This is a genomic window from Spiroplasma endosymbiont of Andrena trimmerana (genome assembly GCF_964019575.1).
GTDB lineage: Bacteria > Bacillota_I > Bacilli_A > Mycoplasmatales > VBWQ01 > Spiroplasma_E.
This window is the reverse complement of record NZ_OZ026455.1, coordinates 1,499,457-1,557,127: the sequence shown is the minus strand read 5'-3', so window position 1 is coordinate 1,557,127 and position 57,671 is coordinate 1,499,457. Positions and strand designations below refer to the sequence as shown.

Here is a 57,671-nt window from a genome sequence, read left to right as displayed (position 1 = left end):
ACTACCAGATGACAGTATTTTTGTATATAAGAATAATACTTTTTTCATTATTGAAATTAAAACACAAAATGTTGCTGGAAGTGTTGATGAAAAACTACAAACTTGTGATTTTAAAAGAAAACAATGACAAAAACTTTTATCAATATTAAATTGCAAAATTGAATACTGATATTTATTAAGTGATTGATTTAAAAAACCAGAATATAAAGATACTTTAAATTATATAATAGATAGTAATTGTCGTTATTTTTTTAATTATATTCCATTAAAAGAATTGGGTTTACCACTATAACAAATAAAAATAAATTATTAATAAGGAGATCAAATATTATGTCCAAAAAAAATAAAACAAAAATTACTGCTTCGCCGACAAAAGAAAAAACAACAGCAAAAATAAAAAAAAGCATGACTGATTATAATGAATTAAAAATAAAAAAAAGTGGTTTCTTAAGCGCAGTTATTAAATACTTTAAAAAATATCCACTACTTTATCTAATTGCAATACTAACTACTATTGCTTCTTCAATAATTTCAGTGATTATTCCTAAAATTACTAATAATTTTTTAGCTACCCCCGATGGTTTTCAATGAGAAAAAATTACTACTTTAGCTTATATTTTAATTAGTTTACAAATTGCATCAGGATTATTTATGTACTTTCGTAATTTAACAGGAAGCATCATTGGTGTTAAAGTTGAAATTGAATATCGAAATAAAGTTTTAAAACATTTACTAGATTTAGATATGTCATATTATGAAGATCGCAAAATTGGTGACACTTTAACAAAACTAATTAGTGATACTAGTGTTATTGGTGAAAATATGCAATCTATTCCTTTAACTATGCTTAGTTCAATTGTGACTTTTTTTGGTTCAATTTACGTTATTTTTTCTTTAAATTGACAATTATCATTAATTGTTTTAGGTATTGTTTTATCAATTTTAATAATATCAGTATTAAATGTTCAAATTATTCGTTATTTAAACTATAAATGAAGAAAAGTTTACACTGAAGTTAATGCTGATATTACTGATCGACTAAATACTATTACTTTAATTAAAAGTAATGCTACAGAAAAAAGTGAAAATAAAAGATTTTCTAATGAACATCTTAAATATTACCAAGCAGCAAAAAAAACTATTACTTTTGAAAGTTTTACTAGAGCATTACTAATTACATTGCTAACAGGAATTAACATTGTTGGTTTAGTTGCTGGTTTCATGTTTGTAAGTAAACACATCATTAGTGTTCCAACACTAATTGCTTTTTTATTAGCAGTCAACACTTTAATTTTCCCAGTTATTCAAAGTATTCAATTCTTAGGTAATTGAGCTAAAACATCAACTTCAATTTTAAGAGTTAATGAAATTCTTAATATTAAACCAAAAATAGTTAATAAAGAAAAAGCCTTACCAGTAAAACAAATTACTAGTGATATTATTTTTGAAAATGTTAATTTCCGCTATGATGAAAAAGAAGACTGAATTTTAAATAACTTCTCTTTCACTTTTGAAAAAGGTAAAAGTTATGCTATTGTTGGTGCAACTGGTGTCGGAAAAACTACTATTTCTAAGTTATTACTACGTTACTATGACCCTGCTAAAGGAAGAATTTTAATTAATAATAATACTGATTTACGTGATATTGACTTAGCACAATACTTACATCATATTGGCTATATTGAACAAGATCCACAAATTTTATTTGGCACATTTGCCGAAAACATTAGTTATACTAAGCAAGGAGCAACTTTAGAAGAAATCAAAATTGCTGCAAGTAAAGCTAACTTACATGATTACATTGAACAATTACCTAATGGTTATAATACAATTTTAGGTGAACGTGGGATTAACTTATCTGGTGGTCAAAAACAAAGAGTAGCTATTGCTCGTATCTTTTTAAAAAATCCAGAACTATTAATTTTAGATGAAGCTACTAGTGCTTTAGATAATATTGTCGAAAAGGAAATACAAGCACAATTTAATAAATTAATGATTGGTCGTACTAGTATTATTATTGCCCATCGTTTATCAACAATTAAAACTGTTGATAAGATTTTAGTTTTAGAAAAAGAAAAAGGTTTAGTTCAAGTTGGTACTTTTGATGAATTAAAAGTTAAAGAAGGTCACTTTAAACATTTATATGAAGCTGGAATTATGGGGTAATAAAGATAGGAAGATAAATTATAATGAAAGAACAAAAGCAACAATTAAAAGAAATGTCTTCTTTTTTTAAACAATTATTAAATCAAGATTCTTGAATTAAAGAACTTCATTCAGTTACTAATACTGAAGAAAAGAATGAGAATAAAAAAATAAAAAATATTCATCTCATTGATAATAAACTATTAGCTTCTTTTTGAAAAAAATATTCAATTTATAATATTGAAATTTATGATCTTTGAAAAGCATTTAAAAATATTTCTTTAAATAATATGCAGCAAGTTAATAATAAAAATATACTTCAAACTTTCTTGTCAACAGAATTATCAATTTTTTTAATAAGATTAATTAAGACAGAAAATAAAATTAACTTTAATCAAACTTATGATTTTTTAGATTATGAATATATTCAAATTCAAGATATATTTAATTCACTAGTTAATATTTTAGATAAATTAAATTTAATACCCATCCAAATTAATTTAACAAAAGAAAATAAAGAACAAGCAATAAAAATTTCAAAAAAACAAAATTGAACTGAATTTGATGCAGAAGATATTCAATTTTTGAAAAAAGTTAAAACTGATTATTTTAAAAACAGATTCTATAAAAAATATTTCAATAAAAACATAGATAAAATTAATTTTTACGAACATTACTTAGCAGATGCTAGAAATCAAATTACACACTATCCAATTATTAATCATAGTTTAAAAAATAATGAAGAATTCAAAATAATTTTATTTAACTTACAAAATAATACAAATAATAAAATTCCATTTAAAACTAGTTTATTATTTTTATCTTTTAAGCGTGGTATTGTTTTAGCAACCTTATATTTATTTTTAGTTTATTAAGAAATGCTAAAAATAGATATTAAAAATATAGATTTATTTTTTTAATATTTGATAAAAATAAACCCTAAAATTTTTAATAAAATAAAAAATTGTTAATAGAATAAGAAAAAATATTCTTACTTAAGGAAATATATAATGTCAAATAATACATGAAATCAATTATGAAAAAATATAGTAAATAATTATAAAGAAATTTTAAACATAAACAAAAATTCTGAAATTATAAACAGTGATAAAGATATAAAAAAAATATATATTAAAAAAATTAATAAAAGATTTAAACAAGATAAAAATTCAAATAAAATAATTATAAATTTGAAAGATCAAATTTACTTAGAAACTAGTCAATGATATTTAGATGAAACAAAAAAATTAGAAACACAAATAATAAAATTCAATCAAAATGATATAAATTTTAAAAACGCTTCTTATCAAAATTCTATAAATGAATTTTGTCAAAAAATATTCAATAAAGAAAAAGATTATATTAATATTATTAATAATAAATGTAAATTTTTAAAAAAAACTACATTTGACTTCTTAATTGGTTTAAAAAAATATTTTTTTCTTTATCAAAGAATTATTAAAGAAACATATGATGCTGGTTATAATTTATCTAAAAATCCAAATCAACAAAAAATTAATAAGTAAAATTAAAACTAAAATACCTACAGTTTTTAATGAAGATATAAAATTATTTATGACACTATATTCTCTTCTTGATAAAATTACTTGAGAATATAGTATATCTAAAATTAATGAAAGTGAAAACATTAGCATACTTAAAAAACATCCAACAATGTATTTATATTTTAATAATTTGTTAGCAATATATAGAACAAAAAATGATAAATTTAAATATTGAATTGTAAAAAATATTAATTTAGAAAATGAAATAATAGAATTAATAGAAGAAAAAACTATTTTAAAAAAAAGTTATGAATATCATCCAGCATTATTATATTTACAACAAATAAGAAATAATTTAGAACATGGACTTATACCTGAGAATTTTAATTATCTTCACTTAATTACTAGTATTCAAGAAGTAATAGGAATGATTATTTTATTAATTAATTCATTTGAAGAATTTTAATAAATTTATTAATTTTTATAATTTTTCTTTTAAACAAGAGTTTTTTATTATGAAAATGAAATTAATATACCAATTAATTCTAAAAACAATTCATAAATTTTTTTTAGAATTCCTTATGAATTAAAAAGCAAATCTACCAAAATAAAAACTTTACCATCCTTTAAAATTCATTGTAGAATTTCACTAAAAGTACTATAATATAAATAACGATAGTTTAATATCGTTATAATTTTAATGATGATATAAACTTTATATCTTTATTAAAATTATATATTAACTTTAAAGGTATAAAATATGAGAAAAACAATAAATATTTTAACAGTTGGTATTTTTTCACTAGCAACAAGTACCACTATTTTAACTAGTGTGAATCACTTTAATACTAGCAAAAATGATTTACAAAAAGCAAACGCCACAGCTAATCAAACATCATTATTTAATAATCAATATCAATATTTAAATAATAGTGACTGAATTACTAACCAATCAACAACCGATCATAAATTTTATAGTTATGATACTTCAGCATTAAAAAGTTATACTTTTACCAATGCTAGAAACGTCTTCTTAGTAGATACAACTGGAAATCTAGTTTATAATACCAAAGTTACTATTCCTAATAAAGATAAATCAGATATTGAAAATACAAAACAAGAAATGATTACCAAGAAGAAAGTAACATCACTTAAAAGCAATCCTAATTATTCTGATGCTTACAATTTTAGCGAATATCAACAAAATAATTTTATTGGTGACAATAATTGAACATATTTACAATTTGGTGGTCTTGAACAAAATATTGATATTTCTAACATTGCTGGTGCTTCTAAAATTGAAAATAATAACAATCTTAGTGAGAACTTAGGATTATATTACATTGCTGATGCTGCTATTAATAATAAAATTTCTTTAGCAATAGCTTATAATATCAGCCAACAATTCATTAATAAAAGCAGTTTAAACAAACTAATTAGTAACCAATTAACAAATAATATTATTAACTTAATTGTTGAAAATACTAATATCTTTAACTTTATTAAAAATTCACCTCTTTTCCTAAATATAAAAGATTACTCATTAAATTTTATTTTTGATAATGATAATAACTTAGTAGCAATTTACTATACAAAATGAAATGTCCAAAATATAAATCAAAATATTAACTATCATTATAAAGAAGACTTTAGCAATATTAATAAAAATGATTGATTAAAAAATAGTGATCAACAAATCGTTTTAAATTGAACTAAATATGCAAAAAATTGAGAACAATTTTCACAACTTTATCCTAAATTTAATTTTAATAATTCTAAACTATCAATTAATAATATGGGTACATATAAAGAAAATAATAATCTTACTGGTGATACTAATAATATTACTACTAATAAAAATATTAAATATGAACTACAAAATCCTTATAATGTTGTAGCAATTTCTGATCTTATTATTCAACTTCCAATTATTGATCTTTATGTATACCATGATGATAATAATATTTATTATCAATGAAATGCACGTGTTACTTCATCACCAAATTTAATTGCTGGTTGTAGTTTAGCAATTTAAAAAATAATTAAAATTAATATATAAAAAATAGTGCCTTAATTAAGGCACTATTTTTACAATGAATGTTGTCTTACAGTACTTTGATTAGATGCTGATGATTGGTTTTCTGCCATTTGATTAGAATTATTAATTAAATATTCTTCGTGAATTTCTAAACACTCAACTTTAAGCTTTTCAATTCTTTTTAAAAATTCAGGATTATTAGATGTTTGATATTTTCTAGCATTACGTCAATTATGCTCTTTACCTGTGACATCTATTTTTTCTTTTACTTCATTAAGTTCTGACATAATTGACATTAATTGTTTAATATTAGGATTTGTTTTTGACTTCTCCTCGTTTAATTGTTGTTTAATATATTGTACTAGTCCAGCTGTTTGCATATAGGCAGGAGTACCTACAGAATCTGAAATATCACCTAATATTTCTTTTTTAGTTTTATCAATTCTTCTTTCTACTTCAATTTTATTTTCAATTTCTTCTAATAAACCTTCAATTCTATTCATTAATTCTTTTTGATCTGCAATAATATTCATAATTTTTATCTTCCTTTTCACATATAATTTTAATTTAATAAAACCTAGTATAGTTAAATTACTATACTAGGTATGAACAATTATTAAATTATAAATACTATTATAACTATAAAGTAAAAATTACTCAATCAACTATTATTTACTATTTTTAAATTTTCTAATTATTTTTTTGATCTAATAACATAAATAATCATTATATATGTTCTTTTTCTATTCAAGTTAAAACATCTTCTAAAATAATATTAATATTGGGTTCATTTAAAATCGCATGATTACCTTCTTCATAAAAACTATAAGTTATCCCCTGTCTTCAACGTTTATTATTTTTTTCAATTTTATCAAAATCGGCAAATATATCTTTTGCAGATTGAACAATCAAAACCGGACATTTAGCATTATTAAGATTTTTTGGTACTTGTTTACTTAATTTTTGTGCTTGTAAAGAAAATAATAATGTAAATTTCATATTAGTCATTGCTCTAATTTTCCCTTTTTTAATATAATTAGAGTTAATAGAAATTGTTTCCATATCAAAAGTAATAGGTAATGGATGATGTTTATAAAATAGAAATCCTCAAATTGCATGACAAACTAATGAAGGTTTTATTTTAAATATTTGTTTCTTAGTAACAAAATTAGTTAAAATTGCACCATCAATCATTTTTGGTAATCTTTTAATTGCTAATGCTGTTAATGCTGAACCTAATGATTCACCCATTAATAAAATTTTTTTATTAGGATAACGTTCATTCAAAACCGTTATAATATCTTTAATATCATTAATAGTTGTTCCTAAAGTATGATATTTTCATTTTTCATTTTCTCCTCAACCTCGTTGATCAAAACTTAAAAATGAAATACCATGTTTAGTAAAAAACTTAGCAGCTGTTTTAAAGTCTGTTAAAGAGGCACCCATACCATGAATACCAATAATAATATATTTACTATTATCAACAAATTTAAATTCAGTATGTAAAAAATAGTTATCCCTAGTAATGATTCCCTCATTACTTCATTGTGGAAAATGACGATTCAGTTCTCAGTGATAATCAATATGGAAAATTTGATAAATTCTATATAAAATATAAAGTATTATTAACATAGCTAAAACTACAATAAGTACTGCTCATCAATAATGTTGCCAAAAATTATCCATAATAAATGATACCCTCCAATAATATATAAATACTTACTAATATTTTATCAAATTAATTTTGTTTTAATAAAAATATTTATTTCTTAGTGACTTCAGCAATTAATTGACCAACCGTTACTTGTTCATCATCTTTTACTACTTGCTTTACAACATAACCTTCCATTGTTTCATTAGTGAAAACAATTGGTGTTGTTACTTTTTTACCTTTATTCTTAACTTCTTGTAAATTAGCAACTACCATTACTTCTGATTTTTTAATTGGTTTACCTTGTTCAACTTTAATATCAAAGCCCTTACCAGCTAATTCAACAGTATCAATACCAATATGAACTAAACATTCAATACCTGTATTTACATCTTTAATACCATAAGCATGTCCTGTATTAAATACTGTTGCTAATTTTCCATCAAATGGTGATACAAATTCAACTCCATCTTTATCTTTATATTCAGGAATAATAGCAAAACCAGTCCCTAACATTTCCTGAGCAAATACTGGATCTTCAACTTTACTAAGGTTAATAACTTTACCAGTAACTGGCGCATAAATTAATAAAGGTAATTGTTTTTTTTTCTTGAAAAACATATGTCGATTCTCCTCAAAATTATGTAAATTAGATGTTTATAATTTTAACATTAAATAATGTAACTTTAAAAATAAATAATATTTTTATTTTTTTGATAAAAATTTTTCTACTAATGATTTAACTTCTTCATTGGTTTCACATTGTAATGCTTTTGATGCTAATATTTCTGTATCCTTTTTATTTAAAGTACTAATAATTTTTCTAGTTTCTAAAACACTAGATGCAGACATTGAAAATTCATCTAGCCCTAGACCAACTAGTAGTGGAACAGCAATTTTATCACCAGCCATTTCACCACACATGGCAACAGGACGATTATATTTATGCCCACCATCAATTGTCATCTTAATCAAACGTAAAATTGATGGATGATATGGTTGATATAAATAAGACACTTTTTCTGACATACGATCAGCGGCTAAACTATATTGAATTAAATCATTAGTTCCAATTGAAAAGAAATCTGCATATTTAGCAAATATTTCGGCATTAACTGCTGCTGCTGGAATTTCAATCATCATTCCAACTTGAATATCATCACTAACTTTAACTTTTTCTTTAATTAATTCTTTTTTGCAAGTTTCATATAATGCTTTAGCTGCTTTAAATTCTTCAACAGTGGCAATCATTGGAAACATAATAGCTAATTTACCAAAAGCTGAAGCACGAATTAAAGCACGTAATTGAGTTTTAAAAATATCTTTACGATCTAAACACAAACGAATGGCACGATAACCAAGGAAAGGATTCATTTCTTTTGATAAATCTAAATATGATAATTCTTTATCACCACCAATATCTAAAGTTCTAATAACAACTTTATGTTTAGTAGCAGACAATACTTTTTTATATTCTTCAAATTGAATATCTTCACTTGGAAAATCACTACTTTCCATATAAAGAAATTCACTTCTAAAAAGTCCTACTCCTTGTGCATCATATTCAATTGCTTTAATCATATCTTTGGGTGAACCAATATTTGCTTCTAACTTTACTTCATGATTATCACTGGTTTTAGTTAATTTACCTTTAAATACTAATAATTCTTTTTGTTCTTCAATTCATGCGCTTTGTTTAGCAACTCATTTATTTTTTTCACTACTATTTAAATCAATTTCAATTTCACCAGTATTACCATCTAATACACAAAATTGATTATTTTTTACTTTTGTAGTAACATTTTTTAACCCAAGAACTGCTGGAATACCAAGACTACGAGCCATAATTGCTGCATGAGAAGTTCTACCACCAATATCACATAAAAATCCTTTAACAAATTTAGGATTCAATTGACTTGTTTCTGAAGGTGTTAGATCATGACTAACAATAATTGTTTCTTCTTTAATTGCACTTAAATCAATAGTTTTAATATTTAAAATTTTACGTAAAATTCGATCACGAACATCAATAACATCAGCAGCACGTTCACGAAAATAATCATCATCCATTGCTTGCACTGTTGCAATTGCTTTATTAGCAGTACTTTCTAAAGCATTAGCAGCATTATATTTTTCTTCTTTAATTAACTTTTCAGTATCTTCAATTAATACTGGATCAGTTGTTACTAAAAAATGAGCTTCAAAAACAGCGGCTTTTTCTTCACCTAAAGTTTTTGTTGTATTTTGGATGAGTTGTTTAATTTCATCACCTGCTATTTTTAAGGCATCATGTAACTTTTTAACTTCTCCTTCTATTTCTTTTTCATTAATTTTTTTAGGATTAGTTTTGATAGTTTCATGTTTTAAGATTAATGCTTTGGCTAGAGCAATGCCATTACTAGCACCAATACCTTTCATTTTTAACATTATATATATTTCACTCCTTATAAAATATGTTTATTAATAGTCTACTAAATTATAATAAAAAAAATGAAATATTGTATAAAATATTTATTATAATTTAAACTTTTTGTAAATAAAAATGATTTTAATATTTTTAAATATTTTCATATATGTTAATTCCTACTTTTAATGAAATTAAAAGTAGGAATCTTTTCACTATATTAATATAATTAGATAGTTACGCATTGGATAAGAGAACGATCATGATTACGATTATTATTAGGAATAAGATATTCTCTATCTGAGTTATTTATATCTTGCACATCATTTTCATCTCATTCATTAATATTATTAATATGACCATTTATTCTTCTAGTAAGAAAATCTCTTCCATCACTAGCAGCATTCCCATTTGCTTGATTTATTATATTTGGTAATTCAGATAATACTTCATCAATAATCTTTTGTTGCTCTTCTTGCTTATATATTAATTTAAAAGCTGGTTTCATTTTATTTGTTAAATTATATAAATCAGAACTAGTTACACCAAGTGCTGATAATACCATTCCTAATTTTGGAAATGTTTCTTTAAATTGAATTCAAGCTTTTTTTCAATCACCTTTATTTTGTGTAACATCTGCTGCATAAGTTTTAATAGCATTAGTAATAGCGCTAATAAAAAGAAAACTAACGATAAAGACTCCTAATTGACTTAATTTATTTTGATTTTTAACTCAATTTTTAAATGATTGTAGCAATGTATGATCATTATTTTGAGGGCAAAAATAATTTTTTACTGGTTCAAAAATTGTATTTAATGAATTTTTAATAAAACATTCATTAACAAATTTCATTACTGTAGCACGAACAATAGTTGAAATAATATTTATTAATTGATACTATATCTTCTTTATAAGATTCTCATGTTAATGTTTCAGCAGTATAAGCAGAAGAAGCAGTAATAACTAAATGATTTATTAATAATGTTGTCAAAAAAAAGTTAGTATTGGATAAACTATTTTTTATAATTTCTTTAATAGAATAGTCTTCATTTTTTAAATCAGTTTTTGATAATTCACTTAATTCATTTAAAAGTTCTTTTAAAAAATCATTACTGATTTCTGCACTAATTAAAGAATTAAATTTTTCAAAAGTAAATTCATCATTAAAATCAATATTTTTTAATTCATCTTTAATATGATTTATTACATCATGTTTTTTGATAATTGTTGATAAATTAGTACACAACTTATCTAAGTTCGAATTAATTTTATTTAATTTTTCATATTCTTTAAGTTCTAAATGTTTTTCTAATTTTTTAATAATAATTTCAAGTGGTAAATATTCATCTAATTCTTTTTTTGTGTTAATTGATTTGAAGGTAATAAATCAATAATACTTTTTAATCCAAATGGATAGTAAGATAAAAAATAAGATGTAAGTGTATCAACACCAGCCATAGCATAATTTTCAGGAATTTTTAATGATTCTCACATTCCTTTGCCTAATATTTCTAATTGTTCTATAAAAGTTTTACCTATTATAGACTTTTCTGATACTACAGCTATTGAAAAATATCTTTGTGCTACTCTAATTGAAATACCTGTTAACAATACAATTGGAGAAGATAAATATTCAATAGTTTTTCAACAACAATTATTTGAACTTATTTCACTTTCTTTTTTAATAAATTTTGGTAAATTTTCATAAATTTCTCCTAAATCATTAAAATATATTCTTACCTTATTTTTATATTTTTGTTCATCACTATTTCAATATTGATTAATGTAATTGGTATAATAACGAATTCTTAAATTAATATTTGCAAGTTCTGCAATAATTTTTTTAGTTTGCTAAATTGTAAAGGTAAGTGCAACTAAATTATTTTTCTATCCAAATATTCGATTGGTGAAAGATAATTTAGTATTTTTCTCGGTTTTTGATTTAAAGACAATATAAATTTATGAACTTCATTTTTATTAGTTTTTGAAAAAATAAATTTTTTAGGAAATTTTTCTCTAATTAAACCATTAGTATTTTCATTAGTACCTCTTTGTCAAGGTGAATATGGATTGGCAAAATAAATTTTTACATCTAAATTTTTTTCAAGTTGTTGTCAATTTGAAAATTCTTTGCCACGATCAAAAGTAATAGTTTTAACAATGTTTTTAGGAAGAATTGATAAATAATAACTGACATTTTTATTAATAACTTTAGTAGTTCTGTTTTTAACTAATATTGCTAAAGTAAATCGTGATACTCTTTCAACTAAAGTTATTAAACATGATTTGCTTTTACCTCGTGATGATACTATAGTATCTCCTTCTCAATGACCAAGTGTTATACGATCATTAACATTTATATCTCGTTCTTTAATTGATTTACCATTAAACTTGCCACGATTTTCTTTAGATTTTCGTTTTTTACCTTTTCTTCTTAAATTTTTACTAGTAACTTTATCAAGCATTCCAAAATAAATTCAAGTATAAATTGTTTTAAAACTAATAACTCATTCTTTATGAAAATTTTTAATTCTGCCATAAATTTGTTCAGGTGATCAACCTAATAGTAATTTTTGTTGTACATATTTTACTAAATTCTTATTTTTAAACTTATGAAAACTAATATGTGATTGTTTTCGATTTTCAGCTTTATTTTGTGCAATTAATGAAAAATAATGATTATTATCTTTATTTCTATTAATTTCTCGAATAATAGTACTAATACTTCGATTAAGATTTTTAGCTATTTCAATAATTTTAAATTTAAATTTCAATTGATTCTCAATATAAATCCTTTCATCTATGCCAAGATGTTTATAACTCATATAAAAACTCCTTACTTTTTTCTAAACTAAATTTAGCATTATGAAATTTTTATATGAGAATTTTTTGCAATTTTATTTACTTGCACTTACAAGTATAATTCAGCGTTTTAGTAATAACTATTTCATTATTATTTTCTATTCCTACCACTAAAGATTCCATATTTTGATTTCTTATACTGGCACTATTACCATTTATTGGACACATTTGTCTTTGCTTCTTTCCTTTTTAAACTTATATTAATAACACGTTTTCTCTATTATGTATAATTAAAATTTTATTGCATAAAGATTGAGAAAAGTTTCCAAAGATTTTTTAAACATATTTTAAAATTAACACAATATTTTCATTTTCTTTTTAAAGAAATATAGGTTTTATTTTGAAATTTTAATATTTATGTTAAATGTTCTATTTATATGTTTCTATATTAATTCAATTCGCTTATATTTCTTGATTTTATTCCAATATCTCTTTTTAATAGAACTATTTAAATTAAAACTAAAAGTTCATAATATATATTTTTTATATATAAGAAATTATTGTTTTACTTACAAAGAATAATTGAATCAACTAAATTTCATTTTTTCTATCAATATGTAAAAGAAAAATCCCATAAATAATATATTGTAATTTCATTAAATAAAAAATAAGAATATATAACTAGATTTATTTAAAAATAACAATATATTTTTCCTTTTTATAAGACATTACAAAAAAACATAAAAAAACTACTTAGTAAAAATAAAAAATAATACTAGTAGGCTAATAACCAATAATTTTGTGTGTCTTAAATTTATTATAACACCGTAACTTTGAAAATTAATAAAATTTTATTAATTTTATTATTAAAATATCATTTTAAATAAAAAAAATTAGCACCCTTATTATGGTGCTAATCTAATAATATTTTTATAATATTTTATTATCTTGATTTTTTGTTCATAGTAAAGCTAATGAAATAATAGCAGCAGCAATACAACCATAAAAGTAATAAAATACATAATCTCAGTTTTCATTACCAATACCAGCAATTACTACTTTTGAAAAAAGAGCATCACCAAGAAAATAACCAGATAATCCTGTAAATCCTGAAGCAGTAGCAGCTGCTTTCTTATTTGTTAGTTCAATAGCAGTAGCACCAATCATCGCTTGTGGCATATAAATACCAAAACCAGCAATCATTAAAGCAGTAATAAGCATAGGCATATTACCACGAGGAGCAACTTGCAATAAAACTAGTCCACAAAGTGCAATTAATAATCCAAATATCATTAATGGTGCTTTACGATTATTAAAAAATCACTTAGCAAAATATGCTGCAGAAATACCACCAAATAAACCAGATAATTCAAAACAGGCAGCAAATCATTTACTGTGTTTTAAATCTAAGCCATGAATATCTTTCATTAAAATTAATGTTCATCCTGCCAGTCCTTGTCGTACAACATATACTCAAATATTAGCAAATGCTAATATTCATAAAAATTTATTTTTTAAAATATATTTTACAAAAATTTCTTTTCAATTAAGTTCTACTCTTTCTTCTTTATGTTCTAGAACACCTTTTCATTTTTCAACAGTAGGTAACCCTTCTGCTTCGGGGCGATCACGCAATCCTCATAAACATAATGGAATCATAGCTAAAGCAAAAATACTAGGAATTCAAAAATATAAACCATAAATTGTTCCACCCGGATCAAGTAATGTTACTAAAGAAATAACAACAACCGGTAATAAAGCAGCACCAATATTTTGTCCTGAGTTTCAAATTCCAATACGTCCCGAACGTTCTTTATCAGTAAATCAATGAGAAAATAGTCTAGCTGTAGCTGGTCAGCCCATGCCTTGGAAAACAGCTAACATCGCAATCAAACTCAACATCATTACAAATGGGCCAACACTAATTTTAGTTCCAGCAAAAGCAACTACACCACCCATAATAATATTTAAAATAGAAGAAACAAATAATCCAAAAATCATGATTACTCTTCCTGAACTACGGTCAGCAACATTTCCAACAATAAATTTAGCACCACCATAAACAACGGCAAAAATTGTTCCCATTAAAGCATACTCCATTTTAGTTATGCTACCATTGCTTTCTAAAGCAGAACCCGCTACTGTATACGCTTGACGAGTAAAGTAGTAAAGAATATATGATAAAATGCTAAAACCAAAAACTTGATTACGTAAAATAATAAATTTTTTATTAACTTGCTTTAAGTCTTCACTAAAAATTTCTTTTTTTGCAGGTGGCTTAAAAACACATGCAAGTCTATTAAAAACAGACATTTTTTTTACTCTCCTTCTAAAAGGATGCATAAATTATAGTAACCCAAATAACCTGCTCTTAAAAACTTAATATAAACATACTTTAACACATAGGTTTTTACAATTTTTGTTTTTGTGGAAAAATAAATAATATTAAAAATTAAAAAATAACTCTCTACCAAACTATTTTTTTGAAATACCATAAATAAATATTAACTCTACACCTTTTAAAATTCATTTACATTTATTTATTAAACAGTTTTGTAAAATGTACTAATAATTTATTTTTCCCCTTCTCAAATTGTTTAGTCCTAACCTATATATTTCAGATTATAACAGATATATTCTAAAATTGAAAAGATATTTCTTTAATTTTAAAAAAAATAATTTACAATTTTCTTATGAATTTATTCTAAAAAAATTATAAATTTTTATATAGTAATAACTAAAATTAAAAAAATTATTTTATCGTTTAATGTTTTAAAAATTAAAACTAATGATAGAATTAAACCATAAAATAAATTAAAAGAAAAGGTAGTGAACACATGCATAATGAAAGCAAAATACAACATATTAATTCTATAAAAGAAGTTGAGCAACTTTTACAATCAAAAAAAATAACAGTAATTGATTTTTCAGCAGAATGATGTGGTCCTTGTAAAATGTTAGGGCCAAGATTTGAAAATGTTGCTAATGACGAAAAACACAAAAATATTAATTTTATTAAAGTTGATGTTGACAAAGCTAAAGAACTAGCAAAAGATTATGAAATCCAATCAATTCCAACATTAATTTATTTTAATAAAGAAGGAAAAGAAGTTAAAAAAACTTTTGGTTTAGTTTCTGAAAAAGATATGACTAATATTATCGAAGAAATAGGAAAATAAGGTATTTATAATGGCTATTAAATTAATTGTTCTTGATCTAGATGGAACTTTATTGAAAAGTAGATGAAAAATTCATCCTAAAAATCTAATTGCAATTCAAAAAGCATATCAAAAAAATATTAAAGTTATTATTGCAACAGGAAGAGCACCAAGTTCAACCATTGATATTGCAAAATCATGTTTAATGCATGAAAAAACCGGTCATATTATTTGTTATAATGGTGGTAACATCCTTGATATTACTAATGATAATAGATTAGATATATTGTATGAAAAATCATTAACAAAAGAACAAATACAAACAATAGTTAAATTTGCTAATAAAAATAATTTAGCAATGTGAGGATATAGTACCGATAATAAAACAGGCTTAATTAATCGCAGATCACTAAAAGTTAAAATTATGGAAAATTTTAATAACCTACCAACTAAACAAATTGATGAGAATACCGATGAGGGTATGTATAAAATTTTATTATTTTGTAAAAAGAAAAAACAAGTTAATACAATTTTAGAACAATTAAATACTATAAAAGATTTAGAACTTGCTACTTCTTCTCATAGTGTTATCGAAATTAATCCAATTGGTGTTAATAAAGCTGCTGCTGTACAATTTTTATGCAAAAAATGAAATATTACTCCTGACCAAGTACTAGCTTGTGGTGATGGTATGAATGATTATAAATTAATAAAATGGGCTAAATATGGTATTGCAATGCAAAATGCTCATCCTAATTTAAAAGAAATAGCATATGATGTTACTAGTAAAAATACTTGTGGTGGTGTTGCAAAAGCTATCGATAAATATGTATTTCCTAAATCAGAGTTTGAATAAATAATAGTTTAATTTTCTAATATAGTTTATTATCAAATATAACTTTAAAAATGCTGGTAATTGTCCAGCATTTTTAATTCAATATCTTTTATACTTAAATAAATATTTTTCAAATTTGCATTCTTTTAATATAAACTAACTATTCATTGAATTATTAAAAGTAGCTTTATCTAATACTATAGAAAAAATAAGACTATCATTATAAAAAAATGAATCTTCACCAATTCAAAATTTAATGTAAATACCAGAAGAATCATGTCAAATAAAAACAGATGAATTAATATATGCATGTCACATAAAACCACTTACAGAAAAATTATTTTGAATTTTAGCAGAATTATCAATCGCTTCTGTTATATCTTTTGTGCTAATTTTAATATTATGTTTTTGAGTACTTTGACTTGAATCACTAGCAGAAATAAAAGAATTATTATCAAAGCTGATACTAGGAAATAAAGTAGTAAAATCATCCCAAGATTTAGCATAGTCAGTTCAATTTGAAAATATATTTTTTTGCTCACTATTATAAACATTTGTAGAATCTGTTCCATTATAATTAGTAGTATAATTAAAATTTACATTTTGTGTAATATTATCATTTTTAAATTTATTATAATAAATTTCAATTAAATTATTATTATCAAAAATATAGTTTAATGAATAGTTCTTGTCACTAATATTAAATGGAAGATTATAAATAAAATTATAAATATCTTTATTATCAACAATTAAATCAACAATTTTAGTAGCTAATTCATTATTAATTTTTGCTTTTAAACTACTTTGACTAATAAAATAATTAGACAACTTCTCAGCAATTGTTCTATCAATTTTATTAGATAATGTTGCTTTAGCAATATAATATAGACCCAATGTTTCACTTAAATTATCACTATGCTCAACTTTATGACCACCTGTTTGTTGTGAAATATCAATGTGTTTTTCAATTCCACCTTGCTGAATTAACTTTCAATCTTGATTATCACCACTAAAGTAAGAAGTACTATATTCACTTTTACTATATGGATTATATGTATCTTTAATAGTAGTTACTTTTTTAGTATTATTCATTTCTTGTTTTGTATTTTCAATATCTGATTTATCTTTATCAGGAACAATTACTTTGGTATTATAAACTAGATTACCTGTTGTATCTACTAAAAAAGTATTTTGAGCATTGGCAAAAGTATAACTTTTTAATGCTGAAGTATCATAACTGTAAAATTTATAATCGGTTATTGATTGGTTAGTAATTCAATCACTAGTACCTAAAATATTTCATTGATTATTAAATAATGAATTTGTAGAATTCTTTATTGATGATTTATTTGTTAAGCTACTGTTATTAACAATATTATCATTAATACTATTAATAACAGTATTACTTGTTAAAGTTAATGTTGTTAATGTACTTAAAGTAATTAATAATTGTTTCATTCATATACCTACCTTTTAAATAATACAATTTTAATAATTAGATATCTTTTTATATATACTCATTAAAATTATAACGATATTGAATTTATATCGTTATTTAGCTAAATTGTAAAGGTAAGTGCAACTAAATTATTTTTCTATCCAAATATTCGATTGGTGAAAGATAATTTAGTATTTTTCTCGGTTTTTGATTTAAAGACAATATAAATTTATGAACTTCATTTTTATTAGTTTTTGAAAAAATAAATTTTTTAGGAAATTTTTCTCTAATTAAACCATTAGTATTTTCATTAGTACCTCTTTGTCAAGGTGAATATGGATTGGCAAAATAAATTTTTACATCTAAATTTTTTTCAAGTTGTTGTCAATTTGAAAATTCTTTGCCACGATCAAAAGTAATAGTTTTAACAATGTTTTTAGGAAGAATTGATAAATAATAACTGACATTTTTATTAATAACTTTAGTAGTTCTGTTTTTAACTAATATTGCTAAAGTAAATCGTGATACTCTTTCAACTAAAGTTATTAAACATGATTTGCTTTTACCTCGTGATGATACTATAGTATCTCCTTCTCAATGACCAAGTGTTATACGATCATTAACATTTATATCTCGTTCTTTAATTGATTTACCATTAAACTTGCCACGATTTTCTTTAGATTTTCGTTTTTTACCTTTTCTTCTTAAATTTTTACTAGTAACTTTATCAAGCATTCCAAAATAAATTCAAGTATAAATTGTTTTAAAACTAATAACTCATTCTTTATGAAAATTTTTAATTCTGCCATAAATTTGTTCAGGTGATCAACCTAATAGTAATTTTTGTTGTACATATTTTACTAAATTCTTATTTTTAAACTTATGAAAACTAATATGTGATTGTTTTCGATTTTCAGCTTTATTTTGTGCAATTAATGAAAAATAATGATTATTATCTTTATTTCTATTAATTTCTCGAATAATAGTACTAATACTTCGATTAAGATTTTTAGCTATTTCACTAATTTTAAATTTAAATTTCAATTGATTCTCAATATAAATTCTTTCATCTATGCCAAGATGTTTATAACTCATATAAAAACTCCTTACTTTTTTCTAAACTAAATTTAGCATTATGAAATTTTTATATGAGAATTTTTTGCAATTTTATTTACTTGCACTTACAAGTATAACTCAGCTTTATAATATAACACAAATTTTTCTTATTTTTTTTAATAAAATCTCATTTAAAAATGTTTAAAAATTAATCTAATATTTTGAATTAAGTTAATAATAAAAAAATATATTATAATTAAACTATACACAGATAGAACTTTTGTTCTTAATGATGTTTAGAGAGAGGTGAAAGTAATGGAATTTGATTTTGATGTGATTACTATTGGTGCTGGTGTTATTGGTGCTGCTATTAGTGATGAATTATCAAAAAGAAACTTAAAAGTAGTTATTTTAGAAAAAAATTTAAGAATTGCCCAAGAAACATCAGAAGGAAATTCTGGAGTCATTCATGGTGGATTTGATCCAACACCAGGAAAACTAAATGCTAAATTAAATCTAGAGGGCAGAAAATTATATGAAAATGATTGATTTAAAAATTTAGATTTTCCATGAAAAAAAAATGATTCTTTAATACTTGCTTTTAGCAAAGAAGAAAACTCAGAAATACAAAAATTATATGCACGTGGTATTACTAATGGTCTTGCTAAAAAAGAATTATCAATATTAACAAGAGAAGAAGTAATTTCATTAGAACCTAATGTTAACCCAAAAGTTACTAGTGCACTACTTTGTTCTGCTTCATATGCTGTTGATCCAGTATTATTAACACAATCTTTAATTAATCGCATGATTAAAAATAAAGGACAACTAAAAGTTGATCATCAAGTAATTAATATTGAAACATTAAATTCAGGTTTTCGAGTTACTTGTTTAAATAATCAAAAAAAAGTAACTTTTACTTCAAAATATATTATTAATGCTGCTGGTCATTATGCTGATGATATTGCAAAGTTAATAAATTGTCAAGATTTCACTTTAAAAACTAGAAGAGGACAGTATTGTATTCTTGAAAAAACCGAAAATCATATTATAAATAATCACATTCTATTTATGATACCTACTATTCATGGTAAAGGAGTAATAGTTGCTCCAATGCTTGATGGTCATATCTTGGTGGGTCCTACTTCTCATGAAAATGTACCGAAAAGTGATACTAGATTAATTACAATTGAAGATATTGAACTTATTAATAAAATTGGTCTAAAAATTATTCCAACTTTAAATATTAATAAAACTTGTAAAGTAATTAGTGGTTCACGAGCAATTTGTGTTGAAACTGATGATTTTTTCATAAAATTTGCTAGTAATAATCCTAACTTTATTAATGTTGCTGGTATTAAATCACCAGGTCTAAGTTCAGCACCAGCAATTGCTTTACTAGTAGCAAATATGATAAAAAATATTTAATTTAAGGAGGAAAATATTATGCCAGAAGTCTCACAAGTAATTATTGGTGAACTATTTGGCACATTTATCCTAATTTTACTAGGAAATTGTGTTGTTGCCAACGTTTTATTAAAAAAAACAAAGGGAGAAAATAGCGGTTGGCTTGTTATTTGTACTGGATGAGGATTTGCTGTTGCTATTGCTGCAATGTTAAGTGGAATTTCAGGAGCACATTTAAATCCAGCTGTTACTATTGGATTATGAGTTGCTAATAAAAAAACAGCTTTTATTGGGGAAAACTTCTTTTATATTCCATTTTAGATTTTATTTCAATTTTTAGGTGCAATGTTAGGACAATTAGTTGTTTACTTAGCATATTTTAAACAATATAACATTACTGAAGATAATAATAAAATTTTAGCAACTTTTGCAACAGCTCCAGCCGAACGTAGTTATATTTGAAATACTATAACAGAAATTATTGGAACATTTATGCTAGTTATGATTGTTTGTGCTACTATTGGTATTAAAAATTTAGTTATTAATTCACAAATATTTAATAGTGGTTCTGCGTTTATTACTGGACCTGCGACTGTTGGTATTGGTGTTATGGTTATTGGACTTGCTATTGGTGGACCAACAGGTTTTGCTATTAATCCAGCTCGAGATTTAGGACCACGAATTATTCATGGTATTTTACCAATAGCAAATAAAGGAAGTTCTGATTGAAAATATGCTCCTGTTATGGTTATTGGACCAATTTTAGGAGCAATTATTGCTGGTGGTTTAATTCAAGTAATTGAAATACTTTAATAAAAGTACAGAAAGGATAAATAATATGTCAGAAGAAAAAAAATATATTATGGCATTAGATGAAGGTACATCTAGTTGTCGTACTTTAATTATTGATAAAGAAGGAAAAATTACTGGTATCCATCAAATTGATATACCTCAGCATTATCCCCCTCAATCAGGTTGAGTTGAACATGATGCACTTGGAATTTGAAATAATCAATTAACAACAATGCAACAAGCTTTAAATAAAAGTAATATTAAATCTAATCAAATTGAAGCAATTGGTATTACTAATCAACGTGAAACAACAGTAGTATGAAATCGTGATACAGGTTTACCAATTTATAACGCTATTGTTTGACAAGATCGCAGAACAGCAGATTACTGTGAAGAATTAGCAAAAAAAGGATGAAAAGAAAAAATTCATAAAAAAACCGGCTTACTAATTGATTCTTATTTTTCTGCTACTAAAATAAAATGAATTTTAGATAATGTTAAAAATGCACGTGAATTAGCAAAAAAAGGAAAACTAGCTTTTGGTACTATTGATAGTTGATTAATTTATAAAATGACAAATGGTATTGAAAATAATGTTGAAAAAACTAAACATGTTATTGACATTACAAATGCTTCACGAACAATGTTATTCAACATTAATACTAAAAAATGAGATGAAGAATTACTAGAATTATTTAATATCCCTAAAAATATGTTACCAGAAGTAGTTCCCAGTTCAGGTAAAATTGGAACTACTTATAAAGGAATGTTATTCCAAAATGATGAGCAAGAAATTCCTATTACTGCTGCAATTGGTGATCAACAAGCTGCATTATTTGGTCAATTATGTTTAACACCTGGTGAAATCAAAAATACTTATGGTACTGGTTGTTTTATTTTAATGAACATTGGAAATACTCCTCTTTTTTCAAAACAAGGTTTACTAACGACTATTGCTTATCAAATATCAGGCGAAGAACCAGTTTTTGCTTTAGAAGGTTCAGTTTTTATTGCAGGGGCTGCTGTTCAATTTTTACGTGATCAATTACGAATGTTATATCGTTCCGATGAAAGTCTATGATATTCACAAATTGTTGATCCCAAAGAAGAACAACGTATTTATGTAGTACCTGCTTTTGTTGGTTTGGGTGCCCCTTATTGAGATTCAACAGCACGTGGCGCTATATTTGGTTTAGAACGTGGTACGAAGCGTGAACATATTGTTAAAGGTACCATTGAATCATTAGCTTACCAGTCACAAGATGTTATTCTGGCAATGCAAGCAGATGTTAAATTAAATAAAGATTTAAAAGATTTAAAAATTAAGATTAAAGTTGATGGTGGAGCAAGTAATAATTCATATATTATGCAATTCCAAAGTGACATTAGTCGTACTAATTTAATTAAACCTAAAAATACTGAAACTACAGCAATGGGTACTGCTTACTTAGCAGGACTTGCAATTGGATTTTGAAATATTAATGATATTAAAAAAATAAATAAAATTGAAAAAGAATATAAACCAATTATGACAGAAAAAAAAGCAGAAACTTTTTATAAGGGTTGACAAGAAGCAGTTAAAAGAACACGTGGTTGAACTACTTCTATTAAATAAAAATAACTGAATTGACAGTATAAAATAATTAAGTAAATTTACTTAATTATTTTATTTTGTTTTTTTAGTTGTTAAGAATATAAATCTAATTCATCACTTAAAGTAAATACTACGCCAGCAAACTCTTGTGAAATATCTGAAGAAGAATCATTATTATCAAAGAATAAAACATCAAAATTAACTTGAATATAATATTGTCGTTTTTTGCCATTATCATAATCGTCATATTGATTATTAAATTGAATATTTCCAACTCCATATAAATATAAACTAGAATATCAATCTTTTACTGCTTTTTTAGAAATACGACATTTAATACCTGAATCATTTAAATATTTTTCAATAACAAAGAATAATTTATTAAAATAAGTATTATTTAATTCAGAAAGAATTTTAACATTTTTTATCTTATTAGTATCATTTGAACTAGGTATAGTAGTATATTAAGGTCAATAACCATTATCAGCATTTACTCATAATCCTCAAAATTGTGTATGATAATTAGTTCAATAACTAGCTGCAAATGTTTCAACTATAATTTTACTTGCAAAATGAGGTTCGCTTAATAATATAGGTAATGGTCTAACATTTTGAATCATTGATGCTACTGCTGCATATCGACCTTCAGCACGTCAAATTGCAAGATATTTATTATTTTTTCTATCATTTCAAAATTCTGTGGGTATTGCTTTTCTTAAAATACCAGTTGCTGCTCTTTTTTGTTCTTCGGCATCATATTTATAATTAATTTTAACTATAAAATTTAATTCTTCTTTTACTTTACTATTTTTTGTTGGTTTAATTTTTATTTTTAATTCTTTTCCTTGTACAATATCATTAGTATTTAAATTTTCAAATTCAATTTTGTAATCTTCATTAATAACAGCGCTAGGATAAAGATTTTTTATTTTATTAGCAATCATTTCTCTAATACTATTAGTACTATTAAATTCTTCAATTGTGGTTACCTTTGTAATAGTAAATTCACCAATAACTTCTTCTTTAGAACAAATATTATTGTTATTATTATTATTTATCTTTTCTTCTAAATCTATTTTTTCTTTTTTTATTTGTTCAAGTTCTGATTGAATTTTAATTATTTTTTCTTGAAGTTCTTTTTTTTCAAGTTCTTTTTTATTATTTGCTAAAAGTTCTTTTTCTAAATCTTTTTGTTTTTGTTCTAAATCTTTAATTTCTTTATCAATTTTAGCTGCTTTATCATAATCAGCATCTTTTACAAATTGTTCTTTTTCTTTAATTAAATTATTTTTATTATTTTCTAATTCACTTAACTTATCTTTAATTTCTTGACTATTAGTATTATTATTATTTATTTTTGCTTCTAATTCTTTAATTTGTTTATTCTTTTCTTCAATATTTTTGTTTAATTTTTCAATTTCTTTCATAGATTTATCATTATTATAGTTTAGAAGTTGATCCATTTTTTTATTAATTGTTTCACAACATTGACTATTATCATTTTTTTCATTAGATTGACAATTATCAAGTTTTTCATTTATTTCTTTTAATTGTTCTTGTAAAATTTGACAATTAATTAAATGAATCTTATTTTTTTCTTCTTCTTTTATTAAAATTTCCAATTGTTTTTTAACACTATTGATTTGTTTTTCAATAGCTTCTTTTTCTTCTATATTAGCTTCTAAGTCCTCTAATGACTCTGGATCATTTTTAATATTTTGAATTTCTTTTTCCTTTTCTTTTAATTTCTTTTCAAGTCTTTCTAATTTCTCTTTTAATAATTCAATTTTATGATTAGGCTTTATTTCATTATTATCTTTTTCATTTAATTGTTTTTTTAATTTTTCAATTTCTTTATTAGCTTCTTCTAACTTATTTTTTAGTTCTTGTAATTTTTCATTATCACTACAGTTTTTAATTTCTTCTTTTAATTTAGATACTTCTTTATTAGCTTCTTCTAATTTAATTTCTAATTCTTTTATTTTTTCATTATCATTAGCATTATCAATTTCTTCTTTTAATTTTTCAATTTCTTTATTAGCTTCTTCTAATTTAATTTCTAATTCTTTTATTTTTTCATTATCATTAGCATTATCAATTTCTTCTTTTAATTTTTCAATTTCTTTATTGGCTTCTTCTAACTTAGATTCTACTTCTTCTTTAGCCTTGCTAGCTTCTTCTAACTTAGATTGAACTTCCTCTTTTTCTTTATTAGCTTCTTCTAACTTAGATTCTACTTCTTCTTTAGCCTTACTAGTTTCATCTAATTTAGATTGAACTTCCTCTTTTTCTTGAGTAATCTTTTCTAGTTGCTTTTGTAAATCTTCTACAGAAATATTTTCTTCATCACTAGTATCCATTAATTTTTTTTCCTTCTATATATGTTAAAAATAACATTTTTTATAATCTGATTTTTAATTAAATTTAAAAATAAAAATATCAGAATAGTTCTAATTTATATTAGTGGTTTCCTTGTACCAATATTAAGATTCATCAAAAATATAATTTTTCTAACTTTATTTAATATAAACAATTGTAAATTTAAAAAAGTATAAAATAATATTGAATTATATGGTATTTTGATTAAATCCCAATTTAAATTTATAATTGAAAAAATAAATATACAATAAAAAAAGTACTTTAATTTACTAAAATACTTTTTTCTGATTTATTAAATTTCAAAATCATATAATTATATAATATAGAAATATTATTATACATTTATTATATACTGTTTTTATATAGTAAATGAGCGTGGCTTTGAAAGAAGTGATTGTTCATCAAACTCTGTTTTAAGAATTGAACTACTAATTCCATTATCCAAAGAATTTGTAGGCTCACAATAGTTATTGAATGTTCCATAATTATTTCTTGGTTTAGTAGTAGATCCAAAATTACTATCTACTTTTTTCTGCTCTTCAACAGCATCAAAAAAGATTTCTTTTTCTTCATCATTTTTAAAATTTCATTCTTCTTCATTACATAATTGTCCAATAATACTAGAAAATTCTTCAATACTTTCTAATTCACTAAAAACATCTACTAAACAAGAATCATTAATAGAAGATTGACATGATGTTACTGATTGTTCAATATTACCATTATTTTGTTGATAACCAGTTCATCTTTTAATAGTATCTATAACAGTACTCAGTTTTGGAAGAAATGGTATTCCTTCTTTATTAACCATACAATTAAGTAAAGATGAAACTAGAGAAAGAGTTATACCACCCATAACTTTTGGAGCATCTGTTGACAGTTTTTTTCAAGTAAATTCTTGATTAGATATATAATTCTCAGTACCTCATGTTATAGCCATTGATATTGGTGTTATAAAAAATAATGGTAAAATATTTTTATAAAAAAAATTACTATTTTCATCACTATTTTGTTCACTATTAAGAAGTTGATTTTCTATATCATTAATATTGTTATTAAATAATCTTTTAACTTTTCTCAACCTAATTTTATTACTTTTTCTATCCTAGAAATGATTGCACCATGAAAAGTCATATTTAACACATAACTAGTAAATTCAATAGTTGTCTGTCCAAGAATTTCCATTGAAATTCAATTATCTAAAATATTATTAGAAGCTCTATCCAAAATTACACCAGAATAACTTAAAAATAATAAGAAAGGAATAACTTTTATTATTTCTTTTCCTACATTAATATTATTTTCATTGTTTTTTCATTTATCTATAACTCAATTTTCAATATTTTCGATTGAACCAAAAATAAAAGGTTCAATAGCTGTATCAAAACCAATAAGTATACCACTAAATATCAAACTATCCTTAATAGTTTGTCAATTTCATGGTGTTTTAGCAACAGTAGTACTAATTATCATTTGAGCAGTGATATTACCAGAAAGAGCAACAATAAAAGTAATATTTTTACCTAAAAGTTTAGTTATTTTTGATAAATGCTGAATTATACTTGTAAGTGCAAGTAAATAAAATTGCAAAAAATTCTCATATAAAAATTTCATAATGCTAAATTTAGTTTAGAAAAAAGTAAGGAGTTTTTATATGAGTTATAAACATCTTGGCATAGATGAAAGAATTTATATTGAGAATCAATTGAAATTTAAATTTAAAATTATTGAAATAGCTAAAAATCTTAATCGAAGTATTAGTACTATTATTCGAGAAATTAATAGAAATAAAGATAATAATCATTATTTTTCATTAATTGCACAAAATAAAGCTGAAAATCGAAAACAATCACATATTAGTTTTCATAAGTTTAAAAATAAGAATTTAGTAAAATATGTACAACAAAAATTACTATTAGGTTGATCACCTGAACAAATTTATGGCAGAATTAAAAATTTTCATAAAGAATGAGTTATTAGTTTTAAAACAATTTATACTTGAATTTATTTTGGAATGCTTGATAAAGTTACTAGTAAAAATTTAAGAAGAAAAGGTAAAAAACGAAAATCTAAAGAAAATCGTGGCAAGTTTAATGGTAAATCAATTAAAGAACGAGATATAAATGTTAATGATCGTATAACACTTGGTCATTGAGAAGGAGATACTATAGTATCATCACGAGGTAAAAGCAAATCATGTTTAATAACTTTAGTTGAAAGAGTATCACGATTTACTTTAGCAATATTAGTTAAAAACAGAACTACTAAAGTTATTAATAAAAATGTCAGTTATTATTTATCAATTCTTCCTAAAAACATTGTTAAAACTATTACTTTTGATCGTGGCAAAGAATTTTCAAATTGACAACAACTTGAAAAAAATTTAGATGTAAAAATTTATTTTGCCAATCCATATTCACCTTGACAAAGAGGTACTAATGAAAATACTAATGGTTTAATTAGAGAAAAATTTCCTAAAAAATTTATTTTTTCAAAAACTAATAAAAATGAAGTTCATAAATTTATATTGTCTTTAAATCAAAAACCGAGAAAAATACTAAATTATCTTTCACCAATCGAATATTTGGATAGAAAAATAATTTAGTTGCACTTACCTTTACAATTTAGCAAATATTTGTTTTCTCTAATAGCAGTTTCTTCAAAAATAGATATTGTACTACTATTAGATATGCTAGAAAAATCACCACTTGAAGCCAATAAACTTATTGCACTATCGTCAGACATTCTACGAATATTAAGATTTTGATTACCTGTAAATAAAGGAGACATTTTAAACACTTCTTTCATATATAATAATAATTTTCTTAAGTTGCTACTTTTTATTTTAAAAAAGTAGCATCCAGTAATATAATTATTACGTGAAACTACTTCTTTTAGTCGCATATATTATTTAACCTAAAAAGGTATGAAAAAATAATAGCATGTGTTTTATAACTTGTCTATATTTTTTTAATTTTTTTAATACAAAATTAGTTATAAAAGTAATTTTTATTATTAATTTTTATCTTTTCAAAAAGGAACTAAAAATTTATTAATTAACTATTAGTAGTAAAAATAAAAGTTAAACCTTCATATTTATTACCAAAAGCAATATCCTTTGAATTTTTACCCTCTAATCGAATTTTTATATAATCATAATATTTATCACCAAATTTTTTATTGCCAGTAATAGCAATAACATTATTATAGCCGCCAGCATTTAACAAATATGGTTTAAAATTATCAAAAGTTAACCAAGTAAAGGGTTTTTTTGGAATAAAATTTAATAATGGAACTAAAATATTACCAAGTAAAGGGTTTTTCACTTCTTCAGAAGGAATTCACTCTTGAAATAATTTTCAAAAATTTTTAGCTTTATCTAAATTATTTCTTAAATATTGTTCTTTTTGATTTTTTTCTTCCCTTTTAAAAGTAGCACCAGCAGTAACTAAGTCATTATAAAATCCACCACTGTCTTTTTTGTTAATTGATAAATATTGTGTTCCATTAACTAATGGTTCTAATTTTTCATTTATATAATCTTGTAATGGACTAAAATTAGCATCAAAACTACAATCTTTTACCGTAGAATTATTATAAACAGCTAAATGAATTTTAATATTAGTAGTACTAATTTTTTTTATTTCATCTTGACCATTAGTAATTTCATAAGTAATATTACTAAAATCTTCTGGAGCAGTATTAAACAAGTTACTAATATTGTCTTCAATTAATTTTTTAAAATCAAAAACATGATTTTTATTTTCGGGTTTTAAAAAATTATTAAAATTGGGATAAGTATTATTAGCAATTAAATTTGCAGCATCTTCTAATAATTGCTGATAATCAACTGATGAATTGTGAAAAACATCACATGCACTAATATTAATACTAGTAATACTAGTAAATGCAAAAACACTTATAATTTTTAATATTTTTTTCATAATAAACTTCCTTAGATAATCACTACTTTTTTACTATTATCTTCAAATTTTTCTTTTTTGTATTAATAATTCTATTTTTAATTTGTGAAATTTCATCACGGTTTGTTATTTCATAAAATAAATGATAATAAATATATTTCAACTCACTAACTTTAATATTTTGTTTTTCAACAAATATTAGAAATTGATAAATTTCATGTAAAAGTTCAAATATTTTATTTTTTTCTTCATTAGTTAATACTTTTTGTTTTAATTCATTTCGAATAATTAATGGTGCTTCTTTAACAAATAGAAAATCACTAATGATATTTTTATAATCTCAATTATAAAATATTTTAAAATCATCAACTTTGGTTTTAACATTTTTAATATTATTTAAAATAGTTTTAACATCATTTTTAACTAAACTTTGAATGAAGACTGCTAATATTAATGCTAAAGAACTAGCGGGAATAAAGTACTTTAAAACTTGATCAATGTTAATAGTACCCTTAGTAAAATTTAAAATTGAATTTTTTACAATTAAATATAAAACTTCAAAACCTAAAATAATAAATAATGATCGTTTTTCTATATCTTTTCATCAAGGATTACCAAGAATCTGATTTTTTTCTTCTAATATTTTTTCTAAAATAATATAAATAATAAAATAACAAAATCAATAAGTTAAAACAAATAATGTGGTAAAAACATTAGTAAAACAAAAAATATAAGTAATGTTTCTAGCAACATTTAATACTAATAAAGCTTTAAAAATAAAAAAATTATTTTCAAAATTTGAAATTACCTTATATTTATTTTCAATATATTTTTTCATTCAACATCTGATTTGAATAAATATTAAAGTATTACTTGCAATACAACTACTAAAAATAGCAATATATAAATAAGTTTTTAAAGTAATAATAGTTTCATCAGTAATACTAGCATTATTAAAAAAATCAAATGTTAAAATTTTATTAAAAATACTACTTTTAACTTCTCATAAAATTGCACAAATAATCAAACAAATTGTTAATAACATTCATAAAATTGTTTGCATCAAATATTTATTGTTAAATCATTTTCAGCTTGATTTTAATAATTGATAGTTATTCATAATTTTATCTACCTTATTTTTAAATTATTGTAAAGTAATTTATATAAATTATTATTATAATAATTGTAAGTTATTAACTCACATTTGTGCTTGCGTTAAATTTAAAATATCTTTACTAATCATTGCTAATAATTTATTAATAAACTTTTCAAGATTAGTAGTGGTGGGTAAAACCATCAATTTGCCTTTTCCATCATTATAAGGATTTTTTCCTAATTCATATTTTCAACTTAATGTTAATTGTTCATTTTCTATGTGAATAACTGGTAAATCCTTATTTCCTAAACTATAAGCAAATTCATTAAGTAAATTCATTACTTTTGGTTCTAAAATTAATCTTAATTTAATTTGATTATCACATTTTACTTCAAATAAATCTTCAAATAAATGTGATTCTAATTGAACTTTCTTTTTACTACGAAATTTTTTTGAAAATATATTACGTGGTGTTAATGTCATTGTAAAATTATTATTCCTAATAATAGTTGTATAATAAACAAAACGTGCATAATAACAAGTAATTTTTTCTGTTTCAATAACTTGAGCAGCACTATTATATCCAGAACTTGTCTCATACATAACTTTTTGGTTAATGATACTTCCATAGTTAAAATTTTGACCATTAATACTTCCTATCATTATTTGTTCGCAATAATTATAATAATTAGGTTGTTCATCTAAAGGTAAATTACCTTGTGGTTCAATTGTTCAATAATCACTAATAGTTGTTAAATTCATTTGTGAATTATTATCTTTAATAACTCATTGATAATAGTTAATAATTGGTAATTCTTCTATTAATTTTTCATGAATTTTAGTTTTTAATACAAAACTCTGCACTAATAAAAAGCATCCAACAATGAATCCAATAATACTAATAATGGTAAATGGTTTTTTAATAAATGATGATTTGTTAATACCAATACTAGCACCAATAGCAATTAGAGCAATAATGGTAGTAATAATTCATAAACTAATTCATAAACGATTATTTATTAATTTAATTCATCAATGATTACTACTATTATTATAGTCAGTATGAATATTATTAACAATCTCATTTACAACCTTTGGCGATAAATTATGTTTCATAATTATTCCATTCTTTTTTAATTCTTAATATAGCTTATAATTAATTTTGTTTTATAAAAAAATAGAAAAAGACTAACTATAGATGTAATAATCTATTTAGAAGTCTAAAAACCTACTATTATAAAACTAATTACATTATAACATATATATTATTAGTTTTTTTCTAAAAAATCATTAATTTCAGTAATATTAACAGGTGCATTTTGTGGAGGTTTACCTGCATTACCACCATGCATATATTTTGCAGGAACTGCTACCATAAAAACTTTAGGATCGATTCGAACTATTTTTGTTTTAAAAAAATTATATTCTAATAATGACATTGTTGTCATCATCATTTTATATTCATTACCTGAATACAAACCTTTCACATTTCAAACATTACCACCACGTAAATAATTATTTCGATAAATATCATTACGGATTTGCTCTAATTCATTAGAAATAATAAATACACTCATCAACATATATTTTGGATAAACTCTATTCATAACAAAAGCTGCTACATAAATATAAACAAGCGTTGACATAAAATAAGGCCTAACTAAAAAATTATCAACAAGACTAGTTTTCTGTAAAAAAGTTCCATCAAGAATTAAAACAATAACAACAATAATAATATTAGTATTTCTAATAATAGTAGCAATTGAATATTTACGTTTCATAGAAATATAAGTACTAATAAAATCCATACCACCACTAGATCCACCAGTTTTAAATAAAATACCAATACCAGCACCATAAATTAATCCACCTAAAGCAGCAAAAATAAAAGTACGTGGTAAAACTAAGTGCCAATAATCTGTAGTACCTTTTAATGGCTCATTACCTAAAACTTGAAAATTTTTAAGAGCATCAATTGCTGTTAACAAAAAGTTAATTCCATTTTGAAATAACAAATAAATGATAGTATAAAGAGTAAAACGAAATCCAACCTTGAATAATCCTCAAATAATGATAGGACCATTAATAAGAAAATATACTGGATAAAATCAAAATGCTTGCGTTGTTTCTTGTTCAGTAATACTGCCATTATAAGATAAGGCAATAAATTTAGCTATTAATTGTGCAAAAGCTGATAAACCATTAGTATATAAACCAGCACGATTAATAAAATAAAAAAAGGAAACAGTTGTTAAAAAAGCACCAATAAAAATTAATAATAAATTTTTGGAAGTTATTTTTCAATTAAAATTTTTTCATGAAGAATGGATCTCTTGTTTAACACCAATATTTTTAAAAGTAAAGGCATCAACAATTAACGGTGGCTCTTTATCTTTATTTTTTGCTTCTGAATTATTGGACATATTAAACTCCTTTTTAACTATTAAATTGAAGTATTGTTGGAACATAATTACTATCATCATAAGGCGAAGGTAAAGACATGTCAATTAATGAATCTTGAAAACTAATCACAAAATTAACTTTAAGTTCTAATTTATTAGGACCAGAGCTTGTAACTTTTTGACCATCAATTCCTTTGATATTAATATTAACAGAATTAACATAAGGATTATTATTTAATGCTAAACTTATTCCTTCTTGAACTAAAGTTTTAGTTTTTTGAGAAAAATCAGCATATGTTTTATCAATATCAGGTTTAGTTTCATCATCAACACTAATTGGTACTATTTGTTCTGATAATTTAGTAACATCACTAACACAACTATAAACTATGTAATCGCTTTGTGTATAAGAACATTTTATATTAAAAGTTTTTTTTATGTATTGTTCAACTTTAAAACTTTTATCATTATTTACTACTCCAACTTGATAAGTAATATTAATACTAATTCTACCGGTTGAAGTATCAACATTTCAAGTTCTTGCTTTTGTTGATTCATCTATTTTACCATTATCAATCGTAAAATAATAACATTTAGTACCTACTTCTAATTGACTATCAAATCAAGTTGGTTCTTTAATATTTGCTTTATCTAAAATTAATTTGGCAAGTGATTGTGCAAGACTGCTTTCTAATGCTTTATTTTCAATAACTTGTTCTTTTTCAGGTCTTTGACCATCAATAGGAACACCCACTGGTTTTTTAATACCAACTTTTGATAAAGTTGATTCTCAACCATTATAATTACCATTAGTAATTGCTTTTAAAATACTATCTTGTTGTTGATCAGAACAAGCTAAAACTGGCGTTACTATTCCACTACCAAAAGCAATAGTACCCATTAATGTTAAAATTTTTTTCATAATTATAATCATTCCTTAATTTAAAAAATATCATATATAAATTGTAACTTATTTTTATTATTTTGCTATACACTATCTTCAAAATCTTTATAATTAATATTAGTTTATATTAAAGGAATTGATAATATGTTTAAAATTTTATATACACTAGTTACTATTTCACTAGCCGCTTTTACTAATTTAAGCCAAGTGAAAATAAATAATTATCATCATAAAGAAATAAAATCAGAAAATACTATCCTAAATGAACAAAGTTTAACCTTAGCTTTTGAAAGTGGAAATTTTTATAATTGAAATGAAAATGATTCAACTAATTCTATTGCTGGTATTTTTACAAATTCACAAGCACAATCTTATTTATTAAATAAGGATGGCACATATAATAATTTAGACTTACAAATTAATAATTTTATTAGATTTGATGATAACTTAGGAATTGCTACTTTAAATAATTTTCATAAAAGTGATGATACTAATTTTATTAATAATTCATTTTTAATGACTAAAAATGGTATTAGTGATGATGCTACTGCCATTGAAACTCCAAATCATACTTTTACTAACTTTGGTAATAATATCGTTAGTACCGATATTGGTGTTGACTTAATTAATACAGACGGAAAAGTAACTAACTTAGTTACTCCCTATCACTATGGAAAAGGTAAAACTAGTTTTACTACTATAAATGATACTTTTGGTGTTTTTGTTGGTGGTGATCAAAATTCTTATATTCTAAAAGTTGATGGTAATATCAAGCCAATTAATATGAATGTTCCTAATCCAATACTATTAAATTCTTTTGTTGCCATTAATAATAATGGTGGCATTATTCGTGATGTTAATGGTCAATTATTTTATTTAACAATAGAAGATAATGGTAATGCTACAACAAAACCATTAATTATTAATAAGGAGCCACTGTTTAGTACTACTACTGTTTTTTTTAGCAAGACTGGTAACAATCAAGGAATTTTAAATGTAAATCTCAAAAATAGCTCCAAATTTTTTGGACAACCTTATCATTTAAGCATTACTGATAGTAATGATATTAAACTTACAAAAATTAATGAACATTATATGAATAATTTCATTTTACTTCATGATGGTTTAGGTATTTTTATTGATGAACAAGAAATTGGCTATTTTGTAAATGAATTAGGTGCTTTTACTAAAATTGGTTATTGTGCCAATTTCCAAAGAATAAATGATAATCTTGGTTTTATTAATAATAATACAAGTAAATTATTACTAAGTGATAGTAAAAATAACAATTGAAGTCGAATTAATACTATTAAATTTACTAAAACTAAAAATGAACAATTGACTAATTTTATTAATTCATATATTGATAAAGATAAACTTACTGCAGTTAATCGTACTAATAATTGAATTAGTAATAATAATCTAATTTTAAATGTAACTAATGATGAACTAAAAGATATTACTATTAATGATAATCAACCATTATTACCAAATATTAATAATAGTATTACAACTATTATTAATAGTAATTCTGAAATTAATATTAAATTTAAAGATGAAATAATAACTTACCATGTATTAATATATAATCAAAATATTTTGCCAACACTAGATAATAGTACTAATACTAATATTAAATATGTTGGAATAGTAAATAATAATTTATATGACATTAATAGCACTAATACTAATGACGGTTTTACAATTAATTTTAACTATGATAATACTATCCAATTTGTAAATATTATTACTATTGATAGTACTACTATGAATAAAATGAATTTATGAACATTAAAACCAAAAACTACTTTTAAATTAAATGCCAAAAGCAATAATAATGTATATTTACTACAAACTGTTAATTGAAATAATATTAGCAACTGACAATATTTTACTATTTATCATGGTAATAATTTACCTATTATTGAATTTTGAACTACTGATACTGGTATAAAATTATGAAATGCTGCTTTAAAACTTAATTATACTTCTAAGGAACTAGAAAATATGAATGCAACAGAAATTAATAATCTAAGAAATTTATCAGTTAATTGAACAATTAATGAAGCGCGTGGTAATACTTTAGGTTATATTATTTCTGGTTTTCTTAGTATTGGTTTCATTTTAACTATTATTGCTATTATTTATGATTGATACTTAAAACAACAATTTAAAAAAAAGAAATCTAACACAAAGACAAATGTGAATTAATACAAAATAACTGTTCTTTTATTTTTTTGGAATTAGGTTTATCATTTTCTAAGCTATTTACTGCTTCAACATTAACTGATAAACTTAGTTCATTAGATTTCCGTCTTTCACTTTGTTCTTCTCTTATTTTTCTAACTCAAGGATTAAATGAATTAGCAAAACCTAAAAAATCAGTTTGTTTTACAAAACAATTATTTGGAACATAATATCCTTTTGTTTTTATATAAAACAAAAAAGGTTCTAGAAATTTTTTTCATAAAAAAATTCCATCATTAAAAGGTTCATAAACAGCAAAATAAGAAATAGTCTGTTTATCTACTTTTATTCCATTAGGAAATGTAAAATCAGTTAATAATTGTTGATTAGGTAAAAAAAATGTATAAAAATTTTCATTAAAATCTCTAACGTTAATATTAACAAGTTCAAAAGAATGCTGGATTGGACATAATTGATCATTTATTGCCTCTTCATAACCCAAATTTTTACTTAATTTATCAAGAAATACTTTGTTTTCTAAAGTATTTGATATTTCTAAAGAGTATCTAAAATCAAAAAAATTTTCATAATTATGACCTTTTTTAAAAATTTTACTCAAATCTCTTTCTCTATAACTATTTGATCAACTATCTATTTTCAATGCTGCAAATGAATTAGTAGGTATTGGTGGTTGATGATATTTTATTGATTCATCTATTGTTCAACAAACTGCAAAAAGATCATAATCAGGAATTATTGGTTTTTTTTCTTTAGAAATTTCTTGACAAAAAATAGAAATTGGAAAATAAATTAAATTATTTTTTTCAATTTCTATTATTTCTTTTAAATCTCTATTATTTAAATTTTTAATATTATTTTCTTCATCAAGCGCAAAAATATAATAAACATTATATGTATTATCATTTTTTTCTTTTTCTAAATAAAGTACTATCTCGTTTTTTTTATTTTTTGGTTGACAACATTTAATAAAAATTTGATCCAAAAAAAATTCAGCATCAATAATTCCAAATTTTTCCATATTAACTAATAAAAAGAAAAAATGTTCATTAGTAATTTTTAAAATAGTTTCATTATTTTTTAATTTTAAAGAAACAGGATTTATTTTATTATCTTTATTATTTTTATTTAATTTTATTGAAAATTTCTTACAAAGAAGATTTATTTTTTCAGTTTGTGTTTCATTATCTTTTAATCCTATCTTGCTTAAAAATGTTAACTCATCTAAAGAAATTATAAAGCCAGATTGTACACCTCAATCAGAACTTTTATTTTTAATACTAAAATGTTTTGCTGGATATTTTTGAGGTATTAATACTTTTGTTATTGGATTAACATTTCTTACAATAAGAACTACATTTTCTTCTTGAGCAGTTTTAATAAAACCTGCAAAATGTTCTTCAAAAATTCCATTATTTTTGCATTGTTTAACTTCATCATTAACATAAATTTCCATAGTTTTTTATTTCTCCTTCTTTCTTTTTATCTGTTAATTACACTTCAAAAAAAAGAAAAATTCTTTTCTTTTTTATTACTTTTTTTGTAACTAAAACATTAATTTATCAATATTTTTGGAATTATTTTTCTAATTTTATAAAAAATATCCTAAATAAGTGTAAACATTTTTAAAAACAAAAAGGAAAAAAGACTATTTTTAAAAATAGTCTTTTTTATTAATTTTTCTAGTTTATTTTATATAAACATATAAAGTAAAAATGAAATAACTATTGAAAGCGTTGATAAAATTAAAAATAAAATACCTAAAACTAACATTTTATGTTTTTTACAAGCTATAATAGAATTAATTTGAATTCGTTTCAATAAGTCAGTTTCTTGATCTTGTAAAATTATTTCTTTAATACTATCAGGTTTCATTTTTTGTAAATCTTTATAATAAAGAGTATAATCATTTTTTCTTATTTTATTAAGTTTTTTAGGTGTACTTCTTGGAAAAATTGTTAAAATAAAAAATAAAAATGCTAAACATAAAAACACTACATATAAAAGTACAAAAGTAAATAAAAAACATGTTTTAATTGTTATATTACAATTTTCAATATTTTTAAATATTGGTATTCAACCAAAAGACAGTCCTAACAGAGCACCGGCAATAGCTGATAATATGCTAGCCTTTCCATCAAATCTTTCTATTTGTTTTTTAATTTCATTTAGTAAATTAACTTCATTGTCATTCATTAGTTAAAATTCCTTTTTATTAGTTATTGATTTAAATAAAAAATAAATTAAATTAATAATTAAATTTTATTTTTTTTAATTTCTATTTCTTTAAGCTACATTTAAATTTTTAAGTGTAACTAAAAACAACAACTATTCTTATCTTTGAAATTATTTTTATCAAGTTTATTTTTAATTTTGTTTTATAAAACATTATGATGATTTTTTGCAAACTTTGATAATTATTATTAACTATTAATAAAAAACTATCTAAAAAATAGTTTTTGGTTTTTTCAAACTAAGATTATTTTTATGGTTTTTGATAAGAAAATTTTTAAACATTAGAATGTTTTATAAAAGCATATTCAATTAAATTAATATTTGACTGTAAGTTATTATTAATTATAAAATTACATTAATATTTTAATATTGTTAATAAAAATTGACTTTAATTATAAATTAACTTTTGTTAATATTTTTAAATACTATTTTGATAATAATTTAAAACATTAATAATTAATATATTTAAATATATTTAAATATATTTAACACTAATTCTTTTACCATTTAACTCCAGAGATAGTATAACGTTTTTATTTTTTATGTTCAACTATCAATATCAAATTATATTTTGATAAGTTTATTCTTTTTATTAATTTAATATTATATTTTGCTGAGTTATACTTGTAAGTGCAAGTAAATAAAATTGCAAAAAATTCTCATATAAAAATTTCATAATGCTAAATTTAGTTTAGAAAAAAGTAAGGAGTTTTTATATGAGTTATAAACATCTTGGCATAGATGAAAGAATTTATATTGAGAATCAATTGAAATTTAAATTTAAAATTAGTGAAATAGCTAAAAATCTTAATCGAAGTATTAGTACTATTATTCGAGAAATTAATAGAAATAAAGATAATAATCATTATTTTTCATTAATTGCACAAAATAAAGCTGAAAATCGAAAACAATCACATATTAGTTTTCATAAGTTTAAAAATAAGAATTTAGTAAAATATGTACAACAAAAATTACTATTAGGTTGATCACCTGAACAAATTTATGGCAGAATTAAAAATTTTCATAAAGAATGAGTTATTAGTTTTAAAACAATTTATACTTGAATTTATTTTGGAATGCTTGATAAAGTTACTAGTAAAAATTTAAGAAGAAAAGGTAAAAAACGAAAATCTAAAGAAAATCGTGGCAAGTTTAATGGTAAATCAATTAAAGAACGAGATATAAATGTTAATGATCGTATAACACTTGGTCATTGAGAAGGAGATACTATAGTATCATCACGAGGTAAAAGCAAATCATGTTTAATAACTTTAGTTGAAAGAGTATCACGATTTACTTTAGCAATATTAGTTAAAAACAGAACTACTAAAGTTATTAATAAAAATGTCAGTTATTATTTATCAATTCTTCCTAAAAACATTGTTAAAACTATTACTTTTGATCGTGGCAAAGAATTTTCAAATTGACAACAACTTGAAAAAAATTTAGATGTAAAAATTTATTTTGCCAATCCATATTCACCTTGACAAAGAGGTACTAATGAAAATACTAATGGTTTAATTAGAGAAAAATTTCCTAAAAAATTTATTTTTTCAAAAACTAATAAAAATGAAGTTCATAAATTTATATTGTCTTTAAATCAAAAACCGAGAAAAATACTAAATTATCTTTCACCAATCGAATATTTGGATAGAAAAATAATTTAGTTGCACTTACCTTTACAATTTAGCTTTTATATAAAAAAAACAAAATTATTAATTATTTACAACATACTATCAAATAAACAATTAAGTATTTCTAATTATTTTTATAACTTAAAATATCCTATTTAAATAAATTTTAAATAGGATAATAGTAATTTTTATAATTCTTTTTTTAATAAAATATTTAAATATTTAAGCCATTTTCTTTAATGTTTTTTTATTATTTTCTAATATTTTAAGTTTATAAATATAATTAATTATAAAGAAATATTATTTTTTTCAATAACGGAAGTAGATACTGTATCTTCTTTATTGATATCTAATACTACTGTTGCAGAAAAACTTTTTGTAACTGATTGACTATTTCTTTCAATAAATTGATCAAGCGCCTTTTGTACTTCTGATATTTTTAACAAACTTGCATATAATTGTTCAGCATTACCTTTCAATAATAAACAATTTAAAAAACCCTTTTGTATATTATCTGTGATTTTCATTTTATTTAAATTAAAAATTGTATTAAGTAATATACTATTTTCAGTTTTTTCAATAGTTGGAGCAAAATAATTAGATATACCTTTATATTTTACTTCTAAGTTTTTATAAAAATGATTCATTATCTGAAAAAGATTTTTTTTACTAATAATTTCTTCGGGAAATAACTCTTTTAATAAATCAAGTCGTTTTAATTCTGTAATATTTAAATCTTTTTTTTCATTATACTCTGATTTCATTTTTTTCCTACTTTCTTCAAGTTTCATTAATTCTAAATAAAATAAACCATTGTCATTTAAAAATGACAATGGTTTATTTTACACTAGTAATTAATTGATATAATTATAATATACTTATTAAATTAAATCTACTAAAATTTAATAATTTTTCTATACTAAGTATGGATTATACTTTGATTATCTTCCTTAACACAATCATGAATTTTAACATCATAACTATTAAATAAATTTTCATAATCAACATTAAATGGCACTAGTAATTGGTTTTTACTAGAAAAACGAGTAATTAATAAGTGCAAATAATGATGATCATTATTGGCATTTAAAGTTTGTTCATAATAAGCGAACCGTTCTTTATACTTAAATTGAATTGCTAATACTTTAAAATTATGTGATAAATAATTACGAACATCTTTAATATACTCTAACTGTTCTAATAAAATTTTACTATCATTAAATTCTTTGATACCAAAATAATGAGCAATCTTAGCGATACTTTTATCATTTAAAGTTTGTAATAATTTCATTGTTCATTCAAATGACATAACTTCTATTAAACTGCGTATTGTTCGTGATTTTAAAACACCACTTCTATTATATTTATTATAACCAGCACGAATCAAACGTAAAGCTGTTTTCATTTGAGCTAGGTGTTCTGGATTAAGAAAAGTAGCATTATCTAAATTTTGAACATTATCATTAAAAAGTTGATGTAATAAAGCATTTTTTAAAGAATTTTCAATCATTAAAATATGTTTTAAATACAATAAACGTAAATCAATGTTTAATAATAATAAATCTTTAAGTTGATGTTGAGGATAATTATGCTTTAATAATTCTAAATATTTTTCTTCAACAATATTTTCTGCAAATCATTCTTCATTTAATAACATGTAATTCACTCCTTAAATAAACTAACCTCTAATTTTATAAATACCAACGCGAATAGAAGAATTTTCAGATTCTTTTGTTTCACTTTTAATATCTACTTCTTTTTTTCTTCGTAACAACTCTTGTTCAATAAAGTCATCAACGTTCATATTGGTACTTTGATAAGTAGCAGTTCAATCAAATGTTTTATTAGTAAAGTTATTTTTAGGTTTATTACTATCTTTAAAAAATTCTTGTACTTCTTGATTCATAAATGCTTTTTGCTTACGTTTACGTGAAAATAAATTAGTAAAGAATTTCTTAAAATTAAAAATTGATCAAAACTGACGAAAATTAATAGTCATTGCTAAACCAAAAATTAAAATTGATGAATATAATAATGAATAACCGATAACTCGTAATACAAAACTATAATCTGTGAAATTATATGTTGGTGGATATTTATCAAAGAAATAAAGACATCCAAATAATGTTACTGCTAAAATTGGAATAATTAACACTAAAGTATTTTGAATAATAAAACGTAAATCACTATTATACGTCAAATGTTTTCAAACATAAACTCAGATTGAAATTAAACGATAAACTCAACCAATACAACTTGATAAAAGAATCATATATAAACTTAATGATAAATATTGATAACTTTGATGTTTTCAACCTAAATTTGATAGTATTCAACCCAAAATAACACCTAAAACAAGATTTATTATTGATTGAATATATGAACCTCAAATTGTTTCTTTGTGTTTTACAGTAGCATTTACAATAACTTTTCCTGGTTCGGTTGCCACTTGAATTGTATTTTTTAAAGATAAAAGTAAAATAAATCATGGTTGTGACAAAAATAAATTAATAAAAAGATTTTTTGAAGAATCAAAATTACCATCAGAATTATTAATATTTGTAATACTTAAAGCAGACACTAAATATTGAGTAATAATAAATTGATTAATAAATAAAAAACCAGCAATCATATAAGCATATAACTCAAATTTAGTATACACAGTTCATCTAATTCGTCCACTTTTGGCAATTCAATATCCAAAAACTTCGCGAAAAGAACTAATTAAAATTAAAGCAATTGAGCGCATTGTTGTGGCAATAATAATATAAATAGTGTAAATTGATGTTGTTGTCAGTGATAAAAATAAAGTAATTAAAATAATATCAATGTTAGAAATAATCATGTCAGGTAAACGATTCAGGGCTACTCATCATGATTGTTTTAGCATCCTTTTTTGTTGTGTTCATTTTTTATGTTGTAATCATGGATATTCAATTTTAATAACGATAAAAGTAACAAATGCTTTTAATACACCACAAACAAAATAAGCAAAAAAAGGAATATACATATCTATTGGTTTACCATCAGATTTTCTAATAACTAATAACGTCATTAGTAAAATATACATAATAATCTCTGAAAAAATAAAAATTAAACGATTTAAATAACCTTTTTGATCAGCTTGAATTAAATTTTGATAAGCACCACTAAAATAAAAAAAGATTAATTCACGTGATCCTAAAGAAATAATAATAAGTGCTACTTGTCAAAAAGGAATTTCCATATCTAAACCAATTTCTGGTAAATGAACACTAGCTAATCCTAAAATAAAACCAGCACTGACAAGAATAATTAAATATATTCTTCCTGAATGATGATAATTTTTTCTTGTCGTATTAATAATATCGTTGACGGTTTCATAATCATCATTTTGTAAAGGACGATATAAAGAAAAAATGGTAATTAAACCAAGTCCTCCTTCTGTCAAACTAAGGTAAGTCAAAAAAGAAATAATAACACGAATTAAACCATTAATTTTTTCACCGTATGCTAAACCAGTAACATAAAGAAAAGTTAACTGTAAAATAGAGATAACAATTGTCATGATAACACCAACAATTGTATTAAAAATACCTTTTTTAGTTGTCATTACTTCACCCAATCTATATAAATAAAATTAATTTTGTTTTTTACTTAAATATGTTAACAACCCAAAATTAAAAGTTCAATATTATTAATCACTATTAAAAATAAAAAAATAGCAAAAAAATAAAAATGTAATCTATATATTAGTATAGATTAATTTTATCATTTTTCTTTTTTAATCTGTTTAATTAAATCTGTTTTTAAATCTTTTATTATAAAATTTTGATCATTCAAATAAGTAAATGGTTCTTCTAAATCATTAAATGACAAATAATAAGCAAATAATGCAATTTTATTAGGAGTAACTATTGTTGACCCATACTTAGTGTCACCAACAATTGGTAAATTTAAAAATTGTAAAGTACTACGAATTTGATGTTTTCTACCAGTAACTAATTGACACTCAACTAAAGTAAAGTCTTTAGTATTAAATATTGGTGTAAAGATGGTGCTACAACTTTTACTTTGTTCACTTGGTTCAATTGAAAATTTCATCTTCATTGTTAACTCATCATGAGTAATATAACCAGAAATATTTAAATTTTTAGTTAATTGGCCAGAACAAATAGCCAAATATTTTTTAATAATTTGACCATTTTTGGTAGCATTATGAAGTGCGTTTTGTGTCATTTTATTTTTTGGATAAATAATTAAACCCTTAGTTAGTTTATCTAAACGATACTGATGACTAATATTAAATGTTTGCTCACGTTTCTTCTTCGGGTATTTTTGTTGTAAATAATATTTTACCATGTTATCTAAGCAAGAACCATATGGTTGATGGACAACAATATTATGATCTTTATTAACAATTAAAAAATTATCATCTTCATAAAACAATTCAATTGGTGCTTCTTTAGTAATTTTTTCTGGTTTATAGTTAACAACTAAATTACTTTCATAAATGACTACTAAATCATTTTCTTGTAAGCGATATTTAAAATCAGTAGTAGTTTTATTATTAACTCTGATTTTTTTTGTTCTAAATAAACGATAAATTTTTGAGAGTGGTAGTGTTTTAAATACTTTTTTTAAATAATTAATTAAAGTTTGATCAGCATCATTGGCAGTAATTGTTAGGGTAGTCATAATTTCTCCTTTTAATTTTTATTAATAAAACCAGAAATAGTTGCAATTAGATTAGAAAAAGCATGTAAACCAATAGTATATGTAGTATTACCGCGTGTCATTATAAATAATAAGGGTAATATAATACTAAATCCTAAATAACCAATAATATTATTTCAATCACCACTATCCATAACATGCATTGATGGGAAATAAATTAACGAAGCAGCATATGCTAACCAACGATAACGAACAATGGTAAAAGTACCATGACGATATGATATTTCTTCATTAATTGGAGCAATAAAAATAGTACTAAGAACTAAAACAAAAATGCCATATGGACTATTCATTAATAAGTTTAAAACATCTTGATTTTTTGAAGTATTATTACTTGTTAACATATTAAATTCACTAAATTTAGGAATTATGTTGAAAATAATATTTAAAATAGTACCAATAACAGCAAAAATGGTAACTCAAGTTATTAAATCTAATTTTGCTTCTTTTAAAGTAGTAATAATTCTCTCACGTAATGATCTACAAAATATTAATACTAAAATTGATCCTAACATTTGAAATAACTGTTGAATTAAAAATGTAGTAGCAAGCGAAGTTACATCATCATCTTTACCACTAATAACTTTTGTTGCAATAAAAAATAAAAGAACAAATACTACACTAATAAAACCAAACACACTATGACTATAAGCAGCCCACCCACCTTTTTTAATCATAGTTTCTCAATCAATACCAAGTGAAACAACTAACCCAAAAATTGGCAATAAACTAAAAATAAAAAGACTAAGAAATGAACTTTGACTAGTATCTTTTACAGCATAAGTTTTGATTAAACTATAAAGAATTGGAATTATAATAAAAGATATAAGATAAATTATTGTTAGAGTCCAACTGGCTGTTTTGAAATTAAAGTTATTGGTGTCATCACAACTAAGTGATTTTGAAGTAAATTTATCAATAAATGACTGTTTTTGTTCATTTTTTTCTAAATTATTACTATTAATGTTATCAGTTTGGTTTACATTAATTCTACGTATGATATCATTGTTGTGAGAAACATTAATTTGATTAGATTTTTTATTAAACATGTATAAGTACTGCACGAAAACTTTCACCCTTTGTTAGTAAAATTAGTATTTAATATTAATTTTTAGTATAACATATAGTGAGAAATCTTGTAATATAATAAACTTGTAATTTTACATTAATTTATTATAATGTAATGCAATATTTATATGTGAAGAGTTTAAAAAGAAAAGGAGGATAGAAAAGAATGCCTAAATACAAGATTAATATTATCGATTTACCATATAATTATGATGCTTTAGAACCTTATATTTCACAAGAAACAATGAAACATCATTATGAAGAACTTCATAAGAAATATTTAACTTCTTTAAAATTAGTGATGGATAAACATCCGAAAGTTTTTTCTGATTATAATCTTGAAACTAAAGGGGAACTAAATCGTTTATTAAGTAATTATTGTAAATTAGAAGATATATGTGAGGATAAAGAAACTTGTAATGTAAAAAAATTACAAAGTAGCATTCGACAATTTGGTGGGGGAGTAATTAATCATAATCTTTTCTTTTCACTATTGGGGAAAAATAAAGGTTTTAATGAAAAATCAGCTATTGGTAAAGCAATAATTAATCGCTTTGAATCTTATGAAAAATTTGAAGCTGCTTTAACAAAAACTGCCATAGATATTTTTGGAAGTGGTTGAGCATGATTAGTAATTGACAATAATGGTACATTAAGACTATGCAAAACTTTTAATCAAGACAATCCATGATTCTTGAATATGTATCCATTGATCGCTATTGATGTATGAGAACATGCACATTATCTACAATATAAAAACGAACAAGAGAAATACTTACAAGCATTATTAAAAGTTATCAATTGAGAACAAGTAAATAACAATTATCAAGAGTATTTAAATGAAAAAACTAAAAAATAAGTAAAAAAGAACTCAATTGAGTTCTTTTTTTATAATATTATTAATATTAATCTAATCTAAATTATTTTTTAGAAGAATTTTTCGAAGAAATAGCAGCAATTCTAGTTTTTTCAATTTCTGCTTTTTTTTCTATTTTAATTTTTTCAACATGCTTTTTAAAACCACATCGATTACAATTCAATTGAATATTTTTTGCTTCTAAAAATTCGGCAATTAAAATAACCCTACCACATCGATGACAAGCAAAAGCATTTTCTGGCTTTTGTGCTAAACGAACAGATGCATATGTATCTTTCATAACTTACTCCTAACTCATATAAAATTAAAGTAATTATTTTTAGTTTTAATACTATACTTAAAACTTATCAAAGGTTAATATTAAAAAATGTGTCTAGTTATATATAAAAAAAACTTTAAGTTAAAATAAACTTAACAGGAGTTTAAAAACTAAATACTTAATTAGCCATTATTTTTTAATACTAATTTTATTATAATCATTTTTTTTAAAAAATGTATATTATTATTTATTTATTTTATTTACATTACTAAATTATACTTTTATAAAACAATATTACAATTAAAGTAATAATTCATTTATAATTATTCGAGAAATTAATAGAAATAAAGATAATAATCATTATTTTTCATTAATTGCACAAAATAAAGCTGAAAATCGAAAACAATCACATATTAGTTTTCATAAGTTTAAAAATAAGAATTTAGTAAAATATGTACAACAAAAATTACTATTAGGTTGATCACCTGAACAAATTTATGGCAGAATTAAAAATTTTCATAAAGAATGAGTTATTAGTTTTAAAACAATTTATACTTGAATTTATTTTGGAATGCTTGATAAAGTTACTAGTAAAAATTTAAGAAGAAAAGGTAAAAAACGAAAATCTAAAGAAAATCGTGGCAAGTTTAATGGTAAATCAATTAAAGAACGAGATATAAATGTTAATGATCGTATAACACTTGGTCATTGAGAAGGAGATACTATAGTATCATCACGAGGTAAAAGCAAATCATGTTTAATAACTTTAGTTGAAAGAGTATCACGATTTACTTTAGCAATATTAGTTAAAAACAGAACTACTAAAGTTATTAATAAAAATGTCAGTTATTATTTATCAATTCTTCCTAAAAACATTGTTAAAACTATTACTTTTGATCGTGGCAAAGAATTTTCAAATTGACAACAACTTGAAAAAAATTTAGATGTAAAAAATTTATGGGCGGTTGTCAAAGTTACGAAATAATTTATTATCATATTAGTAACTTATTTCCAAAAATGAATTATTTGAAAAATAATGAAAATTAGACAAAATTACTCTCTTTTCTTAAAACATTAAATTTATATTTTATATTCGACGTATTTAAAAAAAATAAAATATACATTTTGTAAGTTAAATTAAAATTATCAACAAGGAAAAAGACAAGAAATAATCTTGTCTTTTTTTGTAATTGTAAAATTTTAAAATTTTTAATAACAATCTTTAGCACTATTATCAACACGTGTTAGGGAACTAAAAAAGTGAACTACAACACAGTTGTTAAAAATAGTAGCTAGAACATGTGGACTTGCATGGATAAATAAAAAGTGGAGTGATACCTAATAAAATATACTAACCATTAATGGTAATTCTTGGGGTGGGAGCGAATTGGAAACTAGTATATATAGACCTGTTGTAGGGACCCATTGTATTAATTCTATTCTTTATTTAACCAACCTTGCCACTCCCCAGTGAGCAAGTGTTGGTTTTATTTTTTATTTTTTTTGAAAAATTTTTTTGGGCGAGAAAATAAATTTCAAACTTGTAAAAAAAATTGAGCGGGGCCGGTTCAATTAAAATATTAATTTGTTTAACACAAATTAAATAAATATTGAATCGAATGCCTCAATGTTTTTTAAAATTTCACAATTTATTTTTGAGCCCAGTTTTCATGGAATGAATAAAACGAATAGTAGTAGTATTAATAATCTAAACATCAAAATATATGTTCTTTATGCTAGAAGCAACAGAACATATTAGGAAAGGATTATTATGCAAATAGAATTTAAAAAAGAACAAATTGTTAAAGATAAACCACAATCTATTCTTATTGATTATGTTGAATATAAATTATCACTTCCAAAATGAATGATTAAAAATAATTCTTTTATTGTTGATAACAGTTACACATATTGAGTTTTTAATTTAGAAAATATTAAAAGAGAATTAAGTGGTAATGAATTAATAAAATTATTAGAACCATATATTAAAGACCAAAAAATAACTGTTAATAAACCAATTACTCCAAAAGAATATTATCTTAATGATATAAAACTTGAACCATTAACATTTTATGAACAGCATAATAGTTGATTTATGGGTGAAATAACTGATAACAAAACTAAAATTACTAATCCTTGTTTTAAATATAACATTACGTGAGAAGAAAACAGAAAAGGTTTTAAAATAAATAATCCATATAAGCATAATGATTTAGCAATTAATTATATAGTTACTTCTTATAAGGAAATTTCAAATCATAATGAAAAAGTATTTTTGTTGAACATGTAAACAAAATAAATTAGATTATTTATTCTTTAATACTAATGATATAAAAACAAGAAAATATTTTTTAAGAGATAAAAATAGTAAAGCAATTTGTTATGACTGTATTTTAAATATTAAGTTAATTAGGAGGTATAAATATGGATAAAGAATATTTAACTAAAAGAGAAACGATTTGCATACCAGACAGTGATGATATTGAATTTAAAATAGGGCTAATTAAACTGATTGATGATTTAAAAAAAGATAATTTAGTTTGTGGTCATAAAGAATTTATTGAAGAATGTAAATATTGTTGATGTAATTGTGATTTAAAAATTATTAAAACGGTTATTAGAGGTTAACTTAATTAATGCAATATGACTTAATTATTGGAATTGACCCTGCTGGAATTGGTAATAATGGAATGGTTATATATTCAAGTGAAACTAATAATATTGTTTTTAATGAAACATTTAATACATTAACTGTTTTATGAACTAAAAATATGTATAAAGAAAAATTGCAATTAATTAAAGAAAAATTTATTGATAAAAAAATATTAGTTATTGTAGAAAATTTCTTTTTAAGTTCAAAACAATTATTAACTAATCCATTATCAACACCTAAAATTATTGGTGCATTAATGGTATTAGTTCAAGATGTTTTTAACTGAGATTATTTCGAAAATCACCCAAAAAATAAAAATAAAATAACAGATTATAAAGGAAATATAAAATTAACAAAACATGAACAAGATGCTTATAAGCATCTTCAATATTATTTAAAAAATCATAAGAAAATATTGATTTTTGATAATTATTTAAGGAATTCTAAAAATGAAAGATAAAGAAAATTATGTCAAATTAAAAGTAAAACTGAGTAACACTATTGAAGCAAAATATTACGAAAAAGGTAATAAGGAATTATATTATAGTGTTCGTGGTCAATGAAATGGATTAAATTATGTTACTTTAATTTTTAATAACCCAAAACTTTATAGACGCTGTATTTTATTAAACAAAAATGATGAAATTTTAGTAACTGGTCAAATCTTTAACACTTTAAACATTCCTAAAAATCGTGCATTTTGTTCAATCAATGTTAAATGATTTAAAAAATGAAAAGAGTAAAAAATGATATTATGAAAAATTTTATTGATAATACCAATATTAATAACATCTATAACACTAATAATAATTTTAATATTTATTATTAAAGAATTAAAAAATGAATATAAAGTATTAAAAATATTAAGTGAAATTGCTAATAAAATTAAAAATAAGGAGAAAAAATAATGATTAAACAAAAATTAATTGATTATATTGAAGAGGAATGAAATATTAATGTACATCATTGTGATTGTTGTGATTATTCTTATGAAAATGATAAACCAGAAAGAATTATGAAATTACTTGAATTAATAAGAAATGGAGAATTTGATAATGAGTAATAATAAAAATGAATTAAAAATTCCTAATTTTATTAAAAGTAATAAAGAATAATAAATGTGGTTATGGTAGATTTTATGCACATAAATGTAATAACTTTTGTAAACAAAAACAAAATAAAAGAGTTAGAAAAGAAAAGTTAAATTATGAATAAAGAAAAATTAATTATTTCTATGAAAGAAAGAATAGATTTATTAAATAATTCATTAATAGAATATTCATCCAAACTTTATGAGTTAGAAAACTGAATTATAAGACTTGAAAGAGGTGAATTTGACTAATGATAATATTACCTACTTTGTTTGAAAATAAAGATGAAATTGAAATATTATCACCATTTCCAAAAGCAATTCATACAAGTAATGATATTAGAGCAATTATTTTAAGACAATACCCAAATGTTAAATCCAAACACATAATTGTTTCTGACCCAGAAAGTAATGTTGCATTAATAGTTGGTGATAATGATTTTTATCAAGGTTGAATTAAAGTAACAATTAAAAAATTAGAAAATTAAAGGAGATTAAATATGACTAAACGCGAATTTTTAATTAAATGAAATGTAGATGAAAAATTATTTTTTATTGATAATGTTGAATTTTTACATTCAGATACACATATAATTTTTAATTGAAATGATGATTATTGAAGCATTGATTATCATTCAAAAGAGATGAAAAAATTTATAGAACTATTAAATGATTTAAAACAAATTAAAGGAGAATAAAATGCCAAGTATAGAAAATCAATCAAATTATACTTTAACTAAATTAATTAGAACTGGAATAAGTCCAATTTGTGCAATGATTGGTACAAGTGCTTATTATGGTCAAGTAATTGCAAATCCAGTATTAGGTTCAATTAATAGTTTATTATTTGGTAAAAAATTAGGTTTAGATATATGAAATTTAAATCAAAGACCAAATACTAAAACTAAATTAATTAATAGTTCTAAAAAAATTATTTTAGGTTTAGGAACAATTGGATTAGCAAATTATAGTAAATGAACTGAAAACAATATTAATCCTATTATTCCAACAACACCAATTCCAATAACTACTACAACTACAACAGAAGGTCCACCATGATTACTATTAAACAAGCAAGAAAATCAGTCATTAATGGATTGAGATACATATATTAGTTTAAATGCTTATGGTATATCAAATCTTATTAGTGGATTAACTGAGTTAATACCTAATAAATTTGAAACAATAAGAAAAATTTGTAATATGGCTACTGGTGGTTGTTTAATTTCAAGTGGTGTTGCTATGGGTATAAATAATGATTTTATGAATGCTTATGCAGTACCTACCATAGTTGCTGGTGCAAGTGAAATAATCCATAATTTATTACCTATTGAAACTATACATCATAATCAAGAAATGCAAGAAACACCATTTACAAATGAAGCTACAAGATTAATTAATGATAATAGATTTACTATTAATAGTGAAACTGCAAGTCAATATTATGGTAGTGATAATATGAGCGAAGTGCCATTAAATCATGATAATGCTTCATTAAATTGAGATTATAATCACATGAGTTTATAAAGGAGGTGAATAATTTATGAATAAAGAAAAATTAATTGAATATTATAATAATGAAATTCAGACATATAAAGAGAGAATGGAACAGTTAAATAAAGAAATGGCCTTATTAGTAAGCATTATAAGTAATTCAAAATCGATGATTGAAAGAATTAATGGTGGTCAATTTGATGAATAATTAAAAATTAAAAATAAATAGTTGAAAGGAAAATATTCAAATGAAAGAATTTTTACATGAATTAATAATTATTGGAACAAGTGTTGGAACATTAATTTGTAGAGAAATTATTGTTTTATTAAAAAGATTTATCACAACTCCAAAACATGTTAGAGCAAATAACAAAATTATTAAACATCAAAAAAAATTAGCAAAGTTAAATGAAAAGATTAATAAAGGAGAAAAATAATATGACAAAAATTGAATTTAATGAAAAATATAGAAAACAAGATATCAGTATTGATAGAGATTTTGATTTACATATTGATAATTGTTTTAAATTTTCTGATATTGATACATTAGAAAATGCAGTTAATGATTATAAAAAATTAATAAGCGAAATGCCACAATTAGTTAAAGATTGATTATTAGGATAAGATTAGGAGAATGTTAAATGTTAGAAAATGAAAATAATGTTCAACAAACAACTGAACCTTTAACTGAAAATAATGCTTCTTCACAAGAAATAGAAAATAAAGTTAATGAAGCAAAAAATAAATTAAATAAACTTAATCAAGAAATTAAAGAAAAAGAAATAATTAATATATTTAAAAAATATCAAGTTAAAAATGAATTTTATGATTATTTAAAATTTAAAACTAATAATTTAGAAAATTCAAAAATTGAAGAAACTATTAAAAAAATGATTAAAGAGCAACCAGTATTTAAACAAACAATTAATACAGGTGGTAATAAACAAATAATTATTAATAATAAAACAAATGATAAAGAAAATTTTTTAATTAATTATAAAAAGAAAAATTATTTATAAACGAAAGGAAAAAATAAAATGTCAGTACCATTTAATCAAAATTTAGACAATACAGAGAGATTAGTAGAAGCACCAGAATTTATAGAGTTTTTTAAAATTTCAAATAGTCCATGGGCAAACTTTTTTCCTACTGAAATTGTTGACTCAGTAAATATTGAGTTTATTGTTAAAAAACCAAAAAAACCGGAAGTAAAAATTATTGCTTGGGATGATAAAAGTAAAAGATATGAATTACCATATGTTGATACAGATAAAATTAGTAAAAAAATAACTAAAAAATATCTTGCAGGAGAAATTATTGCAGATGTAGATTTAAAAGCAAATAATGGACAAAATTTATTAGATAGTATGCAATATGAAGTTGCAAATGATTTAGCAGATAAATTGGCAATTGATGATACACAAGCAATTGCAAAATTTGCTACTAAAATTGATATTGAAGATACAACACCAGTAGGCTATTTAAAATCAATGTTATCTGCTTGAAATACTTTGTTTCAATTTAGAAATATTGCAAATAGTAAATTTTTTATTACTAATGGTCTTTATGATAGTTTAGTTTATTTAGCAGATAATAAAGGTTTAATTACCGATAATCAGTTGGCACAACAATTACGTTTAAATGGAAATAATTTATATGTAAAAGGTGTATTATGTGAAATCGTTCTTGATGACTATATGATTTTTACTAATGATAAAAATGAACAACAATTAATGACCTTTATTTTAGCAACACCAAGAGCAATGAAAAGATACATGATAGAAAATACAGTTATTTATGTAGATTTTATTAAAGATGATAAAGCAGGAAGAGCATATAAAGTTGCTGGTGAAGTTGTTGGAGAAGCAATACCATATATTTCTAATAATGAAACAACATCAAGATGAATGTTATGTGGAGTTATTAAAACAGAAAAAACTGATTTAAAAACTAAAATTACAAGTTTAACAATTGATATTACTGCAAATGTTAATAACAATAATAGTGAATTAAATACACAAATAAAAAGTACTAATGAACTTAAATCATTAAATCCAAATTTAACAAATCCAACTATTAAATATTTTAGTGATGCACAAGGAAAAACTAATGTAAGTAATCAAAAACAAAAAGCGGGTGACTTATACATAGTTATTTCTTCAAATGTTAATGATTTAAATTATAAAGGTTCAACAAATCCAATTAAAATAACTCTTAAATAAAGGAAATTAATATCATGCCAATTGGTACAACTAGTACAGCAATACTTTTAAACATAAATAAACCAAAACATACTAGAACAAGTAACCAACAAGAAAATAAAAGTTTTTGATGAGAAATTTTAGAAATGATTGGTGTACAAGTTATAGCAGTAGCACTTGCTCCTTTTACTGGTGGATTAAGTGAAAGTGTAGCCCTTGGATTAGGTGCAAGTGATTTAGTTGCTAGTATTAGTGCTGTTGGTGTAGAATTTTTAACTGATTTTACTATTAATCAAGTTTATGATTATTTAAAAGGAAATGTAACAAAATTAAATACTTTTTTTAATATATTACCTGCATTTGCTGGACTGAATAAAATTAGTCGTGGTTATCGTACAAATAAATTTATTAAGTTAGCACAAAAAACTAAAACATTAGAACAAGTTGGTATTAAAGAATCCAAAAATTTACAAGAAGTTATTAGTCAAGTAAGTGGAAAAGAAATTTTAACAGATAAAATTATTGGTAATAAACGTTATTTAATGAATTATAGTTTTACTCCTAATCGTGAAACAGTATTACGAGATTTAGGTTATGTTGCTGAAAGACAATATAAAAATAATTTTCAAAAATTAGAAGCACAAGAATTAAAAGATTATTTATTATTACAAAATACATTAATAAAATTAAGTCCACAATTAACTCTAAAATTTAAAATCAAAGATATTGAAAAAACAAATAACTTTTTAAAAAAATATAATACTGATTTAAAAAAAGTACTATCTATGAACCAACATGATTGATTAAATTTAGTTCATACAATACATTCAGAAAATAGATATGGAAAAACTTTAATTTTAGATTTACAAAAAATTCGTGCTAATTCTATTAAATTTAATTTTAAAAATAATGTTATTCATCAACTTGTTTTAAAAGCAAATCAAAGTTTTAAATATTTTGATATTAGATTTTATTTAAAAAAAGGTTTAAATAAATTTTGAAAAGATACACCATATTTTGAAAAAATAAGAGAAAGTATATATAAATTACAAGAAAAATTTGAAAAGTTAGAAAAACAAGCATTTGAAAAAATTAATAAATTAAAAGAAAAAGCAACTGATTTATTTACTAGTGCAGAAAAAAGAGCAATTAAACATGCACAATTAATTCCATTAAATTCACCAGTATTTATGGGTTGTAAAATTCAACCTTTGTCATTAGATAAATGTGCAATTACTATTTATCATCGCAATACTAAATATAAACCAATTACAGTTGTTGATAGTATTCTTAAAGCAGAAACTTTTGTTACTCAAATACATCCATTCCATTGATATCGTTGATATAGTGGTTGATACATTGGTTATGGTGTTAATCATAATAAATGATTAAAAGCAATAGCATTTGCTCCACCAGTGGTTCAACAAGTAATTAGAGATAGTTTTAAAATATATAGAGAAATATTTAGAATAGTAAGAACTTATCATAAAGTAGTAAATGTTATTAATAATCCTATTGAAAATGTAAATAAATCATTTAAAAGTGTTGGTTTAAAATTTTCAGTTAATACTTTATTTGGTACAGGATTATTACATCATTTAGAAAAATTTGCATATAGTCAAGTTATAGCAAAAAGTAAGAAAAAATTAAGAAAAAACAAAAATAAAATACAAAAAGAAATTGAACATATAACACATAGAAAAACAAAAAAACATACTCATCATTATAAACAAGCATTTTTTAAGGAATGATAAATTATGATTAATAAACTTTGAACTGGTGTCAGTCTTGAAAATTATAATAACTGATATCCATTAACTGGAAAAATTACAGAAACTCCACAGCAATACATACAAACATGACCTAATGTTAATGATTGATTTAAAACTTTTGCTATTCGTGCTCAAAATGATATTAATGCTTATCTTGATTTTATTTTATCTAAATTTCCCTTTGATAGTTTTAAAGATGAATTAATTAAAGAAACATTAAGAGATATGGTTTATGTTATGGTTGAACATTGAGTATTTAATCGTACACCAATTGAATTTAATGTTGATGCTACTATTCAATTTAATAATGGTAGTCAATTTAGTGCAAATAGTACTCCTACGATTAATGTTTGAGATTTAGCACCTAGTAGAATGAAAATATGAGCAAGATTAACTGAATTAAAACAAATATTTTCAAGTTATAATGATGATGAAATAGATGTTGAAAAAATTGACTTAAAAGCATTTTATACTAGAAATCAAGTTGATGAATTAATTGAACAACAAAAAGAATTTACATTATTAAAACAAATTAAATTATATGATGATTTAGTTGATGATAATGAAAATGAAATATATAGAGGTCCTGTTAGTAAATTTATTAATAAAGGTTATGTTACAACAGATTACGATAAAGAAACTGAAACAATGATTTTAGATTGACCTGATGAAATTGGAACATTACCACCAGAAGCATTACAAAATAATCCACAAATTGGTGATTATACACATGCTCCAACTTGTGATTTTTCTGCTAAACAACAAAAAAATATTACAGCTTTAACTAATACTAAACAAAATAAATTAAGTACTGGTCATGGCATTAATATTACAGAAGATAATGTAATATCTGTAAGTTCTTATTTAGTAACACCACAAGATTTTTTAAATAATCCACAATGAGAAGAACAAAAATCAATGATTTTAACAAGAAATACATATTATCAAATTTTTTGGTCACCTAATATGTCAAACAGTCAAGGACATAAAGGAGTATTTTTCTTTTATGGTGCAGTACCAACAGCCCATAATGTAGCTATTGATTCAGCAGGTTATTATTCAAATTCTACTAATGAAATTAAAGCTCATTTAAGTGTCCAACCCGAAAATGATGAATTAATACTATCATATTTTGATGGTAATTCTTGAATAGTAACTAATCTAGATGGAAATAAACTAGGAACTAAAATATATAAGCCTAAGACAAATAATAAAATTTATAGAATTAAAAGTAATACATTAGATATTACTTCACCAAGTGTAATTAATATAAATAAACCTATAAAAATTAATTCAAAAAGTTTAGAAACTAATGAAATAGAAGAAAATAATTGAGATATTGAATTAAAAGATATTCCTCCAACACCAAGTCCAAGTAGTTCAAATTGAAAAGATGTAGGAACAAGAGAGAAAAATAAATGAGATAATTGACAAATTACTTATGATTTTCAAGAAAATAAACATTATAGAGTTTATTATTCTTGAAGTATATATAATCCAGTTTATACTATTCAAGAATTTATTATAACTGATAAAAAAATTGCTGGTGTACAAATACAAACCTTTAATGATAGTACTAATATAGTAATTTTATCAGTTCAACATGCAAAATGGATTACTATTTATACTGGAAAAGGTAATTTAAAAGGTAATGTATGAAAATTAGAAGAATTACAGGAATAATATTATGTTTTTTAAAATTATAAAAATTATTTTAGGTTTAATAGGAGTAATTTTATCATCAGCAACAGCAGGTTTAATTATATTTATCATTGTAAAAATCATATTAAAAATTAATCAAATATTTTAAGAAAGGTGGTGAATATTATGTTAGGTAAATTTTTTAGAAAAGATAAAAGTAATATTAGTGATAATCAAAATGAAAAAGTAAAATTTTTAAATAATAAAAATAAAAGTACTCATGCTTCAATTTT

Annotated in this window: 63 protein-coding genes and 1 pseudogene (2 of these 64 cut by a window edge); 36 read left to right on the top strand and 28 right to left on the bottom strand. The window is 22.8% G+C overall.

The window, feature by feature from the left end:
- From AACL03_RS09215 to AACL03_RS09190, 6 genes are all read left to right on the top strand, one after another.
- Positions 1 to 292 carry the 3' portion of a hypothetical protein gene (locus AACL03_RS09215; protein ID WP_338987405.1) on the top strand. Its footprint begins 263 nt before the window's first position, so 292 of the gene's 555 nt are visible here — the last part of the coding sequence; the start codon falls outside the window, past its left edge; the stop codon is at positions 290 to 292.
- Positions 293 to 330: 38 nt separating this feature from the next.
- Positions 331 to 2,166 (top strand): ABC transporter ATP-binding protein, encoded by a 1,836-nt coding sequence (locus AACL03_RS09210; protein WP_339040113.1) that lies wholly within the window; start codon positions 331 to 333, stop codon positions 2,164 to 2,166.
- A gap of 23 nt (positions 2,167 to 2,189) precedes the next feature.
- Complete coding sequence (locus AACL03_RS09205; RefSeq protein WP_339040112.1) at positions 2,190 to 3,020, top strand: hypothetical protein; 831 nt, start codon at positions 2,190 to 2,192, stop codon at positions 3,018 to 3,020.
- A gap of 135 nt (positions 3,021 to 3,155) precedes the next feature.
- Positions 3,156 to 3,671, top strand: coding sequence for a hypothetical protein (locus AACL03_RS09200; protein WP_339040111.1), 516 nt, complete (start codon positions 3,156 to 3,158; stop codon positions 3,669 to 3,671).
- A 49-nt stretch (positions 3,672 to 3,720) separates the two neighbouring features.
- Complete coding sequence (locus AACL03_RS09195; protein WP_339040110.1) at positions 3,721 to 4,116, top strand: hypothetical protein; 396 nt, start codon at positions 3,721 to 3,723, stop codon at positions 4,114 to 4,116.
- Between the two features lie 294 nt (positions 4,117 to 4,410).
- Positions 4,411 to 5,685, top strand: coding sequence for a hypothetical protein (locus tag AACL03_RS09190; protein ID WP_339040109.1), 1,275 nt, complete (start codon positions 4,411 to 4,413; stop codon positions 5,683 to 5,685).
- 53 nt (positions 5,686 to 5,738) lie between these two features.
- Here AACL03_RS09190 and AACL03_RS09185 read toward each other — a convergent pair whose 3' ends face one another.
- From AACL03_RS09185 to AACL03_RS09145, 9 genes are all read right to left on the bottom strand, one after another.
- A complete protein-coding gene (locus AACL03_RS09185; protein ID WP_338956777.1) occupies positions 5,739 to 6,221 on the bottom strand; it encodes a hypothetical protein in 483 nt (160 codons plus the stop codon).
- A gap of 193 nt (positions 6,222 to 6,414) precedes the next feature.
- Complete coding sequence (locus tag AACL03_RS09180; protein ID WP_338987409.1) at positions 6,415 to 7,377, bottom strand: alpha/beta hydrolase; 963 nt, start codon at positions 7,375 to 7,377, stop codon at positions 6,415 to 6,417.
- 76 nt (positions 7,378 to 7,453) lie between these two features.
- The gene (locus AACL03_RS09175) at positions 7,454 to 7,963 is read right to left on the bottom strand and encodes a PTS sugar transporter subunit IIA (RefSeq protein WP_174481513.1); all 510 of its coding nucleotides are present in this window, start codon (positions 7,961 to 7,963) and stop codon (positions 7,454 to 7,456) included.
- Positions 7,964 to 8,047: 84 nt separating this feature from the next.
- Positions 8,048 to 9,772, bottom strand: coding sequence for a phosphoenolpyruvate--protein phosphotransferase (gene ptsP, locus AACL03_RS09170; RefSeq protein ID WP_422397988.1), 1,725 nt, complete (start codon positions 9,770 to 9,772; stop codon positions 8,048 to 8,050).
- Positions 9,773 to 9,975: 203 nt separating this feature from the next.
- Positions 9,976 to 10,599 carry a hypothetical protein gene (locus tag AACL03_RS09165; protein ID WP_339040107.1) on the bottom strand — a complete coding sequence of 208 codons (624 nt, stop codon included), beginning with the start codon at positions 10,597 to 10,599 and terminating at the stop codon, positions 9,976 to 9,978.
- Positions 10,586 to 10,993, bottom strand: a complete 408-nt coding sequence (locus AACL03_RS09160) for a hypothetical protein (protein ID WP_339040106.1) — start codon at positions 10,991 to 10,993, stop codon at positions 10,586 to 10,588. Before AACL03_RS09160 ends, AACL03_RS09165 begins: the two co-directional genes overlap by 14 nt.
- A 101-nt stretch (positions 10,994 to 11,094) precedes the next feature.
- On the bottom strand, positions 11,095 to 11,358 hold the full coding sequence (locus AACL03_RS09155; protein ID WP_339040105.1) for a hypothetical protein: 264 nt from the start codon (positions 11,356 to 11,358) through the stop codon (positions 11,095 to 11,097).
- 263 nt (positions 11,359 to 11,621) lie between these two features.
- A complete protein-coding gene (locus AACL03_RS09150; RefSeq protein ID WP_339038813.1) occupies positions 11,622 to 12,572 on the bottom strand; it encodes an IS30 family transposase in 951 nt (316 codons plus the stop codon).
- 907 nt (positions 12,573 to 13,479) lie between these two features.
- Positions 13,480 to 14,862, bottom strand: a complete 1,383-nt coding sequence (locus AACL03_RS09145; RefSeq protein ID WP_252320787.1) for an MFS transporter — start codon at positions 14,860 to 14,862, stop codon at positions 13,480 to 13,482.
- Positions 14,863 to 15,386: 524 nt separating this feature from the next.
- Between AACL03_RS09145 and trxA the strand changes: the two genes are divergently transcribed.
- The gene (gene trxA / locus AACL03_RS09140; protein ID WP_199188855.1) at positions 15,387 to 15,728 is read left to right on the top strand and encodes a thioredoxin; all 342 of its coding nucleotides are present in this window, start codon (positions 15,387 to 15,389) and stop codon (positions 15,726 to 15,728) included.
- 10 nt (positions 15,729 to 15,738) lie between these two features.
- Positions 15,739 to 16,563, top strand: a complete 825-nt coding sequence (locus AACL03_RS09135; protein WP_339040104.1) for an HAD family hydrolase — start codon at positions 15,739 to 15,741, stop codon at positions 16,561 to 16,563.
- A gap of 135 nt (positions 16,564 to 16,698) precedes the next feature.
- On the opposite strand, the gene AACL03_RS09130 is transcribed toward AACL03_RS09135, so the two are convergent.
- Together AACL03_RS09130 and AACL03_RS09125 are read right to left on the bottom strand one after the other, a co-directional pair.
- On the bottom strand, positions 16,699 to 18,000 hold the full coding sequence (locus AACL03_RS09130; protein WP_339040103.1) for a hypothetical protein: 1,302 nt from the start codon (positions 17,998 to 18,000) through the stop codon (positions 16,699 to 16,701).
- Positions 18,001 to 18,124: 124 nt separating this feature from the next.
- Positions 18,125 to 19,075, bottom strand: coding sequence for an IS30 family transposase (locus AACL03_RS09125; protein ID WP_339038665.1), 951 nt, complete (start codon positions 19,073 to 19,075; stop codon positions 18,125 to 18,127).
- A gap of 276 nt (positions 19,076 to 19,351) precedes the next feature.
- Between AACL03_RS09125 and glpO the strand changes: the two genes are divergently transcribed.
- The 3 genes and pseudogenes from glpO to glpK all read left to right on the top strand — a co-directional run bounded on the left by glpO (position 19,352) and on the right by glpK (position 22,850).
- Positions 19,352 to 20,464, top strand: a complete 1,113-nt coding sequence (gene glpO, locus AACL03_RS09120; protein WP_339040102.1) for a type 2 glycerol-3-phosphate oxidase — start codon at positions 19,352 to 19,354, stop codon at positions 20,462 to 20,464.
- 18 nt (positions 20,465 to 20,482) lie between these two features.
- Positions 20,483 to 21,256 (top strand): annotated as a pseudogene (locus AACL03_RS09115) (MIP/aquaporin family protein).
- 25 nt (positions 21,257 to 21,281) lie between these two features.
- Positions 21,282 to 22,850 carry a glycerol kinase GlpK gene (glpK, locus tag AACL03_RS09110; protein WP_338956730.1) on the top strand — a complete coding sequence of 523 codons (1,569 nt, stop codon included), beginning with the start codon at positions 21,282 to 21,284 and terminating at the stop codon, positions 22,848 to 22,850.
- A 443-nt stretch (positions 22,851 to 23,293) separates the two neighbouring features.
- On the opposite strand, the gene AACL03_RS09105 is transcribed toward glpK, so the two are convergent.
- The 3 genes from AACL03_RS09105 to AACL03_RS09095 form a co-directional block, all read right to left on the bottom strand.
- Positions 23,294 to 25,189, bottom strand: a complete 1,896-nt coding sequence (locus AACL03_RS09105) for a hypothetical protein (RefSeq protein ID WP_339040101.1) — start codon at positions 25,187 to 25,189, stop codon at positions 23,294 to 23,296.
- Positions 25,190 to 25,566: 377 nt separating this feature from the next.
- The gene (locus tag AACL03_RS09100) at positions 25,567 to 26,289 is read right to left on the bottom strand and encodes a hypothetical protein (protein WP_339040100.1); all 723 of its coding nucleotides are present in this window, start codon (positions 26,287 to 26,289) and stop codon (positions 25,567 to 25,569) included.
- Positions 26,244 to 26,822, bottom strand: a complete 579-nt coding sequence (locus AACL03_RS09095; RefSeq protein ID WP_339040099.1) for a hypothetical protein — start codon at positions 26,820 to 26,822, stop codon at positions 26,244 to 26,246. Before AACL03_RS09095 ends, AACL03_RS09100 begins: the two co-directional genes overlap by 46 nt.
- Positions 26,823 to 26,862: 40 nt before the next feature.
- Between AACL03_RS09095 and AACL03_RS09090 the strand changes: the two genes are divergently transcribed.
- Positions 26,863 to 27,813, top strand: a complete 951-nt coding sequence (locus AACL03_RS09090) for an IS30 family transposase (protein WP_339038813.1) — start codon at positions 26,863 to 26,865, stop codon at positions 27,811 to 27,813.
- Here the strand turns inward: AACL03_RS09090 and AACL03_RS09085 are convergent.
- From AACL03_RS09085 to AACL03_RS09060, 6 genes are all read right to left on the bottom strand, one after another.
- Positions 27,810 to 28,016, bottom strand: coding sequence for a hypothetical protein (locus AACL03_RS09085; protein WP_339040098.1), 207 nt, complete (start codon positions 28,014 to 28,016; stop codon positions 27,810 to 27,812). The two genes, AACL03_RS09090 and AACL03_RS09085, sit on opposite strands and share 4 nt — an antisense overlap.
- Positions 28,017 to 28,264: 248 nt before the next feature.
- Positions 28,265 to 29,152, bottom strand: coding sequence for a hypothetical protein (locus tag AACL03_RS09080; protein WP_339040097.1), 888 nt, complete (start codon positions 29,150 to 29,152; stop codon positions 28,265 to 28,267).
- Between the two features lie 22 nt (positions 29,153 to 29,174).
- Positions 29,175 to 30,251: a hypothetical protein gene (locus AACL03_RS09075; protein WP_339040096.1), complete on the bottom strand. Its 1,077-nt coding sequence runs from the start codon at positions 30,249 to 30,251 to the stop codon at positions 29,175 to 29,177.
- Between the two features lie 54 nt (positions 30,252 to 30,305).
- Positions 30,306 to 31,343, bottom strand: a complete 1,038-nt coding sequence (locus AACL03_RS09070) for a DUF3137 domain-containing protein (protein ID WP_338956721.1) — start codon at positions 31,341 to 31,343, stop codon at positions 30,306 to 30,308.
- A 152-nt stretch (positions 31,344 to 31,495) separates the two neighbouring features.
- Positions 31,496 to 32,650, bottom strand: a complete 1,155-nt coding sequence (locus tag AACL03_RS09065; RefSeq protein WP_338956719.1) for a YitT family protein — start codon at positions 32,648 to 32,650, stop codon at positions 31,496 to 31,498.
- Between the two features lie 13 nt (positions 32,651 to 32,663).
- On the bottom strand, positions 32,664 to 33,551 hold the full coding sequence (locus AACL03_RS09060) for a hypothetical protein (RefSeq protein ID WP_339040095.1): 888 nt from the start codon (positions 33,549 to 33,551) through the stop codon (positions 32,664 to 32,666).
- Between the two features lie 126 nt (positions 33,552 to 33,677).
- Here AACL03_RS09060 and AACL03_RS09055 point away from each other — a divergent pair, with 126 nt between their 5' ends.
- Positions 33,678 to 35,744, top strand: a complete 2,067-nt coding sequence (locus AACL03_RS09055) for a hypothetical protein (protein WP_339040094.1) — start codon at positions 33,678 to 33,680, stop codon at positions 35,742 to 35,744.
- Here AACL03_RS09055 and AACL03_RS09050 read toward each other — a convergent pair.
- Both AACL03_RS09050 and AACL03_RS09045 read right to left on the bottom strand, forming a co-directional pair.
- Complete coding sequence (locus AACL03_RS09050) at positions 35,719 to 37,194, bottom strand: anthrax toxin-like adenylyl cyclase domain-containing protein (protein WP_339040093.1); 1,476 nt, start codon at positions 37,192 to 37,194, stop codon at positions 35,719 to 35,721. The two genes, AACL03_RS09055 and AACL03_RS09050, sit on opposite strands and share 26 nt — an antisense overlap.
- Positions 37,195 to 37,430: 236 nt before the next feature.
- Entirely contained in the window at positions 37,431 to 37,934 is a 504-nt protein-coding gene (locus tag AACL03_RS09045; protein ID WP_339040092.1) for a Pycsar system effector family protein, read from the bottom strand.
- 755 nt (positions 37,935 to 38,689) lie between these two features.
- Here AACL03_RS09045 and AACL03_RS09040 point away from each other — a divergent pair.
- Positions 38,690 to 39,640: an IS30 family transposase gene (locus tag AACL03_RS09040; RefSeq protein WP_339038665.1), complete on the top strand. Its 951-nt coding sequence runs from the start codon at positions 38,690 to 38,692 to the stop codon at positions 39,638 to 39,640.
- A 254-nt stretch (positions 39,641 to 39,894) separates the two neighbouring features.
- Here AACL03_RS09040 and AACL03_RS09035 read toward each other — a convergent pair whose 3' ends face one another.
- The 5 genes from AACL03_RS09035 to AACL03_RS09015 form a co-directional block, all read right to left on the bottom strand.
- Positions 39,895 to 40,371 carry a hypothetical protein gene (locus AACL03_RS09035; RefSeq protein WP_339040091.1) on the bottom strand — a complete coding sequence of 159 codons (477 nt, stop codon included), beginning with the start codon at positions 40,369 to 40,371 and terminating at the stop codon, positions 39,895 to 39,897.
- Between the two features lie 155 nt (positions 40,372 to 40,526).
- Positions 40,527 to 41,264 (bottom strand): Abi family protein, encoded by a 738-nt coding sequence (locus tag AACL03_RS09030; protein ID WP_339040090.1) that lies wholly within the window; start codon positions 41,262 to 41,264, stop codon positions 40,527 to 40,529.
- Positions 41,265 to 41,285: 21 nt separating this feature from the next.
- Positions 41,286 to 43,199 carry a hypothetical protein gene (locus AACL03_RS09025; RefSeq protein WP_338956634.1) on the bottom strand — a complete coding sequence of 638 codons (1,914 nt, stop codon included), beginning with the start codon at positions 43,197 to 43,199 and terminating at the stop codon, positions 41,286 to 41,288.
- 155 nt (positions 43,200 to 43,354) lie between these two features.
- A complete protein-coding gene (locus tag AACL03_RS09020; RefSeq protein ID WP_281748084.1) occupies positions 43,355 to 44,284 on the bottom strand; it encodes an RluA family pseudouridine synthase in 930 nt (309 codons plus the stop codon).
- A gap of 11 nt (positions 44,285 to 44,295) precedes the next feature.
- Complete coding sequence (locus AACL03_RS09015) at positions 44,296 to 45,372, bottom strand: type II CAAX endopeptidase family protein (RefSeq protein WP_338979487.1); 1,077 nt, start codon at positions 45,370 to 45,372, stop codon at positions 44,296 to 44,298.
- Positions 45,373 to 45,557: 185 nt separating this feature from the next.
- Here AACL03_RS09015 and AACL03_RS09010 point away from each other — a divergent pair, with 185 nt between their 5' ends.
- The gene (locus AACL03_RS09010; RefSeq protein ID WP_339040089.1) at positions 45,558 to 46,250 is read left to right on the top strand and encodes a superoxide dismutase; all 693 of its coding nucleotides are present in this window, start codon (positions 45,558 to 45,560) and stop codon (positions 46,248 to 46,250) included.
- A gap of 61 nt (positions 46,251 to 46,311) precedes the next feature.
- On the opposite strand, the gene AACL03_RS09005 is transcribed toward AACL03_RS09010, so the two are convergent.
- Complete coding sequence (locus AACL03_RS09005) at positions 46,312 to 46,548, bottom strand: hypothetical protein (RefSeq protein ID WP_252319187.1); 237 nt, start codon at positions 46,546 to 46,548, stop codon at positions 46,312 to 46,314.
- 298 nt (positions 46,549 to 46,846) lie between these two features.
- On the opposite strand from AACL03_RS09005, the gene AACL03_RS09000 reads away from it, so the two are divergent.
- The 21 genes from AACL03_RS09000 to AACL03_RS08900 all read left to right on the top strand — a co-directional run.
- Positions 46,847 to 47,512 carry an IS30 family transposase gene (locus AACL03_RS09000; protein WP_339040171.1) on the top strand — a complete coding sequence of 222 codons (666 nt, stop codon included), beginning with the start codon at positions 46,847 to 46,849 and terminating at the stop codon, positions 47,510 to 47,512.
- 642 nt (positions 47,513 to 48,154) lie between these two features.
- The gene (locus AACL03_RS08995; protein ID WP_338956793.1) at positions 48,155 to 48,286 is read left to right on the top strand and encodes a hypothetical protein; all 132 of its coding nucleotides are present in this window, start codon (positions 48,155 to 48,157) and stop codon (positions 48,284 to 48,286) included.
- A gap of 12 nt (positions 48,287 to 48,298) precedes the next feature.
- Complete coding sequence (locus AACL03_RS08990; protein ID WP_338956794.1) at positions 48,299 to 48,817, top strand: hypothetical protein; 519 nt, start codon at positions 48,299 to 48,301, stop codon at positions 48,815 to 48,817.
- A 134-nt stretch (positions 48,818 to 48,951) separates the two neighbouring features.
- Positions 48,952 to 49,155: a hypothetical protein gene (locus AACL03_RS08985; protein ID WP_339040053.1), complete on the top strand. Its 204-nt coding sequence runs from the start codon at positions 48,952 to 48,954 to the stop codon at positions 49,153 to 49,155.
- Positions 49,156 to 49,163: 8 nt separating this feature from the next.
- The gene (locus AACL03_RS08980; RefSeq protein ID WP_339040054.1) at positions 49,164 to 49,640 is read left to right on the top strand and encodes a hypothetical protein; all 477 of its coding nucleotides are present in this window, start codon (positions 49,164 to 49,166) and stop codon (positions 49,638 to 49,640) included.
- Positions 49,630 to 49,923, top strand: a complete 294-nt coding sequence (locus tag AACL03_RS08975; RefSeq protein WP_338956800.1) for a hypothetical protein — start codon at positions 49,630 to 49,632, stop codon at positions 49,921 to 49,923. Before AACL03_RS08980 ends, AACL03_RS08975 begins: the two co-directional genes overlap by 11 nt.
- 3 nt (positions 49,924 to 49,926) lie before the next feature.
- Positions 49,927 to 50,088, top strand: a complete 162-nt coding sequence (locus tag AACL03_RS08970; RefSeq protein WP_339040055.1) for a hypothetical protein — start codon at positions 49,927 to 49,929, stop codon at positions 50,086 to 50,088.
- On the top strand, positions 50,088 to 50,243 hold the full coding sequence (locus tag AACL03_RS08965; protein ID WP_338956806.1) for a hypothetical protein: 156 nt from the start codon (positions 50,088 to 50,090) through the stop codon (positions 50,241 to 50,243). The genes AACL03_RS08970 and AACL03_RS08965 overlap by 1 nt, the downstream gene beginning before the upstream one ends.
- Before the next feature lie 144 nt (positions 50,244 to 50,387).
- Complete coding sequence (locus AACL03_RS08960) at positions 50,388 to 50,522, top strand: hypothetical protein (RefSeq protein WP_338956809.1); 135 nt, start codon at positions 50,388 to 50,390, stop codon at positions 50,520 to 50,522.
- Positions 50,522 to 50,758: a hypothetical protein gene (locus AACL03_RS08955; protein WP_338958883.1), complete on the top strand. Its 237-nt coding sequence runs from the start codon at positions 50,522 to 50,524 to the stop codon at positions 50,756 to 50,758. The genes AACL03_RS08960 and AACL03_RS08955 overlap by 1 nt, the downstream gene beginning before the upstream one ends.
- Before the next feature lie 12 nt (positions 50,759 to 50,770).
- Positions 50,771 to 50,968 (top strand): hypothetical protein, encoded by a 198-nt coding sequence (locus AACL03_RS08950; RefSeq protein ID WP_338979823.1) that lies wholly within the window; start codon positions 50,771 to 50,773, stop codon positions 50,966 to 50,968.
- 1 nt (position 50,969) lies between these two features.
- Positions 50,970 to 51,797 (top strand): hypothetical protein, encoded by an 828-nt coding sequence (locus tag AACL03_RS08945; protein ID WP_339040088.1) that lies wholly within the window; start codon positions 50,970 to 50,972, stop codon positions 51,795 to 51,797.
- A 16-nt stretch (positions 51,798 to 51,813) separates the two neighbouring features.
- The gene (locus AACL03_RS08940) at positions 51,814 to 51,972 is read left to right on the top strand and encodes a hypothetical protein (RefSeq protein WP_174481559.1); all 159 of its coding nucleotides are present in this window, start codon (positions 51,814 to 51,816) and stop codon (positions 51,970 to 51,972) included.
- Positions 51,973 to 52,012: 40 nt separating this feature from the next.
- Positions 52,013 to 52,201, top strand: a complete 189-nt coding sequence (locus tag AACL03_RS08935) for a hypothetical protein (RefSeq protein ID WP_174481134.1) — start codon at positions 52,013 to 52,015, stop codon at positions 52,199 to 52,201.
- Position 52,202: 1 nt separating this feature from the next.
- Entirely contained in the window at positions 52,203 to 52,388 is a 186-nt protein-coding gene (locus AACL03_RS08930) for a hypothetical protein (RefSeq protein ID WP_281748210.1), read from the top strand.
- Positions 52,389 to 52,405: 17 nt separating this feature from the next.
- The gene (locus tag AACL03_RS08925) at positions 52,406 to 52,783 is read left to right on the top strand and encodes a hypothetical protein (RefSeq protein ID WP_339040057.1); all 378 of its coding nucleotides are present in this window, start codon (positions 52,406 to 52,408) and stop codon (positions 52,781 to 52,783) included.
- An 18-nt stretch (positions 52,784 to 52,801) separates the two neighbouring features.
- Positions 52,802 to 53,986: a hypothetical protein gene (locus AACL03_RS08920; RefSeq protein ID WP_338957325.1), complete on the top strand. Its 1,185-nt coding sequence runs from the start codon at positions 52,802 to 52,804 to the stop codon at positions 53,984 to 53,986.
- Positions 53,987 to 54,000: 14 nt separating this feature from the next.
- Positions 54,001 to 55,719: a hypothetical protein gene (locus AACL03_RS08915; protein ID WP_339040087.1), complete on the top strand. Its 1,719-nt coding sequence runs from the start codon at positions 54,001 to 54,003 to the stop codon at positions 55,717 to 55,719.
- Between the two features lie 3 nt (positions 55,720 to 55,722).
- Complete coding sequence (locus tag AACL03_RS08910) at positions 55,723 to 57,420, top strand: hypothetical protein (protein ID WP_339040059.1); 1,698 nt, start codon at positions 55,723 to 55,725, stop codon at positions 57,418 to 57,420.
- A gap of 4 nt (positions 57,421 to 57,424) precedes the next feature.
- Positions 57,425 to 57,547, top strand: a complete 123-nt coding sequence (locus tag AACL03_RS08905) for a hypothetical protein (RefSeq protein ID WP_255495924.1) — start codon at positions 57,425 to 57,427, stop codon at positions 57,545 to 57,547.
- A gap of 17 nt (positions 57,548 to 57,564) precedes the next feature.
- Positions 57,565 to 57,671 carry the 5' portion of a hypothetical protein gene (locus tag AACL03_RS08900; protein WP_339040086.1) on the top strand. It continues 1,141 nt past the right edge of the window, so only the first 107 of its 1,248 coding nucleotides appear in the window; its start codon is at positions 57,565 to 57,567; its stop codon lies off the right edge, out of view.